Genomic DNA, 54,421 nt, shown 5'->3' with positions numbered 1-54,421 from the left:
GTCGCTGAACAACAACAGGGTGTCGTGGTCGTTGCAGCCGATAAACAGCTTCACCGCATCTTCACCCTGGCTTCTGGTGCCGGCCTTCCCGCGGGTGCCCCGACTGGTGGCTTCAAATTCACTCACCGGCATCCGCTTGAGATAACCCGTTTCGGTCACCAGAACGACTGACCGCTCGTTCGCGATCAAATCGATGTCTTCGAGGCCGCCACCAAGGTCGAGAATCTCCGTGCGACGCGGCACGGCATGACGATCGTTGAGCTGATGGAGTTCGTCCTTGATCAGACCGAAGACCCGCTCACGACGACCGAGAATGTCTTTGTAATCGGCGATCTTGGCGACCAGATCCTCATGCTCTAAGCGAATCTTGTCGGCTTCTAGAGCAGTGAGCCTGCGCAGCTGCATTTGCAGGATCGCGTCCGCCTGAACATCGCTCAAACCATGACGGTCCTGCAGCTGCTGACGCGCTGTGGCGGTATCGGGAGCAGCCCTGATCAGGGCGATGATCGGATCGAGCTGATCGAGGGCCAGCAGCAGACCCAGCAGGATGTGATCGCGTTCCTCAGCCTTGCGCAGCAAGTAACGCGTACGACGCTCGATCGTCTCGACCCTGAAGTCGAGGAACACCTCGAGCATCTTGCGCAGTGTGAGCAAGATCGGCTCACCATTCACAAGGGCCAGCATGTAAGCGCTGAAGTTGCTCTGCAGCGGCGTGAGCTTGTAGAGATTGTTCAACACCACCTGCGGGTAGGCATCGCGGCGAAGCTCCACAACGATGCGCATGCCATCGCGATCGCTTTCATCACGGATATCGGAAATCCCCTCCAGTTTCTTGTCGTTGACCATCTCAGCGATGCGCTCAATCAGCGCTGCTTTGTTGGTTTGATAAGGGAGCTCGGTAATGATTACGGCATCGCGATCAGGACGACCGGGTACCTCGAGTGTTTCAATGCAGGCCACGCCGCGCATCGTCACCGAACCGCGACCACTGAGATAGGTCTCTTTGATTCCAGTGCGACCCAGGATCTGGCCTCCGGTCGGAAAATCCGGACCTGGAATCAGGGCCATCAGATCGGGATCACCAATGTCAGGGTTCTCGATCAGGGCCAGAAGACCAGCGATCAGCTCTCCCAGGTTGTGAGGAGGAATATTGGTCGCCATGCCCACGGCGATTCCTGCCGAGCCGTTAAGCAGCAGCTGAGGGATCCGTGATGGCAGAACCGTGGGCTCTTGCTGCGAACCGTCGAAGTTGTCAATGAAATCGACGGTCTCCGCCTCGATGTCTTCGAGCAGGGAGTCGGTGGTGAGTGCCTGCAACCGCGATTCGGTGTATCGCATGGCGGCTGGCGGATCATTGTCCACCGAGCCGAAATTGCCATGCCCGTCGATCAGGGGCATTGACATGGAAAAGCTCTGGGCCATCCGCACCAGTGCGTCGTAGACCGCCGTATCTCCATGAGGGTGGTATTTGCCGAGCACTTCACCCACCACACGCGCGCACTTGCGGTAAGGACGGTCGCTGGTGAGACCCAGCTCATACATCGCGTAGAGAATCCTGCGATGGACAGGCTTGAGACCATCACGGGCGTCAGGCAGAGCTCTGCCGACGATCACGCTCATCGCGTACTCGAGGTACGAGCGCGACATCTCGTTGCGCAGGTCCGTCTGGATGATCCGATCGTCGGAATCGCCGGGACCGCCGCTGCCGGGCCCCACTGAATCCGCCATACAAGACCTGTAGATCGCTTACCAGTTTATCGCGGATGTGCGATCGGATGACACCAGGTGCGTCACCTTTTGCTGTCTGTGTGGGATCAATCACGGATCAGACCCTTACCCTTTGGCCTCGCCACATGGACTGAAGTTGATGTCGTCCGACAAGCCCTCCGAAAAGCAAGCTCCTGCCGAATCCATCAATCCGGATCTTTCAGCTCAGGGCGACATCACGGACCGAGGAGTCGAGAAGGAGCCCATCCCAGCTGTTGAGACAACTGCTGTTGAGAAAACTGCTGCTGAGACACCAGTTACTGAGACACCAGTGGCTCCAGAACCAGCCGCACAACCCGTCACAGCGCCAGCCTCACCGTCGATCGCAGAACGCATCAGCGTTCCAGCTCAGGCATCTGCAGACAGCAGCGAAGAAGACGGCGGCGAATGGGATCTGCTGTCCAACCGAATCAAGCAGTTCTTTGAGGCCAACAATCTTCAAGATCAATGGCAGAGCCTCCGCCAGCCTCTCTTTCTGCTCGGCGGACTGATTGTCGTCATCTTGACGATGAGGATCTATGGAGGAATCCTCGACGCCATCGCCACGGTTCCACTGGCTCCTCGACTGTTTGAGCTGGTCGGCACCTTCTATGCCGTCTGGTTTGCAGCCACTCGCTTGATCCGCGCAGAAGAGCGGCAAAAGATTTCGGCCAACGTGAATGATCTCTGGACCAGCTTGCGCGGGGGCTCAAAGTCCTGACCGGAAGCGTCACGAAGCGCGAAGCATCAATTGGTAGCTTGATCCGACTCTGTTAGCTCCTGCGGTGGACATTCAGCTCGGACGCTCCAAGGTTGTACGCCGGGCCTATGGCATCGATGAAATCGCACTGGTGCCTGGCGGCAAAACCGTGGATCCGGAGGTGACCAACACCAGCTGGTCGATCGGAGGAATCGAACGAGAGATCCCCATCATCGCCAGCGCCATGGATGGCGTCGTGGATGTGGAGATGGCCGTCAATCTCTCCAGGCTGGGAGCGCTTGGTGTGATCAACCTGGAGGGAGTCCAGACCCGTTACGAAGACCCGAACAGCGTTCTCGATCGCATTGCATCCGTCGGCAAGGACGAGTTCGTTCCTCTGATGCAGGAGATCTACAGCCAGCCGGTGCAGGAGTCCTTGATCCGCAAGCGCATCCAGGCCATCAAGGCCCAGGGTGGTATCGCCGCTGTCAGCGGAACCCCGGTCGCAGCCCTGCGCTTCGGGAAAGCGATCGCCGAGGCAGGAGCCGATCTCTTTTTTGTGCAGGCCACTGTGGTGTCGACGAATCACATCGGACCGGAGGGCCAGGAAACACTCGACCTTGAAGCCCTTTGTCGAGACCTGGGAGTTCCCGTCGTGATTGGCAATTGCGTGACTTACGACGTTGCTCTTCAGCTGATGCGCGCGGGAGCCGCTGCTGTGATGGTTGGAATCGGCCCTGGAGCGGCCTGCACCTCTCGAGGTGTTCTGGGCGTTGGCATCCCACAGGCCACGGCAGTGGCGGACTGCGCCGCGGCCCGCGAGGACTACCAGAAAGAAAGCAATCGGTACGTTCCCATCGTCGCCGACGGCGGCATTGTGACCGGCGGAGACATCTGCAAATGCATCGCCTGTGGAGCTGATGCCGTGATGATCGGCTCACCGATCGCCCGCGCAGAGGAAGCCCCTGGCCGTGGTTTTCACTGGGGAATGGCCACACCGAGTCCGGTTCTACCCCGCGGCACCCGGATCAACGTCGGAAGCACAGGAAGCCTCGAACGCATTCTTCGTGGGCCGGCAAAACTGGATGACGGAACCCACAACCTGCTGGGCTGCCTGAAGACCTCCATGGGAACCCTTGGAGCACGCACCATCAAAGAGATGCAGCAAGTTGAAGTGGTCGTGGCTCCATCGCTGCTCACCGAGGGCAAGGTGTATCAGAAAGCCCAGCACCTCGGCATGGGCAAATAAACGCTTGTCTCGCGCCAAGACAAGCGTGATGCCACTGAGACGTGGGTAAAATCAACCCGTGCGAGCCTTGGCTCACACACTCCTCACACCCCCTAGCCCGACGCGTTCGGGCTTTCTGTCTTTCGTTCATCCATCACAGTTCAGGCGAAGAGCTGGTTAATTGAGCAGCAACCTCAGAAACGGTTGCTAAATTTCGCCCAATTCGACCGATCCTGAATGTCCAGCGCTGCCGCTGTCACCGACGCCTCCTTCGAACAGGACGTCCTTCAGAGCGACGTCCCCGTGCTGGTCGATTTCTGGGCCCCCTGGTGTGGCCCATGTCGCATGGTGGCTCCAATTGTTGATGAAATTGCCAAGGAGTTCGAAGGCAAGATCAAGGTGTTCAAGCTCAACACCGATGAAAATCCCAACGTCGCCAGCCAGTTCGGCATTCGCAGCATTCCGACTCTGATGGTGTTCAAGGGCGGCCAGAAAGTCGACACCGTGGTTGGAGCCGTCCCCAAGGCAACTCTCTCTGGCACCATTGCCAAGTACCTCTGAGGCCACCACTGACCTCGTCAGCTGACCACGTCCCTGATGACTCATTCAAGTCGGTCCAGAGGATCGGCTTGATCGACTACGGGATGGGAAATCTCCATTCCGTTCAGACGAGTTTCCATCGATTGGGCCAACCTTTGGTTGAGGTACGGAATCCTCAGGATCTTGATTGTTGTGATGCGCTAATTCTTCCGGGAGTCGGAGCTTTCGATCCGGCAATGGACAAGCTTCATTCCTCCGGACTCGTGCAACATCTGCGCAGCTGGCACAACAGCAAGCGCCCCCTACTCGGAATTTGCCTGGGCCTGCAGCTGCTGTTCGAAGGCAGCGACGAGGGCAGTGCCGAAGGCTTGGGACTCTTCGAGGGAGGCGTTCAACGCCTCCCGGATCGACAGGGCGAACGGATTCCTCACATGGGCTGGGGTCAACTGAAACCTCAACATTCCTGTCCACTGCTGCCAGAGGGCAACGAGCAACCCTGGGTGTATTTCGTGCACTCGTATGCAGCGGTCCCCAACCAGACGTCTGATCTGGCGGCCACCGTGACCTTCGGGCAGGGGGAAGCCACGGCGATGGTCTGGAAGCACCGCACTGGAGCATGCCAGTTTCACCCTGAGAAATCAGCGAAAGCCGGCGCTCAGTTGCTGAAGCAATGGATCGGATGGCTTCAGTCCGGCGCTCAGCTGCCCCAGTGAAAGGTGGTCAGCTGCGCTTGATTGGTGGAAGGCGACTGCGTAGCCCTCAAGGTCAGGGAACTCGGCCGACGACGTCGCGCGTGCGTGAAGCCCTGATGAACATGTTGAGTTCCGAGATCAGAGGTTGCCACTGGCTAGACCTCTGCAGTGGCAGTGGAGTGATGGGCTGTGAGGCGCTGATGAGAGGTGCATCCCACGTGGTTGCGGTGGAGAAGGATGCGCGCACTGCAGCGATCTGTCGAGAGAATCTCGAACTGGTTGCCTCCATCGATGCAGTTGATGCATCGGTGGACGTCATCAAGACAGATCTGCTCAGCTGGCTGAAGCAAGGTTGCCCTGACGGCGAGCGAAGATTCTCAGTCGTTTATTTCGATCCGCCCTATGCATCAAGGATGTACAAACCAGTCCTGGAAATGCTCGAGCGCGGTAATTGGGTGAGACACCGAGGCCTCGTGGTCTGTGAGTACGCCACGAAAGAGGTCTTGGAGGTTCCCTCAGGCTGGAGAGAGGTCGACAGACGTCGTTACGGAACCAGCAGCCTGCTGATTCTCACCCCCCAAGAGCACTGCCGCGGCGATACTGATTCCACGCCGCGACAAACAACCCGAGAAGCGTGATCGGAATCAAACCAAGAACGATGCCACAAAGCAGAGGTTCGATCATGGCGTCGCGCCGAGTGGAAGGATTGACCACAATTGTTCCATGCACATGACGCAACTGTGACGACACCGTCATCAACTGCTGCAACGTCGGAGCGACGCCGTGGTTTGGTGACGGCGTTGACTGCCATGGCTGTGATCACAGCCATGGCCCTTGGGGCCTGGTTTTATCTCAGCACCCGCCTGGATCCATACAGCAAGGCGACCCTGGCGTTGAATGGCGATGTGGAACATGGCGCGCAGCTGTTCCGGATCAACTGCGCTGGCTGTCATGGCATTGCAGGCCAGGGACTGGTGGGTCCAACTCTTCAGGCCGTGAGCGAACGACGGCCGGACCGCTCGCTCATCCACCAGATCGTGAGCGGAGAAACCCCACCAATGCCACGCTTTGAGATTGAACCGGAAGGAATGGCCGACCTGCTCAGCTACCTGCACACCCTGAACTGATGCCCTCGTGAGCCTTGCCGTGGTGTTGGTGGAGCCGGCCGGTCCGCTCAACATTGGGAGCGTGGCTCGTCTCTGCGCAAATTTCGGAGTCGAGGATCTGAGGCTGGTCGCTCCACGTTGTGATCCAGCTGATCCGGATGCACAACGCATGGCTGTGCATGGAGGAGAGGTGCTGGATCGTGCACGACGCTTCCCAACCCTTCCTGAAGCGTTGGCGGATTGTCAGCGCGTCGTGGCCAGCTGCGGACGGATCGAGCATGGCGAGATTCCTCTTCAAGCTCCCGAACAGGTCATGCCCTGGGTGCAACAAGGCCTTGAATCAGCGGCTCAAGTCGCACTGGTCTTCGGCAGAGAAGACCGAGGACTCAGCAATGAGGAGCTGCTGCTCAGTCAACGCGTCGTACGGCTTCATTCTACCGAGGCCTATCCATCGCTGAATTTGTCCCATGCGGTTGCCGTGATGCTGCATGAGCTTGAGCGGGTTCGTCGAGGATCCTCAGAGCCGCTGAAAGCAACACTTAAGGACGCGGAAACAGCCGCACCAACCCAACTGATCGACTGCCTCAATGACGCGGAAGATTTGCTCTTGGAGGCGGGTTTCCTGCTGAAGCACACCGCCAGAGCACGAATGGCCAAAGTCAAAGGACTCCTGCAACGATCGCTGGTGCGTCCAGAGGAATTGGCCATGCTGCGCGGCATGGTCCGACAACTTCGTTGGGCGATTCGTTGCCACCGCCCGTAATCTCTGGCTTTCTCGCGCAGTTCCTTGGCCTCCAGTCGATCCAGACGCCAAAACCCTGGCTTGGGACGTCCTCTGCGGCTTGTGCTGCGACTTGTTCTGATGGGGGTGGGCCTTGGCGTGATTACGGGGTCCTTGCTGAAATTGGCTGGCCCAAGCGTTGAGACAGGAGATCTTGCACTGCCTGCCTGGCTGCCGTTATCCAAGCAGAACCCTGAGGGCAAAGCCAAACCTGGAGCAACTGCCGATACAAGCGGAACCAGGTTCCTCAATCGCACCGAGTCCTTGGGACGCTTCGAGACCCGCAATGAACTCAAACCTCTGAGTGAGCGCTGGCAGACACTGGCTGCAGAACAGCCCGACCTGAAGGTCAGCGCCTTCATGCTCGTGCTGGATGACGGGCGCTACGCGCAGCTGGAGCCTGACACTGCGCTGCCGGCTGCCAGCTCCATCAAAACCCCGATCCTGCTCGTCACCCTTGAGGAGCTTGATGCGGGTCGCTTGAGCTGGAACGAACCTCTACAACTCAGCAAAACCGTTGTGGGCGGTGGTGCTGGCTGGATGGCATCGAAACCACTGGGCACCCGGTTCCCGACGCATGAAGTCGCCACTGAGATGATCCGGGTGAGCGACAACACCGCCACCAACCTTCTGATCGAACGCCTTGGAGGTCAGGAGGCACTGAATGCCCGGTTCAATGCTCTGGGGCTTAGTGCCACAAAAGTGAATGATTGGCTACCCGATCTCAAGGGCACCAACAGCACGAGTGCCAGAGACCTGGCTCGATCGATCGCGCTCGTTGACACCGGGGAAGCTCTCTCGATTCGCAGCCGTGATCTATTTCGGGAGGTGATGGGCACATCGATCACGAATACCCTTCTACCGCGCGGACTGCTGCATGGTCTTGGCGGTCGACAGGGAGAGCCTGACAACAGCCTGATGGTGAAGGGCTACAGAGTGCTCAACAAAACCGGAGACATCGGGATCGCCTACGCCGACGCCGGCTTGATTGAGTTGCCGGATGGCAGCAGAGCTGTTGCCGCCTTCCTGGTGAAGGGACCTTTCAACGATCCCCGCTCGACAGAGCTAATCCGCAAGCTGGCAGCGGCGATGGCGCCGGTTCTCAAACCCAAACCCGCCGTTGCACGTTCCACGGCAAGTGCCGCCAGCATCGAACCATGACACGTCTCAACCGCCTGCAGACGCTGGCCGCTCTGACCATGACCGCAGCGTCCATGGCAACGGTACTTGCGCCTCCTGAGCTTGCTGCGGACCAGCAAAAACCGGCCAACCAAACCCTCACTCGCCAAAGCCAGGTCCGTGCACTTCCAGGCCAGCTGGATGACGTGCTGATGGTGAATGACAACAACCCGGAACTGATCACCGGGGAAGGCATCCTTGTCTCGACCTTCCCTCAGGCGCCTGGCCTGAATGTGACGCTGAGCGGTCGCTTCGATCTATTCAGCCATCACGTTTACGCCGGCCAGCCCGATCAGCTCGAGTCCACTCTCTGGCTCGCTGTTGTCGCCAAGCCCGCTGGAGACGCTCCGGTGACTCTGCAACTTCTGGGTGGCAGCACTTCCCTTTCACAGGCAACCCTGAAAGGCCAAACCTCATCACCATTTCTGCCGTTGCCCGCCCTGATGGCTGAATCGGGGACAGCGATTGCCTCCGGTCCTGGCAGCAAGGTGGCCGGCGACCTGCTGCGTGGAGACATCGCGGATGAACTCCAGCGGGAATGGCAGATTGCACCCGGGTCGCTCAGCTCCCTGGTCGTTCTTCCAATCCCGGTCGCGGGACTGGACCCCCTTCTCAACGGTCGCAACCTGCAGCTGCGACTTCAAAGCTCAGGACCGGTCCATGTCGCAACCATCGCCGCCTATGGAAAAGGTGACAAAGTTCCTGGCCAAGGCAGGTGGAGGAAGCTGCTGAGTGAGGGGCGACAGAGTCCCAAAGAGCACCAACCAACACCGCGCGGCGCTCGCGGCAGGATCGTTTACTCACGCGTTAGCGGTGTTCAGATCGGCAGCACCTGGAGGGCAACCCTGACCGATCCAGGGTCCAGCCACCTGAACGTTGAGGAAGCTCCTATGTCTTGGCCGATTAGCAGCCTGGAGCGCGGTGAGCTGAAAACAGGACAAATCCAGACAGCAGAGCTGAAAGCCTTTGATTCAGGCACAGCCTGGGCAGGACACGGCAACTACGGCGTTGAGTACGACCTGACGCTTCCACTCCGCAATCAGGGATCGCAGCAGCGAACAGTGGCGATCAGCCTGGAATCACCTGACAAGAACAGAAGCGGCAACGGCCAACTGGCGTTCAGCAGGAGCCATAGCAGCCCGGTGATGTTCCGTGGCCCGATTGAGGTGATCGGGCTGGATGGACAACAGGGGCGTCCCAGTGGCCGTCGACGGTTTCACCTGGTGCTGCGACGGGGTCAAGAGGGCCCCCAACTTGGGCAGATCACTCTGGCCCCAGGGCAACAACGTTCGGTGCGCGTCCGCCTGATTTACCCAGCGGATGCCACCCCTCCCCAAGTGCTGTCTCTCCGACCTGTGAAACAATCCACAGGAGCACCATTCGATCGTCCGTGAGTTCACCGCGCAAGCGCAGAGTTTTTCCCTTCACGGCCGTGATCGGTCAGGAGGAAATGAAACTTGCTCTGCTGCTCAACGTGATCGATCCCCGCATTGGCGGAGTGATGATCATGGGCGATAGGGGCACTGGAAAGTCGACCACGATCCGGGCACTGGCGGATCTACTGCCTGGCATTGAGGTTGTTGCCGGAGACCCTTACAACAGCTCACCAAGCGATCCTGATCTCCAAAGCAGCGATGTGCGTCAGCGCCTCGAGCATGGGGAAACCCTGGCGACAGAAGACCGTCAGGTGCCCATGGTTGATCTTCCGCTAGGCGCAACCGAAGATCGTCTATGCGGCACCATCGACATCGAGAAAGCCCTCAGCGAAGGCGTGCGGGCCTTCGAACCAGGGTTACTGGCTAAGGCAAACCGAGGCTTGCTTTATGTCGACGAAGTCAATCTTCTGGACGATCATCTGGTCGACGTTTTGCTTGATTCTGCGGCGTCAGGCTGGAACACTGTTGAACGGGAAGGCGTGTCTGTGCGCCATCCAGCCCGCTTCGTGCTGATCGGTTCCGGCAACCCTGAGGAAGGCGAACTACGCCCGCAGCTGCTCGACCGCTTCGGAATGAGTGTTGAGGTGCGCACAGTCAGAGACCCTGAGCTTCGTGTTCAGGTGGTGGACCAGCGCACAGCCTTTGACACTGACCCGGATGCCTTCAGTACCTCGGTTGAAGCTGGACAGAAGGCACTTCAAGAACGGGTCGTGGAAGCCCAGCAGAGGCTGGACCAGGTCGAAATCGACGATGACCTGAGATTGAGGATTTCCGCGGTGTGCGGCGAGTTGGATGTCGACGGCCTCCGGGGTGACATCGTCACCAACAGGGCTGCAAGAGCACTGGCAGCTTTTGAGGGCCGAACTGAAGTCACGGAAGAGGATGTGGCCCGCGTGGCGTCCTGCTGCCTGCGGCACCGTCTCCGCAAGGACCCGCTGGAGCAGATCGATTCCGGTGATCGTGTGGTGAAGGTGTTCTGCAAAGTGTTCGAGCGCAGCGAAAGCAGCGACAAAGCCGAATTCGAACTGGCCCTGGCCGCCTGATGCATTTCGACCGCTAAGCGTGCGCATTCTCGGTATCGACCCCGGTCTCGCCCGTGTTGGTTACGGGGTGATTGACACCTCTGACGGTCAGCAGACCATGCTCGATTGCGGCATCATCCGCACCGATCCAGGCCATTCTGAAGGCACGCGGATGGTGGAGATTGCCCGAGACTTGCGTCAACTGATCAGGGCTTGGCGCCCGGAATTGGCATCCGTTGAAAAGTTTTTCTTTTACCGATCCAGCAACACCATCGCCGTAGTTCAAGCGCGCGGTGTGGTGATCATGACCCTTAGCCGATTCGGACTGCCGATCGTCGAGTTTCCGCCGATGCAGATCAAGCAGGCTCTCACTGGCCATGGCCATGCTGACAAAGATGAAGTTCTTGAGGCCGTGATGCGCGAGCTCAACCTTGAGTCACCGCCAAGACCCGACGACGCTGCAGATGCGCTGGCCGTTGCATTGACAGGATGGTTTCAACGATAGAGACCTCGATAAACACTCAAAAAGCCACAATGAAGCGGTGGATTGCCGATCAACGTCTTTAACGGAATAGCTGATGATTACAACAGCCTAATCATCAATTAAAACTCTATGAAAGCCTGATGAGAGGAGACTGAATGATTATCTCTTTTCCACAAGTTGCTGATGATAACTCTGTCAAACTGTGGAGAAAAAGGCAAAAAGAAATCTTTCCTGGCGATGAGTTTTAAATCATTTACTCAGGGTGGGCTCAAAGCTTCAAGACGTTGGCAGTCGGTCGAGAGCAGAACAATGGCTTGCTAGCCATTAATACTGGCCTGGAACTGTCGCTGGGCCTCTGGACGATGGAGCAACGCTCAGTCTGAGCTGGACACCTGCACCGCTGGAGCCTCTTCCATGGCTTCTTCTTCAGAACTTGCTGAAGGGAGCAAGCCCAACTGCGTTTCCACTGTTGCCCTGTACCGATTCAGATCGGTTTCCAATTCCTGGATGCGCACTTGCTGGGCATCGAAATCAGTGGATTGCTTGAAGCGATCCACGCTGTTCAGCATTCCACTCCATGCAGCAAAAAGCCAGGCGGACGTTGCGCCAATCCCCGCAGACAACAGCAGCAATGCTGCAAGGGGTGTGGTGTACTTCAGACCCGGCAGCAAATGAACGGTGGTTGCAGCCGTGTTTTCCAGCGTGAAGAACACCATGCTCAAACCGAACACGAAGATCAGGGTGAAATTGATCTGACGCATAGTCCGAGTAGCTTGAGGACCAAAAACTACGTAACCAGTTGCGAGCTGGGAGCCAAAGGCAGTTGAAAGGATGAAGTTCGTTAAGCAGCGACAAGGTCGTTAACGAAACGAGGCAGCGTTAGGCCATCCATCACCCTTCAAGGCGGAGCTTTTATGGATCGGGTGGCGTCATTCCTTCAGCCGATCCATCACGACTCTCGAGAAAGCTCTCTCCCTGGCAGCTGTGACAATCAGCGCTTTCGAAAGTTGCTTGAGAGCCTCCACGTCATTGCACTCGTCGATTTTGCGACAGGCACGTTCGACGCGGAACTGCTGTTCGATCGTCAGGGGAATCTCAGAAGTTGACATGGCAACCACGCCTTTTGCTGAGGGGAATCTGGCGAGTGCAACCCCTCAGGCGTGGAAGCCGCGCCCTAAGAAAAAACAAAAAATCGGAGCGTTCTGTTCAAACCAACATCAGAAGACAAGTCTGAGAAGCTTGAGAAGGAGAGTCCATGACCAACAGAGACGTTGAGAAGAAGACAACAGCAAAGAGCTGATCACCGAGAGACAAAACGACATTCATTCTTGAAAAACAAGTGTGATATTGATCCATAGAACGACTTGCTAGCTCCGATCAGCCAGCTAAAGCAGGCATGAAATCATTCATCCCTATTTACATAGTTTCAGTTCTTCTAGGAACGAATACTTTAGCGAACAATCAATCATCCACTGCAGAAGATGTTGATCAAGAAATAACGATTAATCGACTGTCGAAAATTCCCCAGGGAGCAAACGTGACAGACACATCCTGCGAAGAGATTGGAACCGCTGGCTTTAACATCCGTTATCGCTGCACCATCACTTGGCAGTGAGTCGATTTCATCAATGAAGGGCCACCTGGGCCTTCACTCAGCTTCCACATCCACAACTGCATCTCCTGCATCGAAATCCTCTTCTTTCTTGATCTCTTGCATGGAAGACAAGAGCTTTTTCACCAGTCGGCTCATGAAATAGACCGTTGCAAGCAGCCAGATGAACTTGATCATGGCTTTATTATGCCGAAGTCGAGGGGTCCTGGTCAGATCATCAGCATCAGCCGGAAGGGGAGATCAGAGTCGTCGACTGGATCGCAGCCTGAACCAAAAAATTCTTGAGGCAGTCACCTAGCACTACAGCTCTGAAGGGAGCACAGGCTTTGGTCGGTCAAAACGGACAACAAGTAATTTTTCCTTAGTCACACTGCCATTCTGATCGAAGAGTTCCGGATGGGTGGTTTTGAGCCCGGTTCGATCTTTTGATTTGAAAGATAGACGCATCAATCGAACAGCTTGAACCACCACAAATGCGAGAAATGCTGTGTAGGCAAGCGCGTTAATAGCTGGAAACACTGACTTACAGGTGCGTGCCGCAACACTAGTGAAACCAGGCCTCCATCCTTGGCAGCAATGTTTTCAGGGCCGTCATGCAAATGACACGGTGAGCTGTCTTTTGATTCAGCTCAAGAAACAGCACAGCTTCTGATCATTGGCGATGGCTTGGAGGCAACGTTGACGCATCAACTGGATGGCCGTCACCGCTGTCAATCCGGTCTCGGCAAGTGGAGCAGAGCAAGTGCCCTTTTCGCTTCCAGTAAGAGCGTTTGGAGCGCTCGATTGACTGCCCGCAGATCAGGCACTGAAACAGAGGTGACATGGAAACCGCAGGCTCTTGAGATGCCCAGGCTGCGAGAAGCACTGCCTTCAATCTGTTCACAACAGACCTTCCTGGCGAAGCAGCTGCTCCTGATCCCCAGCATCAATTCACTCTTCAACGTATTCAGACAAAAGCTGAAGTAGCTGAACACTGATCAGGAGGTCAGAGCACATGGGGCATGAACTGTTGATAAGCCAGTCTGATTCTGATGGTTCTAATGTTATCAAGGAAGAAAAGAACAGAGCATCACTCACCTTTTCTGCCAACAATGTGTCGTCACTGGTCTCCTTGACTGACGACAAATACAGGTCCTGTTCAACAGCTGAAGCAACAGTGCAGAACGAGACATCAGCAACAGATTCGAGCAAACCGACAACGCCGCCAACACAAAGACCATGGGTCCGAGATCTCTGCTCGTGATGGGAGAAGAGATTCTGGAGAAGGTGCAGAATTAGATGGGTTGCAACGCTTGGTGGGGCTGTGACGGACCGAACCGAAAGCACAATCGATCTCACCCTCAATGCCGCAGGGCTGCGACTGCTTCTTGGTGCAGTGAGTCATCAGCTCGATCGATGGTCAGGCGGGGACCCTGGCGAGCAAAACAATCTGCAGGAGATGAAGACACTCCTAACGGCTGCACTGCTGGAATGCACCTTTCAAGACAACTGAACATCAAGACTTGATGCAGCTCCAGTGCGAAAGGATTCAGAACCGCCAGATCCTGAAACGCTGCTGATGCCAGCGACCGATAAAGGCTGGTTTGATTCTGTGGCGATTGACTACGCGCGCTGCAGGCCCCGCTACCCGGATGCCTTCTTCGCCTGGATGGCCGACCAGGCAAGAGCACTGGATTGTTGTTGGGATGCAGCCTGCGGTAGTGGCCAGGCCTCCATCGGGCTGAGCCGCTGGTTCAACCGTGTTGAAGCCACAGACCTCAGTCCCGAGCAGATTGCGGCAGCAGATCAACACCCCCGCATTCGCTACCGACAGGGAGCAGCAGAACAATCTCATTTGAGCAGCAACAGCGTTGATGCCGTTCTGATTGCTGCCGCGATTCACTGGCTGGATGTGGCGCAGTTCAATCGAGAAGTCCGTCGTGTGCTGCGACCGGGGGGGCTCCTGGTCTGGCTGGGCTATGAACCCATCCGAGACGCACCAGAGGAGTTACAAGCCTGGCTGAACAGCCTTTATCAGGAGCGACTCAATCCGTTCTGGCCACCTGAACGGATCCATGTCGACGCCTGCTATGCCGATCTGGAGTTCCCTGGCTGCGATCAACCGCTGCCCCAGGGGTTGAAGATCACCGAGCACTGGACGCAGAACGATCTTCTTGGCTTCATCAGCACCTGGTCAGCTCTCAGAAATGCAAGCCAGCAGGTTGATGACAATGACCAGGCCCGGTTCTTGATCAACAATCTGTCTCATGAGCTAAAGCAGGTCTGGCCCAAGGATTCAGACCAACTGACACTGCATTTGCCACTGATGGGTCGCTGGGGGGTCTTGCCCTGATGCAGGCGTTTGATGAAGCAAGTAAGGCCAATCTTCGACAGGTGTTCAGAACACGCAGGCTCCTGGCTCTCGAAGCTGAACCAACCTTGCAGGCAAGGATCAGAGATCAGGCCAGACAGGAACTCAGGCGGCGCCACCGAGACGATGACTTACGCCATTCAGTCGGGCTTTATTGGCCACTGCCTGGAGAAGTGGACCTGACACCTCTGCGTCTTGAGCTTGTCAACGAACTCGGCCTGAGCACAGCGCTGCCTGCCGCTGATGGACACGGCAACATGACCTATCGAACCTGGAGCGCAGCCCCGCTGAAGAAGGACGGCTGCGGGATCCCGGCTCCTTTGGACCAACCAGCCCTGAGTGCTGAACAGATTTCTCTGTTGCTGGTGCCAGCCCTGGCTGTGGATCGGAAGGGCATTCGACTCGGCTACGGAGGTGGCTACTACGACCGCCTTCGCTGCCTGGAACGCTGGAGCGGAATCCCTGCACTCGTTGTGCTCCCCAGCGCCTGCGTGAGTGTTCAAGCACTGCCTTCAGACCCCTGGGACCAGCCGTTCCAGGGCTGGTTGAGCGAAAACGGTTGCCATCAGACGATGCCTTGAGTTCAAGGAGACCTGGCTTGAGGAGATTCAGATCCGCCTCAATCAGGACTGGTTGAGTGCCGCAATCTCCCGCACGATGGGTTCCTCAATCACAGGTGCGCCATGGCCATTCCATCCCGTTTTGCACTGATGGCCACCACAGCACTGGGACTGGGACTGGCTCTCACCCAGCCCCTGCAGGCTGAAGCCCATGGAGTGGAAAGCAGTCTCCGCTATCTCGACGGACAACTCGAACTCACCAGCAGCTTCTCGACCGGAGAACCCGTGGAAGGGGCAGTGGTGAGGATCCTGAAGGCCGATGGAACAGCTGGTGAGGAACTCGGACGCATTGATGCGAGAGGCAGTCTGCAAATGACGCTTCCAGACCTAGGAGATGGCCTCGTAGACCTGCAGGTGGATGGAGGACCTGGCCACCGTGACTACCTCACCCTTCCTCTTCAACAGGGACGGGTCAACCTGAATGAGGTCGTGACGAACCCTGGTCATCACAGAGGTCTGGACTGGGCCATGGCACCAGTCCTGGTCGGTGTGGTGGGCCTGATGGTTAGGGTGCGCAGCCACCGTCAACGCTGACCCTGCCATGGCTGAATCAGGCAGCTCCACCACTCGCTACGGCAGCCAGGCTCTAGATCAACTCACCGAGAGACTGAACAGCACATCAGATCCGCGCAAGCGCTACGAATATGTGCTCTGGCTTGCCAAAAAGCTGCCTTCCATGCCTTCCGAGCTGCAAACAGAAGAGCGCAAGGTCAAAGGGTGTGTATCCCAGGTGTTTATTGCATCGGAACTCGTGAATGGACGCCTGCAGTGGCAGGGAGATTCCGATGCCCTGATCACCAAGGGGCTGCTGGCCCTGCTGATCAAAGGACTCGGCGACCTCACCCCAGCACAGGTCATTGCAGTTGATCCGGGTTTTATCGCCGCTACAGGCCTTCAAGCAAGCCTCACACCATCACGCGCCAACGGCTTCCTCAACATCCTGCGGATGATGCAACAGCAGGCCAGTGCTCTGAACGAATCGGATTGAACAGAACCGGCGGACCGACCGCTGCCTAAAGTCGACCCCTCAGCGCAACTAATGGACCCGCTCCATGGCGACAAGGATCGGCATCGGCTTGCTTGGCCTCGGCACCGTCGGCGCAGGCGTGGCAAGCATCCTGAACAGTCCGGAAGGTCGTCATCCTCTGATCGCCGATCTTGAGCTGGCGAGGGTGGCGGTACGTGATCTACAGCGCAGTCGCCCCGTCGCGATCCCCACCGATCGCCTCACCACTGATCCCAATGAGGTGGTGGACGACCCAAACGTGCATGTGGTTGTCGAGGTCATCGGCGGCATTGAGCCGGCTCGCACCCTGATCATGCGAGCCATTTCGGCCGGAAAATCCGTGGTCACTGCCAACAAGGCTGTGATCGCTAGACACGGTGAGGAAATCGCAGCAGCAGCAGCAGCAGCGGGTGTCTACGTGTTGATCGAAGCGGCCGTTGGCGGCGGCATTCCGATCATCGAACCGCTTAAGCAGTCGCTCGGTAGCAATCGCATCGAGCGGGTGAGCGGCATCATCAACGGCACCACCAACTACATCCTCAGTCGGATGGCCGATGAAGGGGCTGATTATCACGCCGTTCTCAAGGAGGCCCAGAAACTGGGCTATGCGGAAGCGGATCCAGCCGCTGATGTCGACGGACATGACGCCGCAGACAAGATTGCGATCCTTGCCGGCCTGGCTTTTGGCGGGCCGATCGAACGCAGCGCCGTTCCGACAACGGGCATCAGCAATCTGCAGGGGCGGGACGTGGACTACGCCACGCAACTGGGATACGGCGTGAAACTGCTTGCTGTTGCCGAACGTCTGGAAAGCGATGGGGATCCCATGGGATCCCTGCCTTTGGGCGTTCGTGTCCAGCCCACGCTGGTACCCAAGGATCACCCCCTTGCCGGCGTGAGTGGCGTCAACAACGCCATCCTTGTGGAAGGCGACCCAATCGGCCGGGTGATGTTTTATGGACCCGGTGCTGGGTCTGGACCAACAGCCTCCGCAGTGGTTGCCGACATTCTCAACATCGCCGGCATCCGACAGCTCAACAACAGTGATGGTGGCCTTGATCCCCTGCTCGCCGCCAGCAGCTGGCGCTCCTGCCACCTGGTGGATTCCAGCCGGGTCCGACAGCGCAACTACGTGCGTTTCAACACGGAAGATGCCCCCGGCGTGATCGGCAAGATTGGCAGCTGCTTTGGAGAACAGGGCGTGTCGATCCAATCCATCGTCCAATTCGACGCCTGCGACGAGGGAGCTGAAATCGTTGTGATCACTCACGAAGTGGGCAACGGAGCGATGCAAAACGCCCTGCAGGCCATTGCTTCTCTACCTGGAGTCCGCTCTCTGGCGGCCCATTTCGGCTGCTTCTGAGTACATCTGGAGGCCATTCGCAGATCAGCAGGTCTGTGCATCCCCTGGCGAACGCACCCCCGGATGAGGCAGAGTTGTAAGAACCATCACAGCTTCGGTTCGCATTCGCGGATTCATGCTGCAAAACGTTCATGCCGAACGATCTCTCTGTTCTTCAGGGGCAACGCTGCAATCAGTCGGAATCCCGATCCGCCATGAGGCTCCATCAGGGGGACTGCATCACATTGCGGAGTGATGCCGGTCTGTTTCAGGTCATCGGCATTGATGGCGACCACGACCGCTGCTGGGTCCGACAGTGGCCACTGAAGCCGCAGGGCTCCCCGGTCTTCGAGGTCCCTCTCGACCAGATCACCTCGCCCTCTGGTTCCGATTAGGACGTGGGGCCCTTGAATGGCTGCGTCTGAGCTCAGTGGCGTGATCGATCAACCCAGACAGTCACGCCTGGCCTCGCTGAAACGACGCTGCAAACAGCTGCAGCCACTCAGCACAGCCTTGTCACTCAGCACAGCTCTTGCTGTCTGCATCAGTCAGAGCGCCTGTCAGCCAGGTAGACGCAGTGATCGAATCACAGTGGCCAGTGCAGGCCGCATCACTTCTCTTGACCCTGCTCAGGCCAGCACTTTCGGAGCTCTGCAACTGCTCAGCGCTCTCGGAGACACGCTCTACAAGAGAACAGCTGATGGAGAACTGACCCCGTCTCTGGCGTCAGCGCTGCCGGAGATCAGCGATGAGGGCCGCACCGTGACGATCCCCCTGCGTGAGGACGTGCTCTTCCATGACGGCACTCGCTTTGATGCGGAAGCGATGGCCTTCAGCCTGCGTCGTTTTCTGGAGATCGGCACTCTCAGCTACGTGGTCGGCGATCGCATCACCGCAGTTGAAGCCCCCCAGACCTATCAATTACGACTGCGTTTGAGCCGCCCCTCCAGCTCGCTTGAGAATCTCCTCACCGCCACCAACCTGACCCCTGTATCCCCCAGGGCTTATCAGGATTATCAGGATCGTTTTCTCAACGACCGCTTCATCGGAACGGGCGCTTACAAACTGACCAACTTCCGAGCTGTGCAGCAACGCTTGGAGCCCTTTAAGCGGTACTGGGGAGCCTCGCCCAGCAACGCAGGGCTGGATCTGATTTACCTCAGCAATTCCACCGCTCTGTTCGGCGCGATGCGAAGCGGCGAAGTGGATGTTCTGCTCTCTGACTCCATCGACGAGGATCAGCGCCTGGCTCTGAATCGCATGGCCGCTGAGGGGCATTTGCGCGAAGGGCAGGGTCCTGCACTGGTGATCGGTTACATCACGCTGCTCAGCAACACACCACCCCTTCAGAATCCAGTCCTGCGACAGGCCCTGGCACTGAGCCTCGATCGAGACCTGATCAACAAGAGAGTCAGCCACGGATTGCGGCCTCCGCTTTTTTCGTTGGTTCCGCCGGGACTGCCGGGAGGAAATCTCAAGCCCTGGCCAAGGCACGATGCCGCCCGGGCAAGAAACCTGTTCATTCAGGCGGGGTACTGCAATGGGAAGGTCTTCCATCTGCCATTCACCTACCGGTCGAATGTGCCCGCAGACCGTCTGATGGCACTTACCTGGCAAGCCCAAATCCAACGCGACCTGGCTGATTGTCTGTCGCTCAAACTCGACGGCGTGGAATCAACGACTGTGTATCGACAGCTGGGCGAGGGGGCTTTCCAGGCCGTGATGCTCGACTGGCGAGGCGCCTATCCCGACCCAGAGGCCTACCTGGCACCTCTGCTCAGCTGTAAGGAATCGCAGGGATCCATTTGCAAGCGAGGGGAAGCCGCCATCAGCGGAAGTTTCTGGACAGCGCCAGGCCTGGAAACAACATTGCAGCAGTCGGACCGCAGCCGCGGTGATGCACGACAGCGTGATCTGGAGAGCGTGGAGCAGATGGCCGCTGAAGGCGCCGCCTACATTCCGGTCTGGCTCGTCACGCCCAGGGCCTGGAGCAGTACCGACCTGGCCACTCCTGAGTTCGATGGCAATGGTCAGGTGGTGCTGGCCAGATTGCAGGAGCAGCGCTGATGGGACGCAGTCGAGAGCTGCTTCGCTACATGGGGACGCGGCTGGCCCTAGCTCCTGTGATGCTCTGGCTGATCGCGACCCTGGTGTTTCTGTTGCTGCGGGTTGCTCCGGGCGACCCAGTGGATGCCGTGCTCGGCAGCCGCGCTCCGGAAGCAGCCAAAGCCGCACTCAGGGCGCGTTTGGGGTTGGATCAATCACTGGGGCAGCAATACGTGGATTTTCTCGGCGGGCTGCTCCATGGTGACCTCGGCCAGGCGCTGATCAATCAGGAGCCGGTCAGTCAAATCATCCGTGAGGCGCTTCCGGCAAGCCTGGAATTGAGCGTGACCGCTCTGCTGCTGGCAGCGGTGAGCGGACTGGCGGTTGGTTTCACAGCGATTGCCCGATCCGAGGGGAAGATTGATCTGGCAGGACGCTTTTACGGCATCGGCACCTACGCCTTACCTCCCTTTTGGGTGGCCATGCTGGCCCAGCTTCTGTTTGCCGTCACCCTGGGCTGGCTGCCTGTTGGAGGTCGTTTCCCCCCAGGCATGATTGCGCCTGATGGCAGCGGTTTTCTAATTGCCGACAGTGTGATCAGCGGTAACTGGGCTGCACTGCAGGGTGCTCTGCGCCACTTGGTGCTGCCGGCATGCACACTCGGATTGCTCTTGAGCGGGGTCTTCACCAATGCCCTGCGCCTGAATCTGAATCGCAGTCTTCGCTCGGATTATGTGGAGGCAGCCCGAAGCAGGGGACTGAGCGAAACCCAAGTGATTCTTCGGCATGCACTGCCTAATGCACTTCTGCCAGTGCTGACGATTGCCGGAATCACCGTCGCCTCGTTGATTGGCGGTGCATTGCTGATTGAGGTGACCTTTTCCTGGCCTGGCATTGCACTACGCCTGCAGGAAAGCATCAACCAGCGCGACTACCCAGTGGTGCAGGGCATTGTGGTGGTGATCGCCGCTTTGGTGGTGCTCGTCAGCGTGGCTGTGGATCTTCTCGTCGCCGTTCTGGATCCAAGAGTCCGGTACTGAACTGCAGCGTTGAGGCCATCTCCAGGGAGCTTCAATCCAGGAAACGCTTTGCACCGCTCTGATTCAGACGGTGCACATGCAGATCCCCCACCTGCAGGTGTTCAACACCGCCCTGCACGGTCCAGGACACACGACCAAGCTCTAGATCAAGAAGAAAGCGCACGATTTCTTTCTCCAGCTGAGCCTGAACCCGCAGCGGCTGAACCCCAACCAGCTCTTCGCCGAGTTGGAACACATCCTCACCCTGACCACCACCGCTTTGGCCCTCCACGCGCACAGGGGAGAAGTGGCTGGCCCCTTCAACCAACACAGCACGGGTTGCAGGATTGGCGGGCAATGACCTGAGAAGGCCCAACTGCTCACTCAGCGGAGGGGTAATCAAATCAAGAGTTCCTCCGCTCAGAAAGACAGCAACTTCCCCCGGCAGGGGAATCTTTTGAGGCCAGAGCAGGCTGCCGAAACTGTTCAGACCAACCAGAGCGGCCAGCTGCTTGGGCGGACGCACGGCGGGCAGAGGCACCTCCTCGATCTGACACTGAAGAAGTCGCGACAGGTTGCTAATTGGAAGGTCATCCAGATCCTGGCCGCAACGTCGAGCAAGGCCCGGCTCAGGCCCAGCACCTGCTGCGAGCAGAGCCGTGAGTGCTCCAAGAGAGTGTCCACCCAGCACCAATCGGGTGCCAGGAAGCTTGAAAAAGCCTCTCTGGTGTGCAGCCAGAACCGCATCCAGATCTCTCAGGCGATCGGGCAACACCTCAGCACCTGGCGGCGGAAGCCGCCCCTCCAAAAGGGCCTGCACGGCAAGCGCATCACTGCCTGGATGTTCAAGCACAAGAACCGGCCATCCCTGCCGACTGAGGGCCCGTCCCAGCCAGCGGAAATGATCCGGGCTACCCCCCAGGCCTGGCATCAGCACGAGCCAATGACTGCGCTCGCGACCGTCTGCAGTCAGCGGGCGCCAGAGCTGAATCTGCAGCGGCTGAGCCCGATGCTCCACCGACAAGGTCAATCGCTGAAGCGTGCGATCAGAAGCACTCTCAGACTGATCAGCGGGATCCGTCCTCTGAGTAATCGACGACACCGGGAGTTGGTTGAGGGTTTTGACCAGAGCCTGCTGCCGTTGCAACTGACGCCGCCAGCTGCTGGCAACTGGGAGCAGGGCATCGAGATCGAGGCGGACACGCTTCGCTGGCAGTGCCTCAAGCAGATCGAGAGTCGTGACCTGTGCGCGCTTGTCGAGAAGTGACTCGAGTGTCACCTGAACGGTTTGGCCTGTTGCATCGTCGTCAACCATCACCAGATCACTGACCTGATCAAGCAAACGCCGGCCTGCCCAGCTGTTAAGAATCTGCCGGGTCATGCTGCGGTCGTTGATCAGCGGAGCCTTGAGCAGATCAATCACTCCCTGACGACTTTTTTCCTCAAGCAAATTCAGCCACACACTCAGCTCCGAGGAGCCACGTTCTTCACCACGCAGCCATCCCCCCAGATCGTTGATCGATAAGGGCAGATCCATCCCATCCAGACGAACGACCAACTCGGAGGCTGTACGAGCAGGTCGCGGTGACAGGGCACCGAGCATCAGACTGCACACGAGTCCTACGGCAAACCGTTGTCCTGTTGAGCGTCTTCGCAAGGCCTAAGCCAGTTCATTGGTGGAACCAGTTTCCCGCACCTTTGCAGGAAGTGGCTTCAATCAGGCTCCTGGCTTCGCTGGGAGCAGGCGGCGTCATATACATGACGCCCATCGTGTTCCACCAGGCCAGCTTCACAGCGACTCAGGTTGGTCAGGGCCTGGCGGCTGCCGCCCTGATCGGAACGGCTGCCCGTCTGCTGAGTGGTGTCTTGCTGGATCGGGGCCTGTGCTGCTCCTGGCCGGTGCGTGCTGCGGCAGTGCTGGCCTTCATCGCCGATTTCATCCTGCTGCAAGCGCAAGGTTTTGGTGGTTACCTCACTGGACAACTGCTGATCGGTTTAGCCGCAGGGCTTTATTTCCCGGCGATTGAGCTTGCAGTGCCGCTCAGCTGTGCCGGCTTCAAGTCCAGCCGGGGTTATGCACTGGCTCGCAGCGCTGATGCAATGGGTGTTGCCTTGGGCGCACTGATCGGCGCGGTTGTCACAGCTCTCGGACTGATCCGTGCGGTTTATCTGGTGGAAGCGACGGCCGTTGTGGTGATGCTGCTGGTGCTGAACTGGCGACCTCTGCCAGATGGGCGCGCCGCCCTATTGCATCTCGACGACGTCGATCAAGAACACTCCACGGCCAAGACCCCTTCGGCCGATGGATGGCGCTGGTTGACACCTCTACTGCCGGTGCTGGCCATCAGCATCGTTGCCACAGGAATGATTGCGCTGAGGCAAAGCGCCCTGCCTCTGGATCTGGTGCGTGGAGGTCTTTCGCGGCCAGCAGTAAGCGAAGCAGGCAGCGGTGCACTGATCGCGCTACAACTCGCTCTATTGGTTGTTCTGCAGTGGCCTGTGGGCAACTGGGTGGCCAAGCGCAGCCTCCGCTTTGGGCTGGGAATGGGACTGATTGGCTTTGTGATCGGCTGCCTGCTCTTAGCGAGCTCAGCACTCTGGAGCGGCGGAATGATCCTGATTTCGCTGGCCATGCTGCCTTTGGCCTTTGGAGAAGCAGCGTTCCTTCCCAGTGCCGCCGAAGCCATGGTGGAAGAGACCCCTTTGAAACACCGGGGCCTATCCATGGCGCTGTTCTCCCAATGTTTCGCCATCAGTGCCACCGGTGCACCCTTGCTGGCCGGAACCTTGCTTGACCAGCAGGGTCATGGTGTGCAGCTCTGGTTACTGATGGCTGTGATCTGCCTGGCTGTAATGCCGCTGCTCAAAACCGTGCGACCTCGCTATACAGCAGGTCTGGATGGAACCCCCCTGGAGAACGACGAGGATGTCCCGAGCCCGCGAATTGCTTCGCTCCGTTAAAAATCTTTCAGTTCTGCGAGAACTGGCCAAAACCAATGGTGGGCTCAACAGCGTCGGTGACCTAGTTGACAACTTTATCGACAGCGAAGCAATGGCGGTCTGCCTCCAACGCTTCAAGGCTCTGCCCGGTGGCAAAGAGATGGTGGAGCAGCGCTATCCGCCCTTCCAGCCTGATATCCCTGCTTTGGAAAAGCTGCCGGAGGGAACACTGGGTCGGGCTTACGCGGGAATGATCCGCCGACTGAACTACGACGCTGATTTTTTCCGACCAAGAGACACCAGCACTGAAGCGCTCTGGCTGACCCAGCGAATCGCCTCAACCCACGATCTGCATCACGTGATCGGTGGATTCAACACAGAAACGGCTGGTGAGTCGGGAGTGCTGTCAATCACGGCAACCCAGATCGGGTTTCCTGCCTATGTGTTGTTGAACACGCTGGCTGGGTTCCGCGCATTTCGCTTCCAACCGGATGAGTTTGAAAAGATCAGCCGAGCGATCGCCGTGGGCACTCGCATTGGTCTGGAGGCGACGCCTCTTGTGCTGCAGCGCTGGGAGGAAGGATGGGAAAAACCACTTCATCTCTGGCGCGAAGAGCTGGGAGTGAAACCTGCTGTAGGAGAACAGTTTGGGGCTGAGTACTAGCGCTCACCTTCGTTGAGGTGGTGGCGAATTTTCTTCTGCAGCACGAACGATGCGGGGATCAAGGTGAGTCCATTGGCAAGGATCACAGGCCCATTCCCACTGAGCAGACCGAACGCTGCCCAGATGGCAACGCCGGCGGTGAACAGGCCATACATCGACAGGGAAATGGAGCGCGTGTCATCGGTGCGCAACGTCTTGATGGCCTGCGGGAAAAGCTCAAGGTGGTCAGCGCTGCGGCCACATAACCGATTGCATCCACATCCATCGTGAACATCACTGGAGCGGAAGCACTCCATAAACTGCCGCCAGTCTTGCTGCAGTCATGGCAATCGGTGTCAACGCCAGCGCTTGGTTCCTGCAGGGCTATTCACGTAGCTGGCAACTGGGCTGGCGCTCAGCCTTGATGCTCAGCGCACTTCTGGGAGCGCTGCAGCCACCGGTTCAGGCCAACGAAACAGAAACTCGTCATGCCATGGCAGCAATGGCTGCTTTTGCAGAATGCAAAATCATGCACGCCGGCTACAGCCGAGACAGAGCCCAGAACATCCTGAACACCTGGATCAAAAACAAAGGGTTGGAGCAACAGGCTGAATGGCTGCAGTCGCCTCAAGCCATTCGCGTTGTCGCTCTGACCAGTGAAGCGATGAACAAAAGCTGCAATGACTTTGATCAGAACAGTCCACAGTTCATTCCCGCCATGGAGGCGATCGACGCCATCTAAGACCTGCTGACAACACTGCAGACGACCAAGCCTTCAGCCTTGACGACCTAAGAACAAATACTCATCCCAGGGCAAATGGGAGTGGTTAAACCGTGAAGGAAGTTGCCAAACCGACTGCGCCCAAACATGTCTAACCCCACCCACGTTCCTGACGCCACATTTCAAACACGGGTCAGAGACGAATCCATCGCAGGAGACAATCCATTCCGGTGGCAGGAGCTGACCAGTAAAGACATTTTTGGGGGCAAAAAAGTTGTCCTTTTTGCACTTCCTGGAGCCTTCACGCCAACTTGCTCATCCAACCATCTTCCCCGCTACGACGAACTCTTTGACGAATTCAAAAGCCACGGCGTTGATCAAATCATCTGCCTTTCGGTGAACGATGCATTTGTGATGTTCCAATGGAGCAAGCACCTTGGGACCAAGAACATTTTCATGCTTCCTGATGGCAACGGTGAGTTCACCAGAAAGATGGGAATGCTCGTCGAGAAGTCAAATCTTGGCTTTGGAATGCGTTCCTGGCGTTATTCGATGCTCGTAAACAATATGGTCATTGAAAAAATTTTTGTCGAGCCTAATTTCGCAGACAACTGCCCTACAGACCCTTTCCAATCATCTGACGCAGACACAATGATCGCCCATCTGAAAGGAGGCACATCATCAGGAATTGCCAAGCCACATGCATTTGTCGGATAACTGAAGCGCTCCTTCCTCTCATCCGGAGCCACATTCAAAACAAAGGCCTATTGATCAAAGACAGGCCTTTATTGCTGCAGGCTGATAATCAGCACTCATAATGAACAACCAACTCCAAGTCCATGACGGGTGGACATCCGAAGAGGGCGAGACATGACATGAAGAGAGGCGACATCGGCAGCCAGATTCTGATCCCCTGCTTTTTCTGGGCTGCTGTACCGGCAACAGCCATTCCCTTACCGCTGGTCTGCGAGTTGACCAGCGAAGAGAGTTCTGCGGTGAAGATTCGACTCACTGAACGAACAACAGGATCGCTTAGAGGTGAGTTGATTCAGAACGACAAAAAACTCGGTGTTTTTCAATCGGGGAAACCAAAGCGAGGCAAAGACCCCTGGTGGTCTTTTCAAACAGAAAAGCACAGCTCCAAAGGCATTTCAGTTTTCTTCCAGGACACAGAACTCTGGAACCCCTATCGACGTTCGCCACGACCGCAGGACAGCAACCGAGTGCTCTTTGCTGGACTAGGGCCTGCACTGTGGAATTGGAGAGCTGCTCAAAAACGACCTGTTTTCAGGGATAACAGCGATTTATTGAAGGCCGCTGGAGGGCTCTGGTCAATTTCCAACCAGTGCGTTGGCGGAAGAATCGTTGATGGATGATCCCGCTCATGAAGACCAGCTTGAAAAATCGCCTCATCGGCTGATCGGCTTCTTTAAACGTTAAACAAAAACTCCATCACATCACCTTCCTCAACTTCATACTCTTTACCCTCACTGCGTAGCCAACCTTTGTTGCGGGCTTCCACAAGCGATCCTGCCTCCAGCAATTTCTCGCAACCGATGGTCTGAGCACGAATAAATCCTCGCTCAAAATCGGTATGGATCACTCCTGCCGCCTGGGGCGCAGTCATCCCAGCCTTGAATGTCCAGGCACGTGTTTCCTTTTCACCGGTCGTGAAATAGGTACGCAATCCCAATAAACGGTAAGTGGCCCGAATCAGACTTTTCAGGCCACCTTCACTGACTCCAAGTCCATCGAGATAATCCTTTCGTTCGTCTTCGCCAAGCTCAACCAGTTCCGCTTCAACCTGAGCAGAGATGCGCACGGTTTCAGCACCCTCCTTCGCTGAAAGAGCCACCACCTCCTCGCAGAAACCATTGCCTGCAGCAAGATCGTCCTCGCTCACATTGGTGGCGTAAATGATTGGCTTGGCCGTTAGAAGTCCCAGTGGTTTGATAATCAGCGCTTCTTCATCGCTGAGCTCAACGCTGCGCGCAGCACCACCTTCCTCGAGCACAGCCTGAATCCGCTCGAGCGCCGCATCCTCTGTCTGCGCCTCCTTGCTTGTTCGCATCTGCTTCTTCAGGCGCTCGCGACGTTTTTCAATCTGCGCCAGATCGGAAAGTCCGAGTTCAAGATTGATCACCTCGGCATCGCGAACCGGTCCAACAGAACCGGACACATGTATGACGTCGTCATCCTCGAAGCAACGAACGACATGAACAATGGCGTCCACTTCACGAATATTGGCCAGGAACTTGTTGCCGAGTCCTTCACCCTGACTCGCTCCCTTGACCAGGCCGGCGATGTCGACAAACTCCATTCGAGTGGGAATGGTGTCGGCACTTTTGCTCAGATCAGTCAGCTGCTCCAAGCGCGCATCCGGAACGGACACGGTGCCGACATTCGGTTCGATGGTGCAGAACGGGAAATTGGCTGCCTGGGCCTGGGCATTGGCCACAAGGGCATTAAAGAGAGTGGATTTACCCACATTGGGTAATCCAACGATTCCGGCTTTGAGCATGGCGGAAATATATCGGCAGGTGCGTCTTGGGAACCATCGTTCTGAACACGATTAGGCCATTCACGGGCGAGAATGGTTACGAAAGATGTTGAAGGGGCAATGGGCAGCCAAAAAAGCCAGTCCCCAACTGGGGCCACTCCCGAATCCCTGCGTGCATTGAGCCGTCTAAGTGGTCTGAAACGCAGGCGGCGTCGCTTGATCGGTGCTGGAGCAGCAGCTGTTCTGTTGACAGCAGGTGGTGTGATCTGGAGCCAAGGTCCCGGGTCCGATCGTTCGCGTCAGCTGAGTGAGTTCACCGTGGCGGCGGAGAGAGGATCTCTGCCTGGCGTGATTACGGCCAGTGGCGAGCTGGAAGCGATCCGAAGGGTGAACGTGAGCCCAAACAAGAGTGGGTTGGTGGAAGCGCTTTACGTTGATGAAGGCGATGTGGTGACCAAAGGTCAGGTCCTGGCCCGTATGGACGCCGGTGATCTCAAGGACCGAATGGATGAATTTGCCGCACTCGAACGGCAGGCCAAGGCGGACTATGAAGCCAAGCGGGCCGAATATTTACGCAACCGGCAGTTGGTGGATGTCGGAGCCATCAGCGCATCGGACCTGGATGGTTTCCGAGCGGCCTTCATCAGCAGCAAGGAAGCTCTGACCGCAGCTCGCGAGCGCATTGAACAACGCAACGTTGAAGGCAATGACCTGCTAATCCGCGCTCCTTTCAGCGGGCTCATTACCGAACGCTTCGCCGAACCTGGATCCTTTGTGACTCCAACCACAGCAGCTTCAACCAATGCCGGCGCTACCAGCTCATCACTTGTTGAGCTGTCTGAAGGCCTGGAAGCGGCCGCCAAGGTTCCTGAAAGCGATATCGGTCGCATTCGTATTGGCCAGGACGCCACTGTTCGCGTGGATGCATTCCCTGATCAGCTTTTTCCGGCAAGGGTGCGAGACATCGCACCGCGTGCACTCAAAACCGACAACGTGATCTCATTCGAGGTGGAGCTCACACTGATCGATCCTCCACCGACCCTTCGCATCGGCATGACCGCAGATGTGAACTTCCAGACCGGACGCACCGCCGCCAGCACACTGGTGCCAACCGTGGCAATCGTGACTGAGCAAGGTCAATCAGGCGTTCTGCTGATTGGCAACGACGATGAGCCCACATTCCAGCCTGTGCAACTCGGTGCCAGCAGCGGCGACAAGAGTGCCATTCTCTCCGGTGTGCAGCCCGGCACACGCGTGTTCATTGACCTGCCGCCCTGGGCGAAACAGCGCGACTGACCGACCCAGAACCTGCCCTCATCCATGCCACAAACCAAGGAGAAACCGCTGCTGCTGCTGGTGGATGGCCATTCCCTGGCCTTCCGCAGTTTTTATGCCTTCAGCAAAGGCGGCGAAGGTGGGTTGGCCACGAAGGACGGACGTCCAACCAGCGTGACCTATGGATTTCTCAAGGCCCTGCTGGATAACTGCAAGGGGCTGAAACCTCAGGGTGTGGCGATCGCCTTTGACACCGCCGAGCCCACCTTCCGCCACAAGGCTGATCCCAATTACAAGGCTCACCGGGATGTCGCTCCGGATGTGTTCTTTCAGGACCTTGACCAACTGCAGTTAATCCTGCGCAATCAGCTGCAGCTGCCCCTCTGTCTGGCGCCTGGCTTCGAAGCGGATGACGTGCTCGGAACCCTGGCCAACCGAGCGGCATCCTCGGGATGGAGGGTGAGAATTCTCAGCGGCGACCGCGACCTGTTTCAGCTGGTGGACGACCAGAGGGACATTGCCGTGATGTACATGGGTGGCGGCCCCTATGCCAAAAGCAGCGGACCCACCCTGATTGATGAGGCAGGTGTCCAATTCAAGCTCGGAGTAATGCCCGACAAGGTGGTGGACCTGAAGGCTCTGACTGGAGACAGCTCGGACAATATCCCTGGAGTGAAAGGAGTTGGCCCGAAAACCGCCATCAATCTGCTCAAAGAGAATGTGGACCTCGATGGCGTCTACAAGGTGCTTGCCGAAGTCGAGGCGGAAGGCCCCAAGGCCAGCAGAGGTGCTGTGAAAGGTGCTCTTAAGGGCAAGCTCAGCGCCGACCGGGACAACGCCTATCTCTCAAGACAACTGGCCGAAATCCTGGTCGACATCCCCCTGCCTGAGGAGCCCGTTCTCGAACTTGGGCCCGTGGACGGCGATGGACTGGAGGTTCAGCTCAAGGACCTGGAGCTCAACAGCCTGGTGCGACAAGTTCCTGGTTTCATCGCCACCTTCTCCACCGGTGGCCTAGCAGCGAACACCCACCTACTGGAGACCAAGACTTCCAAGGACTCCTCTCAAGCCGACAGGTCGAAGGATGCTGCAACTAAGAAGCAGGACGCCCCTGATGCTTTCAGCCAGGATTCCGCCGCCTCATCCCAACCGGATCTGAAGCCACAGCTGATCTGCAGCGACGCAGCACTCCATGACCTGATGCAACGGTTGCAGTCCTGCACCGATGCCACGGCTCCGGTTGCGCTCGACACGGAGACCACCGATCTCAATCCCTTCAAGGCGCAGCTGGTTGGCATCGGCGTGTGCTGGGGTCCAGGTGATGCCGATCTCGCTTACATCCCTGTGGGTCATCGTGCAGCGACGGAAGTAACGCTGGAACCAGACCGCCCACTGGTGCAGCTTCCAATCGAGACGGTGTTGGAACAGATGGCTCCCTGGCTGGCCAGCCCTGAGCACCCCAAGGCACTGCAGAACGCGAAATATGACCGCCTGATCCTGTTGCGACATGGCTTGCCGTTGGCGGGCGTGGCCATGGACACCCTGCTGGCCGATTACCTGAGAGATGCCGCGGCCAAGCACGGCCTTGATGCCATGGCAACACGGATGTATGGAATCACTCCCACCCTATTCAGTGATCTAGTGGGCAAGCCCAAGGACGGCAAGGCGAGTTGCTTCGCAGAAGTGGACCTTGACCAGGCCGCGCTGTACTGCGGCATGGACGTCCATCTCACTCGCCGACTGGCCATCGATCTACGCCAACAGCTGCAGGCAACAGGAGAAAGTCTCCCCAGCCTTCTGGACAACGTGGAACTGCCGCTGGAACCGGTTCTGGCCTTGATGGAAGCCACCGGCATCCGCATTGACGTGCCTTATCTCAGTGCACTGTCAACTGAAATGGGTGACATCTTGCAGAGGCTGGAGAAGGAGGCCAAAGAGGCAGCAGAAACCGACTTCAACCTCGCCTCGCCCAAGCAACTGGGCGAGCTGCTGTTCAACACCCTCGGCCTCGACCGCAAGAAATCCCGCAGAACCAAGACTGGTTACAGCACCGATGCCACTGTTCTGGAGAAACTGGAGGCTGATCACCCCGTTGTGCCGCTGGTTCTCGAACACCGCGTGCTGAGCAAGCTCAAGAGCACTTATGTGGATGCCCTGCCGCAACTGGTGGAAGCGGAAACCGGCAGAGTGCACACCGATTTCAATCAAGCGGTCACCGCCACCGGCCGGTTGAGCAGCAGTAATCCCAACCTCCAGAACATTCCCGTCCGCACGGACTACAGCCGCCGCATCCGCAAGGCCTTCCTGCCTCATGAGAACTGGACGCTACTCAGCGCCGATTATTCCCAGATTGAGTTAAGGATCCTCACCCACCTCTCCGGCGAAGACGTGCTGCAACAGGCCTACCGAGAAGGAGACGATGTGCATGCCCTGACAGCACGGCTGCTGCTCGACAAGGACGAGGTGAACAGCGACGAACGACGCCTGGGCAAAACGATCAACTTTGGCGTGATCTACGGAATGGGTGCCCAACGCTTCGCGCGAGAAACCGGCGTTAACCAGGCAGAAGCCAAGGATTTTCTGCTGCGTTACCGCGAGCGGTATCCCAAAGTCTTCGCCTTTCTGGAACTGCAGGAACGACTGGCCCTCAGTCGCGGTTATGTGGAAACGATAATGGGCAGGCGACGGCCTTTCCACTTCGATCGCAACGGACTGGGCCGCCTGCTGGGCAAGGAACCGATGGAGATCGATTTGGATGTCGCTCGTCGCGGCGGAATGGAGGCTCAGCAATTGCGAGCTGCGGCCAACGCGCCGATTCAGGGATCCAGCGCTGACATCATCAAACTGGCCATGATTCAGCTGCAGGCTGCAATCGAACAGCAGGCACTACCGGCACGACTACTGCTTCAGGTGCACGATGAACTGGTGCTTGAGGTGGATCCAGGTGCTCTGGAGTCGATTCAAAAGCTTGTCGTCAACACCATGGAAAATGCTGTGACACTGAGCGTACCCCTGGTAGCTGAAACCGGCCTCGGTGCCAACTGGATGGACGCGAAATGACCCTGCAGAGATCAGCCCGCAAGACTCAGGACATGATCAAACGCGACGCTTGATGATCGAATGCCCTTCGCGATAGCCAATCACAGTGACTGAGACGATGATTGTCAATAGAGCAATGACGCCCATCCAGTCTGGATGCATCATCCACCTGATCCCAGGAATCAACAAAGACACTCTATAAACAGCCGAGCGATCGGCATAAGAGCCTGGGTAAGATCTCTTTTTCAATCGACATAGCTTTGGGAAAACAATAAAGATGAAGGTTCAACAGGCTTCTTGGAGAACAAACAATGAACCAACAATTTGGAGTCATTCACCAAGACTCTTCACCGAGCAAGTAATGAGCCCATCTCACAAGCCATGAGAACGCCATGACCCGCAGAGCTTTTCATGGGCTGCACCTACAGCCCACTGGCGCACCATCTTGTTTTTCGTTCGTGACCTACACACCGCAGAGCAAAGAACAGATGGTGGCGTGCGGAGATCTAGGAGAAGAAGAGGAATACATCAACCCAGTCATCTGCGACTTTCTTCTATTTATTGCTGAATGGATCCTCAAAGTTCCACTCAACAACGACTTCCCTTTTAGCTATGACGACGTGACCGTGATCTGCTCAAGGCAGCGAGGAAATGGGAGCCAGCACGAATACCTGATGCAAATCAGCAAGCTCGAAGACAATTACCTCAAACGATCAGTTCTTGAAAGGCTACTGAAAATCGTGCATCGACAATCATGGAACGGTTTCAAGCCAACATAAGAATCAAAGGCAATCACAACCTTCACTAACAAGCCATGCAGCCCCTCAAGCTGCTATCAACAGCAGAGGGCAAGCTGCTGGCCAGCGAAATCGAGTGGAAGCGATCAGAGCCAGCGAAGACAACAGATCGGTAACAACTCGGAAGCAACCAGGCGATTCAAGGGCGTTCCAGGACTGAACGGGCCGTAACCTCCTTGGAGAGCCTGATCAGACCTTTGCCACTGCGCCTCACAAACAGCTTGAGCAATCGCACCGAAGACTTTGAACCGCTGGAGGCCGGCAAGGCAACGATCTATTGCTGTGGAGTTACGGTTTACGACCTCTGCCACCTTGGGCATGCGCGCAGTTACATCAACTGGGACGTGTTACGGCGCTATCTGATCTGGCGCGATTACGACGTCACCTTCGTTCAAAACTACACAGATATCGACGACAAAATATTAAACAAGGCCAACTCGGAAGGATCAACAATGGAGGAGGTCAGTGAAAAGAACATCAAAGCCTTTGAAATCGATATGGCTCGTCTATATATTCTGCCCGCAGACAAAATGCCACGTGCAACATGCTGCATCCCAGGCATTCAAACTCTGATTGGCGAACTGGAAACCAAGGGAGCCGCATATAGTTCGGATGGCGATGTGTATTTTGATATTTCCAAAGCAAAGAACTATGGCCAGCTGAGTGGTCGAGACCCGAATGAGCAGCAACAGGGAGCCAGTGGCCGCACCAAGGAAGGAGAGGAAGAACGCAAGCGACACCCATTTGACTTCGCGCTTTGGAAAAAAACCAAAGATGGAGAACCAGGCTGGGAATCACCCTGGGGGCGCGGACGGCCCGGTTGGCACATCGAATGTTCTGCCATGGTTCGCGAAGAATTCGGCACAACAATTGACATTCATCTCGGTGGCGGAGATCTTGTCTTCCCGCACCATGAAAATGAAATTGCGCAGTCAGAAACAGCCAATGAAGCTCAGTTAGCCCGCGTTTGGATGCACAACGGCATGGTGAATGTCGGCGGCACAAAAATGTCGAAGTCGCTGGGCAACTTCACCACAATCCGCGCACTACTCGACAGCGGCATTTCAGCGATGACCCTGCGGTTGTTTGTGCTCCAGGCGCACTATCGCAAGCCACTCGATTTCACAGCAGACGCTCTTGAGGCGGCAAGCACCGGATGGAAAGGACTCAATGCTGCTCTCAGCCTTGGCAGTCAATGTTCAGAACAGCTGGGCTGGCCTGGAGCAGAAGCTTTGCCATCCGGTGCCATGCAGGCACAGAACTTGTCTGTGGATGAGGTTTTACAGGATGCTCGCGACCGCTTTACCGAGGCCATGGATCAGGACCTGAACAGCTCTGGAGGCCTTGCAGTGCTGTTTGAACTGGCCAAACCACTGAGGTCGCTGGCCAACCGACTGGAACGGGGAGAACAGATTGAAAACCAGGTTCCACTGAATGCCCTGCATCAACGCTGGCTGTTGCTGCGTGAGCTCGCCGCAGTGCTCGGACTCCGTTATGAGCCTCAGCAAGCCATGGAATCCTCCAACGCAGCGTCGGAAGACAGCAGAGCAATTGACGCCGCGATTTCTGCGCGCAAGGCCGCCAAGCAGGCCAAGGATTTTGCCGAAGCCGACCGAATCCGAGAAGAACTATCGAATCAGGGGATCGAACTAATTGACAAACCCGGCGGCGTTACCGAATGGCGCCGCTGTTGATCAAGGCTTTTTCGAAGTCATCATCGCCTCGATCTTGCGGATCCGCGCCAAGGTGGTGGTCCAGACCTCAAGCCTGAATCGCTGCTCGGCGAGGTTGGGTTCTGAGGGATCGGCGGCATCGATCCAGCTCCGGAGTTGCTCCAACTTGGCCTCAGGGTCCTGCTTGGCCTCGAAGGCATCCCAGAGCTCCCGTTCAAGCCTGGCCCTCTCAATGAAATTCCAGCGCTTGAGCCAGAGCATCGTGTTGGCGTGCATCAAGGCACCTGTCTACCGGATTTCCGTTGCACGAGGCCTAGGGTTCGCCCAGGACCGGCGTGATGCCCATGGAACCCGAGAGCCTGTCCAAAGCCATTCAGCTTTCAGTCGCTCCTGTGTTTCTGCTGGCAGGCATCGGAGCATTGATGAACGTGATCTCCGGTCGCCTCGCCAGAATTGTCGACAACGCACGCAAGACCAAGGCGGCTCTTGATGCGGGCGAAACAGTCGATGAACGGGAGCAGGTGGTCTACCGCAGGCGCATGCAGCTCACGATCCGCGCCATCGAGCTGCTCACCGCCGCAACCCTGCTGATCTCGACCGTGGTCGCTGTGATGTTCTTCAGCGTGATCAGCCGCATCAACCTCACGCTTGTGGTGGTTCCTCTGTTCATCACAGCGATGCTGCTGGTAATGCTGGCTTCGATCTGTTTTCTGCGAGAGGTGCGGATGGCCTCAGCCCACATCAATCGGCTGTTCTGAACATCGGCTGAAGTTCAGCCTTGCCCGGTCCAGTTACGGATCAGATCCACCACGCTGATCAACAAGCCTGCAGCAATAACCACCGGTGAGACCCAGCGCAGGAAGAACAGGATCAGACCACTGGTGGATGGTTGAGTGACGGTGCTGTCCTTGAGGTCAGCCAGGAAGGTCCGGGGCACAACCCATCCCATCAGCACGGCAATCAACAGTCCGCCAGCAATCAACAGCACGCCGCCGAACAGAGCATCCATCGCCCCAAGCACCTGCAGATTCATGGCCGCGGGGAGACCAATCACAAAAATCACCGCCGCGCTGATCCAGGTCGCCTTGGTGCGGCTCCAGTTCCAGCGATCCATCAGCGATGCCACCGGGACCTCCAGCAGCGACACCGACGACGTAATTGCAGCGAGATAGGCCAGGAAGAAAAAGGCCACAGCCACAATTCGTCCGGTCGTGCCGATGGAGGCCAGTCCTGTTGGCAGCGCGAGAAAGATCGTGCCGATCGTGGACTCACTCACGGCATCCCCCAGCCCAAAGCTGATCACTACGGGGAAGGTGAGCATGCCCGCCAGCAGACCCACCGCGGTGTCCAGCCCCACAACTGCGACCGCTTCTTGAGGAACGGGAGCCTTGCGGTTGAGATAAGCCGAATACGCCATGATCGAACCGATGCCGGTGCCGATCGAGAAGAAGGCCTGGCTGAACGCATTACGGATGGTGGTGATATTCATCAATTCCCTGCCGTCCCAGCGCAGCAGAAAGGTCTTGTAACCATCGATCGCTCCAGGCAGCGTGCTTGCCCAGATCGCCAGGGCCACCAACAGCAGGAAAAGAAGCGGTAGCGCCCAGCGCGACAGCCGTTCAATTCCGGCCTGCACTCCTGCAGACACCACCAGAGCGGTCAGCAGCAGGCTGATGGCCTGCCCTGCTAACGCGCTGTTACCTCCACTGATGCCGTCGAAAAACAGCTGGGCATCCTCCATGGTTTGAGGAAGACCCACATTGAGGGCATGGATCAGGGTCTGAGCGGTCCAGCCCATCAGCACGGCATAGAAGGCCAGGATTCCGCAGGCGGCGACCACAAACAACCAACCCATCGGGTTCCAGTCGCGGCCAGCCGCCTGGGCCGGAGCCAGCAGGGGGCTGCGACCGGTGTTGCGACCCAGCACCATCTCAGCCACCAGCACCGGCAGACAGATGACCGCAACGATCAGCACGTAAAGGAAAACGAAACTGCCTCCTCCGCCCTGGGAGGCCCTGTAGGCGAATCCCCAGAGATTGCCCAGACCCACTGCACTGCCAGCTGCCGCCAGGACAAATCCCAACCCCGATCCCCAGTGCTCCTTCTGCGCTGCCGCCATGACGTGAAGACTGTGCGTTGGCCGAAGTTTGCCAGGGACTGGAATTGAAGTGGGAAGATGGCTGCAACCGCCAGGATCCGCGTGAAAGCCATCAGCGTGCTGGGCTCCACCGGCTCAATCGGCACTCAGACTCTCGAAATCGTTCAGGAGTTCCCTGAACAGTTCCGGGTGGTGGCTCTAACAGCTGGTCGCAACCTGCCCCTGCTCGTGGAGCAGATCCAACGACACAGCCCCGAGGTGGTAGCCCTCGCTGATGAATCTCTTCTTAAGGAACTGGAGGAACGGCTTGCCTCGCTGCCAGCGGATCAAAAGCCTCAACGGCAACCGGAACTGGTGGGAGGTCCCGGCGGACTGAACGTTGCGGCCTCCTGGGACACTGCAGACCTCGTGGTGACCGGCATTGTTGGCTGTGCAGGCCTGCTGCCAACCCTGGCGGCCATCCAGGCCGGCAAGGATCTTGCGCTGGCCAACAAGGAAACCTTGATTGCAGCGGGTCCGGTTGTGCTGCCGGAACTCAAGAAAAGCGGCAGCCGCCTTCTACCGGCTGATTCCGAGCACTCCGCCATCTTCCAGTGCCTGCAGGGCACACCCTGGGCTGACAATGCCCGACTCTCCACGGGTGTTCCCACTCCAGGCCTGCGCCGGATCCAGCTCACGGCTTCAGGTGGTGCTTTCCGTGATTGGGCAACCGCCGATCTGGAGAAAGCCACCGTGGCCGATGCCACCTCCCATCCCAACTGGAGCATGGGCCGAAAGATCACCGTGGACTCAGCATCGCTAATGAACAAAGGGCTGGAGGTGATCGAAGCCCACTATCTGTTTGGCCTCGACTACGACCACATCGAAATCATCATTCACCCGCAGAGCATCATTCACTCGATGATCGAGCTGGCTGACTCCTCGATCCTGGCGCAGCTGGGGTGGCCAGACATGAAGCTGCCAATCCTTTACTGCATGAGTTGGCCCTCGCGCCTCGAAACACCCTGGCGTCGCCTGAATCTCACCGAGGTCGGGCAACTCACCTTCAACAAACCCGATCCCGCCAAATACCCCTGCATGCAACTGGCCTACGCCGCTGGCAGGGCCGGTGGCACCATGCCGGCTGTGCTTAATGCCGCCAATGAAGAGGCGGTGGCCCAGTTCCTGGAGGAGCGGATTCATTTCCTCGACATTCCCGACCTGATCGAAACAGCCTGCGAGCGCCACAAATCCGACCGGGTTGACCAGCCGCAATTGGATGACGTGCTGGCCGTCGATCAGTGGGCCCGCACCGCCGTGCGCGAACAGGTTGACCGGGGCACACGACGCCTTCCGCTCACTGCCATGGCGGCGTGATCAGTCATCACCTGCTGCTCTGTGCAACGGCCACCAAAGCGAAATGCTGTGATCCTGCCCTTGGCGCAGCCAGCTGGGAGGCTCTGAAGCTTGGAGTGAGGGAGCTGGCACTGGAGCGTCCGGACCGGCCAGGCGGGGTGGTCCTGCGCAGCAAAGCTGACTGCCTGCGGGTTTGTGATCAGGGCCCGGTGTTGCTGATCTGGCCTGATGGCATCTGGTACGGAGGAGTCACGCCGGAACGGATTCGACGCATCCTCGAAGAGCATGTGATCGGTGGACGTCCCTGCGAAGACTGGGTGATCCGCCGCAGCCCTTTCAGCGTGACCTTTCAGAGCTGAGTTGGCTCAACCAGGCAGAAGCCACACGATCAGACCAGCATCCGCTCTCCAGGCTGTCGCCGGAAGCATGGAAACCATTGTGACCGCCTCTCTCCGTGAGAAGAACCGACACAGGGTCAGGCTGAGCAGCCGGCTGCGACGTGAGGGCTGAGAGCAAACGCTTGGCTCCAGCCGCTGGCACCCAGGGATCGTCGAGAGCCTGAAGCAGCAGGGTGGGCGGCAACGAGCGCCGATCATCAAGCAGAAATGGCAAAGGAGATGCCCTGGAGTAATAGGAATCGACAGAATCGAACCCCCAGCGAGGAGCGGTGACCGCTGCATCAAAAGCACGGATCGAGCGCGGAGGGGTTTGGGTCAGCGATTCATTCTCCTGCGGGCTCACACCGAAGGGGTCGGCCAGTGTTTGTCGGACCAGGCGTTGCAGCAACCATCGCTGATACACCCGGTTGCGCGGTCGTTCGATCGAGGCGCTGCAAGCTGCCAGATCCAGGGGGCTGCTGGCGCAAAACAACCCATCGAGCACCAACTGATCGGGGGGAAGTCCGGCCGTGGCCCTTTCCTGCGTGCTGGACAGACAACCGTTCAAAAGCATCGTGCCACCAAGAGAGACCCCAGCACCGAAGAGGGGCAAAGCGGATCTGGATGGGGCTAGCTGCCGACAAAGCTCACGGGCACGCACGATCACTGGCAGCAGATCGCTGTTACAGGCGGCGGCGTAGGTGCCGCCGGCCAGATCTCTGCCGGGGTCCGCTCCCCGCAGATTGAGCCTCAACACCGCAAATCCCCGCCTCTGGAGAGTGAGGACTAGACGGCGGAGGCCCTCTCGACGGCTGGAACCACCGAGCCCATGCAGGGCCAGAACAAGCGCTTTTGAGGGTACGGGGTCACCTGCAGGCGTGGGCAGGGGACGATCCAGAAAAGCCAGCAACTCGCCAGCTGCTGCTGCACCACTGGCCAGAGCAGGCACAGCAATCCGAATCGGCTCTCCCTGATCCTCGGGCAAAGGAACCGCCCGAATAGTGTCCCGCAGAGTTTGCAAGTCGCCGCCGATCCAAGGCCAGCGTTGTTGATACGTGACAACCCCCAGTTGCCTGAGCAACTGGGGGTTGTGCTGAAGGCGGGAATGGGAACCCATCAAAGGCCGATCAGACCGATCTGATCACTTCTTACCAACACCAAGCTCCTTCAGCTCACCGAGCAGATCACCCAGAACTTTCTTGGCATCGCCAAACACCATGGAGGTGTTAGCAAGCTCAAAGAGGTCGTTCTTGATTCCTGAATAACCAGCGCTCATACCACGTTTCACGACAAAGACCGTGCGTGCCTGCTGAACATCAAGCACGGGCATGCCGTAGAGGGGGGATTCTGGGTCGTTTTTGGCCTGGGGATTGACGACATCATTCGCGCCCAGCACCAGAACCACATCCGTGGCAGGGAAATCAGGATTAATGATGTCCATTTCCTTGAGCTGCTCGTAGGGCACATCGGCTTCCGCGAGCAGCACATTCATGTGACCCGGCATGCGCCCAGCCACAGGATGAATGGCGTAATCAACCTGAATACCAGCAGCTTCCAGGGAACGGGTGACCTCCCGGAGGGTGTGCTGAGCCTGGGCTACTGCAAGGCCGTAACCAGGCACAATCACCACCCGCTCAGCCGCTTCAAGGGTGAGGGCACACTCCTCAACGCTGCAGCTAGTGATGTTGGTGTATTCACCGCCGCCCCCGCCGCCGGAGCCAGCTCCCAGGGCTCCACCAAACAGCACCGAAACCAGTGAGCGGTTCATGCCATTGCACATCACCTGAGTCAGGATCAGGCCCGCAGCGCCGACCATGGCACCCGCCACGATCAGAAGCTGGCTGCCGACCACAAAACCAGCTGCAGCAGCGGCCACACCGGAATAGCTGTTGAGCAGCGAAATCACCACAGGCATGTCTGCGCCGCCGATCGGCAGGGTGACGCCGATGCCCAGCAGGCCGGAAGAAATCACGAGCAACCACAACCCAGCCTGACTGCTGCCATCGGCAGCGATCAAGTTGATCGCTGCCACAAAACAAACAACAGCCAGAGCGATATTGACAAGATGGCGGATCTTGCTCTGCATCCAGGGAGGCGTTGAGAGCCAGCCCTGAAGCTTGGCCATCGCCACGATCGACCCTGTGAAGGTGATCGAGCCAACGAAGACGGAGATCACAATCGATACAACCGCCACGAGCGTGCCGTCATCAAGGGTTCCGGGGAACATTGCCGCTGCCAGGGCCACCAACAGCGATGACATGCCGCCACAGCCGTTGAACAGCGCCACGGTTTCGGGCATGGAGGTCATGGGAACCCGCTGGGCCGTGATCGCACCCAGCACTCCGCCGACAAGTGTGCCGACGATGATCCATGCCCAGGCCTGCCCATCGAAGCTTGGTGTGCCTAGATAACTGATCAGCAGACCAATCACAGCGAGGGCCATGGCCACAGCTGCCAGCTGATTGGCACTACGCGCAGAGCGCACTTTGGAGAGACCTTTGATGCCGAGTGCCAGCAGCAGAACGGCGACGAGATCGATGGCGTAATTCAGGAACTCCATCAGCTGTTCTCCTTGCGAGCGGGCTTGCGGCTGAACATGGCGAGCATGCGGTCAGTGACCAGGAAGCCGCCGATCACGTTGAAGAGAGCGAAGCCAAGGGAGACCGAGCCAAGAACCAGCAGAGGAGTGCTGCCATCGGCTTTGATGATCGCGGTGAGAGCGGCCAGCATCGTGATGCCGGAGATGGCATTGGCACCACTCATCAATGGCGTGTGCAGCGTGGGGGGAACCTTGCCGATCAGCTCGAAGCCGAGCAGGCTTCCGAGCAACAGCACCCAGAGGGCATTCACCAGAGGTGGTGTTTGGGAGGCCGTGGCCGCACCCATGAGAAAAAGGGAATCCATTAATTGGCTCCTGGGGTGAGAACATCTCCGCGGCGGATGGTGCCGTCCTGACTGATCAGGCATCCGGCAATCAGCTCGTCTTCGCTGTCGAGAGTGAGCTGACCATCCTTCAGGGTGGGTTGAAGTAAGGCCAGCAGATTGCGGGAATACATCGCACTGGCATGGTTAGGAACCGTGCAGGGCAGATCGTTGGCACCGATCAGCTTCACGCCATTGCGGTCTACGGTCTTCGAGGCGATGGTGTCGGCGCAGTTGCCTCCCTGGGCAACCGCCAGATCCACAACCACAGCTCCTGGGCGCATGCGATCCAGCATGTCCTCACTGATCAGCCGTGGAGCACGACGACCTGGAACCTGAGCTGTGCAAATGGCCACATCAGCCTCGGCCAACTGGTCTGAAAGCTGCTGGCGTTGCGCTGCGAGAAAAGCATCAGAGGCCTGCTTGGCATAGCCACCAGACTCAGCGGGCTTGTCCTCCATCTCAGGAGGATCGATGAAACGGGCACCAAGCGATTCCACCTGTTCCTTCACCGCAGGGCGAATGTCGCTGACGTAGACAACGGCGCCGAGCCGGCGTGCCGTGGCGACCGCCTGCAGGCCAGCCACTCCAGCACCCAGAATCACAACGCGGGCCGGTTGAACAGTGCCGGCCGCCGTCATCAACATCGGGAAATAACGGTCCAGTGCCGCAGAGGCCAGGAGCACCGACTTGTAGCCGGCGATATTGGCCTGCGACGACAGCGCATCTGCGGACTGAGCACGGCTGATGCGTGGAAGCAGCTCAAGGGCCATGGCCGACAGACCTGCCTGTTGCAGACCCGCAGCCAGCTCAGCGTTCGCATAGGGAGCGAGAAGACCCACCAACAGAGCCCCGCGACGGAGCTGACTGAGGGCCTGCGTCGAGGGTGACTGAACACAGAGCAACACATCAGCCTGAGACCAGGCCGAGCTGTCCCCGCGGGTCACAAGTTCCGCTCCGGCCTCGGCATACGCCTGATCCAGATAGCCAGAAGGCTGACCAGCTCCCTGCTCGAGGACGACGCTGCAGCCGAGTGCAGCGAATTTCTTGACGGTTTCCGGAGAGGCCGCAACGCGGGTTTCGCCCGCTGCGGTCTCCACCGGGATCAACAGTATGGGCAAGATCGTGATGCCGCCGACCCAGCTGAGATTACGAGGTCACGGGTTGTGGAGGCCTGCATCTTTTCTGAAGAAGGGGGTTTGCCCCTGAAGCCTGTAGCTAGGGAGAGGTTCCTGTCTGCAACAGCATGGGACTCACCGCAATCGAATGCCCTGATGGCGTCTGCCACAGCCACCACGGCGGTCATGCCGTGGACCGCATCACCATGGAACACCTTCTGGCTGAACACGGCCGTGAATGGTGCGAGCGCCTGGCGGAACGGATTTATGAAATGTCGGTGGACACGTTCTCCCAAACCGTGATGCCAAGCCTGCATGCAGCGGGCTGGCAGCGACGTCATCTCGACTGGGAGTTCAAGCTCAGGGAACTGGATTCCGAGCCGGATCGCACCCTGGTGGATGGAATCATCAACGCCACTGAGAGCTTTCTGCGCAGCAGTGAAGTGCATCGCCTCTTCATCCAGGAGCTTGTCCAAGGAACATTCGATGAAGCCTCTGAAGACCACCTGCGCGCTGAAGCCGTGCGGCACTTGATCGAAAAGGAAATCCTGACGCTTCTGGAAGAGAACAGAGCTGAATTGATGGAGCGACTCACCTCAAGAATTCTGGAACCAGCAGGCGGCCAGGTTGATCGCGCTGAGAAGGCCGCTTCAGAGGGATTGATGGAAGTCGAACGATTGCTGTGCAATCACACCGAATCGCTCTGAAATCTGGAGCAGTCTGTGAGCAAGGAGCTTCAGAACATCGGCTGAAGCTCCTCCTCCACCGCTAACGCCTGCGGGCGAAGGCCCTGGCCATGGAGAAGCCGCGCGCGAAGAATCAGCGGGTCAAGGTCGCACTCCAATGGCCAGCAACGCTCTAGACAACGGCGAGACTCTGGACTGGACGAGTAACGGAGAAGGCTTCTGGCCATGGCGGCAGGGGGCCGAACCCCAGAGGCTGATGGTCGGAAGTTAAGGGTGGCGCAACCGATTGGAATGGTTAGAAAGACCTATCTTTCAACGTCGCCATCAACACACCGTCCTTCGCTCTTGGTGCCGAGCTTCCGTCGCGGGCGATTCGGCCCAGGCAATGGCAGCAGCAGCTCATTCAACTGCTGCGCAGGCGGTTGGACCCAGGCACAACTGCAGCACGTGATGTCCTGATTCATGCCGGTCCAGGCGCTGGCAAAACTCTTGGCGCTTTGCTGTCCTTTCAGGCGATGCAGTCGGAGGGCATGCTGCAACGCACTCTGATCTTCTGCCATCGCACCTCGATCTTAAGCCAGTGGCATGGTGCTGCAGCCCAGCTGGGTCTGCAGCTTGATCTCTGGAGCGGGCCTAACAGCGCCTCAGACGCCGCGGACGGATGGTTGCTCAGCTACCAGGGTGCAGGACGCCAGCAGGAGGCCCTGAAAGCCGAGCTCAGCCGCTGGAACCAGGACCTTCTGCTGGCCATCGCCGACGAAGCGCATCATCTTGGAGTGGACCCCGATGAACCTGACGGCCCGGTTTGGGGACGAACGTTTCTGGAGCTCAGCAGCCATGCCCGGTTGCGTCTCGGTTTAACCGGAACACCGTTTCGCGCAGACAACCTGGCGTTCTGCGCCGCCCGGCGGGTGCGGGTGGAGGAAGCCGGCCAGCTGGTGGAACAGATCCATCCCGATCTTTCTGTCGAACCCCGAGAACTGATCGATGCTGGTGATGTTCGTCCCCTCGAATTTCGTTTTCAAGACGGCTGGGTAGAACACGCCCAGGAAGGGCTGCCGGACCGAGAGGTTTCGCCACTGTCAGCTGAACAGAGAGAAAGCTGGAGAGCCAGGAATCTGCGCCGCGCCATTCGTCTTTCCGACAGCAGCAGTATTGCCCAGCTGCTGCTGCTGAGAGCCCGCACCAAGCTCGAAAGCGTTCGCAAACGTCACCCGCGCGCAGGCGGACTGGTGATCGCCCGCGACATTGAGCATGCCCGCAGCATCACCTTGCTGCTGGAGGAGGAAGGTGATCGGGTCGATCTGGTGCATTCCCAGGACCCAGGAGCACCTGAACGCCTCAATGGCTTTCAGAGCGGTGATGCCGACTGGCTAGTGAGCATTGACATGTGCGCGGAAGGATTCGATGCCTCACGGCTGAGAGTGGTCGCTTACCTGACCACGGTGGTGACGCGCAGTCGCTTCGTTCAGGGAATCACCAGAGCAGTGCGCATGTGCAGTGAAAGAGCCTCGCTGGAAGCGGTTCCGCGCGAACCCTCCTACGTGTTCGCTCCGGCGGATCCATTGCTAATGCAATACGCCCGCAGCTGGTCTCTGTCTGAGCCTTATCGCATCGCAGCCCCGCAAAGCGCCGAAGACAACGACAGCAATCTGGGAGGTGACTGGCGAGGTCCGTCGCTGCCGATGGAAGCGATTGAGGACGGTGCAGGCGCTGTGATCAGGATGCGCACACCGCAGTTACCCAGATTTTTGCAGCGTTGAAAACATTCTTTCCCAAGAAAAAATGCGACATTCTGCGAAATCCGGCCTGATTTGGACCCATCAACCATCAGCCTGGTCGCCATCTGGGAGACAGACATGGACGCAGCAATTGAACGTCGAGTCAACGTTGCCACCTGCTGGGCAAGAACCCGGATTGCCGTTCTGGACAGTGCTGAGCGCTACGAGGACAGCTATGCACTCACGCAGGAATTCAGAGAATGGATTACCTGTTTAGGGGAGCATCCTGAACTTCTTGAGGACTCTGTGTTGAGTGTTCAGCGAACACAAGGGAAACGCCATCACCTGGAACTTGATGGAGCAACAGACGGAGCAGTTGAAATCTAAAGAAAGACTGAAATTCGTATCGAAACCTTGAGGCATTTCGGTCCAATTTGTACATCTTGGTGAAGCAAATTTCACCCAGACTGATCACTCGAATCCTTCTGGCGCTGCCGCTGACGAGACGTCGCGGAGATTAAAGTCATCTCATAGTCATTCCGGATAAGCATGGCGGTTGAGAATTTGGTGATTGTGGGGTCCGGCCCAGCCGGCTACACCGCTGCCATCTATGCCGCCCGCGCCAATCTCAATCCCCTTCTGATCACAGGGTTTCAGAGAGGAGGCATCCCTGGTGGCCAGCTGATGACCACCACCCATGTTGAAAACTTCCCCGGATTTCCTGACGGTGTTCTCGGTCCCGACCTGATGGACTTGATGAAAGCCCAGGCCACGCGCTGGGGAACAAGGCTGCTTGAAGCTGATGCCGACCGCATTGATCTCAGCCAGCGTCCTTACCGAATTGAAGTCGACGGGCAGGTCGTTGAATCCCAAGCGGTGATCATCGCCACAGGGGCCAGCGCTAATCGGCTCGGACTGCCGAATGAGGAGCGCTTCTGGAGCAAGGGCATCAGCGCCTGTGCCATCTGCGATGGCGCCACACCTCAGTTTCGCAACGAAGAATTAGCCGTGGTCGGCGGTGGCGATTCAGCTTGCGAAGAGGCGGTCTACCTCACCAAATACGGCAGCCATGTCCATCTGCTGGTGCGTTCAGACCGTCTGCGCGCCAGTGCGGCAATGAGTGACCGCGTTCAGGCCAATCCACAGATCAGCGTGCACTGGAACACTCAGGTGAGCGACGTTCAAGGCGATGACTGGTTAAGCAGCCTCAACCTGCATCGACGTGACAGCGGTATCGACGAAGAGCTGGCTGTTCGGGGCATGTTTTATGCCATCGGACACACGCCCAACACAGAGCTCGTTCGCGACCAGCTCGACTGCGATCCCATCGGTTACCTGGTCACCCAACCGGGTCGACCGGAGACCTCCATGGAAGGTGTGTTCGCAGCAGGTGATGTCGCCGATGGAGAGTGGCGTCAGGGCGTCACCGCCGCTGGCAGCGGCTGTCAGGCCGCTCTCGCCGCCGAGCGCTGGCTTTCTCATCACAATCTGGCAACACTGGTCAGAAGGGATCAGGCTGAGCCAGCCAAAGCAGAACCACCACAGACCACAGCCGAGACCACTGAAGCCACCTACGACTCAAACGCTCTTTGGCAAAAAGGCAGCTATGCCCTGCGGAAGCTGTATCACGACAGCACTCGGCCCCTGCTTGTGGTCTATACATCGCCAAGCTGCGGTCCCTGCCACGTACTCAAACCTCAGCTGAAGCGAGTACTTGATGAGCTGCACGGGGAAGCCCAGGGAATCGAAATCGATATCGAAGCCGACCAAGAGATCGCTCAGCAGGCCGGAGTCAATGGCACACCAACTGTTCAGCTGTTTTTCGACAAGCAACTGAAGCAGCAGTGGCGTGGGGTGAAGCAGCGGAGTGAGTTCATGGACTCAATCCGCTCGGTGCTCAGCAAAGCCTGAGCCTCAACGGCGACGAGGTCCACCCGGACGGTTACCACCAGGGCGGCCACCGGGGGCACCGGCGTTGCGTTCTCTGTAGGTGATCCGGCCACGGGTCAGGTCATAGGGACTGATCTCCACCAGCACCTTGTCTCCGGCCAACAGCTTGATTCTGAACTTGGTGAGTTTGCCCGCGGCACGGCAAAGGCATTGATGACCTGCGGGCTGCTCCAGGGTCACCAGGTAAAACCCGTTGCCCTGTTCCTTCTCGATCACACCCGAGGTTTCAATCATGCGCCGGCATTGACCCGCAAAACGTTCCTGCATTTTAGGAGGCCGCCTGCTGTCTGAGCAGCCCCAAGACAGATGAGCTCTCCCTAAGGTCGGCTGATCTTGAAACGAGCCGATGATTCTCCCTCCCCTCTCCATGGATCTGGGGCTGCTGATGATTTCCATCGGTGCTGTGAACCTGTGGCGTGCCCGTCAAAAATCCACCTAACCTTTTGATAACGCCAAAACGCCGGGGCCGAGTCCGCTCTGGCCTCTTTCGTCAACCTGACTCGGCCTGATTCCCAGGTTCGCGATCAGGTGCGTCTGCAGCTACTCCCATGCATGTGGTGAACCTGGCCAAGAGAAAGGGTCACTTCTTAACCCAGGCCACCATTATGAAAATGCAGGCCGAAAAAATGAAGCACCTGCACGATGATCACATCAACGACGCCTCCACATGGGGCGAAGCACTCTTGATCTGCTTCGGCGAACGCTCCTGACACTTCTGCTTCACAAGCCATACGGAGTCCTCAGCCAGTTCACACCTGAACCGGGCAGCCGATGGGGCTGCCTTGCCGACTGGGTGACTATTCCTGATGTTTATGCGGCAGGTCGTCTGGACGCCGACAGCGAAGGGCTGCTCCTCCTCACCGCCAACGGCCGCTTGCAACAACGATTGACAGACCCCCGCTTTGGCCATTGGCGCACCTACTGGGTGCAGGTTGAGGGCAGTGCTGATCAACGCCAGCTGGATGCCCTTTGCGATGGGGTGATGGTCAAACAGCAGCTCACCAGGCCTGCAAGGGCACAACGTCTTGCTGCTGAACACGAACAGACACTCACGGCACGCAACCCGCCAATCCGCACCAGGCTCAGCATTCCCACCACTTGGCTGCAACTCAGCCTGAGGGAAGGGCGCAACCGCCAGGTGCGTCGCATGACAGCGGCCGTGGGGCTTCCAACGCTGCGACTGATCCGCCACAGCATTGATCTGATGGATGGAGGGCCACCTCTCAACCTCAGCGGCCTCGCCTCAGGTCAATGGCGTGAGATCACGTCGGACGAGCATCAACGCCTTAGAGCCCTGCTCAACCAGCACCCAAAACGCCGGTGAGCGTGACAGCACGGAATTCGATGCCTTCCACAACACGCCATGGCTTCTCGGAGCGGTCGGCATAGCTCACATCCTCAAAGCCGAGTGCACGGAAATCGGCAAGGAAGGCGTCCTCCTCCCAAGCACCACTGATGCAACCGCTCCAAAGATCTGGATCTTGTTGAAGATGCTGAGGAACAGGGCGATCACACACAATGTCGCTGATGGCGACGCGGCCTGAGGGGCGCAACACTCTGCGGATGTTGGCGAGTAGAGCCGAACGCGCTGAAGGATTCACCAGATTGAGCACACAATTGCTCAGCACCACATCCACACTGGCTGAGGGAATCAGCAGCTCACCCGTTGGGGTTGGCGCATCAAGAGCTTCGATTGCCCCCTCCAGAAAGCGAACGTTGCTGTAACCGATTCTCTCGGCCACCACTGGAGCTGCAACGCGGGCAAGCTCCAACATGTCGGCATTTCGGTCCACGCCAATCACAGCGCCATCGCCACCCACTACCTGGGCACAGATAAAGGCATTTTTGCCGCTGCCACTGCCCAGATCCAGCACGGTGTCACCCAAACGAACCCAGCGCGTCGGGTCGCCGCAGCCGTAATCACGCTCCACCACCTCCTCGGGGATGACCTTGAGCAAGGAGGCGTCAAAGGCGACCGGAGTACAGAGACAGGCTTCCTGCTCAAGCGCTGCAGCTCCATAGCGCTGTTCAACGGCCTGGGTCTGATCGAGAGCCGGTCCACAACATCCTTCGCTCATCAGCCGAGGGCCTCCAGCAATTCACGCACAGTCGACCACTGACCGTAGTAGTAATTCGCGCTCGCTCGGCGGTCGCTGTCCTCGAGGCCGTCGAAGGCATCGAAGCCCACATTGCGCCAAAGATCATGACCACAGGCGCGGTCAAGCTCCGTCTCGGCTTCACGGGCAAGATTGTCGAGACGTCGCTGCAGATTCTTGACTTGAGCGGCAGACATCTTGAGGAAAGGCGGATGAATTCAATGTATCGAAAAGACTAGTACGCATCAACTAGTCGACTGAAGGCCGGCTTCGATCAGAACGGCAGTTTCTTCTTGGCGTCCTTGTCCAGATCAGCTTCCATCGCCCGAAGTCTCTTGAGGATTGAGTCGTAGTACTCCTTGACGTAGTCCTCAAGATGAGTGACCTCGCCTGGATCAATACCGAAGCTCTGGTAGGTCTCCTCCATCGGTGCATCCATCGAGACACCACCTCCTGACACCTCGGCGAATGCCAGACGTTCAGCCACGTTCACGGCAGGTTCAAAGAAGGAACACATCGCTTCGGTGAATCGCATGATGAAGGAGGGCACTCGAAAGACCCTCGCTGACTTGTCAGCAGCACGTTCGCAGAGCTGAACAACCTCACCGCTATTCCAGGCCTTGGGCCCAACAACGGGAAATGTCTTGCGCACCGTCTCCTCATGGTCGAGCGCAGCCACAGCGAAACGAGCCATGTCCTGCGTGTTCATGTAGGCAATCGATGTGGGGCTGCCGCTCACCCAAACGGTCTGGCTCTCCAGAACAGGAATGGCGAACTGGCTGATCACGCCCTGCATGAACGCCACACCCTGGAGAATGGTGTAGTCGAGCTCTGATTCCTTCAGAAGTTTTTCAGTGCAATATTTAATGTCCATCAACGGCACATCTCGATGCTGTTCAGCATTTAGAAGCGAAAGGAACACGAAACGGGTCACACCGGCGCGTTCACAGGCTCGGAGAAGGTTGAGCTTGCCGTCCCAATCTGTTTGATAGATGCTCTTGGGATCATCGGGGCGGCTGGTGGCCGCATCGATCACGGCATCGACTCCGTCGAGGGCGTAATCGAGGCTGGCTGGATTGAGCAGATCACCGCGTGTGAGTTCGCAACCCCACTCCTGAAGGAAGGACGCTTTCCTTGGGATTCGCACCATGCAGCGAACGTCATGACCTTGATCAAGAGCCCTGCGGGCGATTTGCCTGCCCAAGGTTCCTGTTCCACCGACCACAAGAACCTGCATAGGGCTTTCAAAGTCCAGCGAGGAGCTTAGTTGGCGTTCCCTCGCACTGCGGAGATCAGTCCTTCTGCAGCTTGAGCAGCAAGGCTCCACCTGCCAGGCCCACGGGAATCAGCACCCAAAACACAGCTGCAATCCCGAAAATCTCCGAAGCCATCGATCAGTGTTCTGAATCAGCTCCTATTTAACGATCTCCAGCAACGTGTTGAACGCATTGTTGTAATAACTCAGCCATCGGCGCATCGGTGCGCAGCTGGCCGGTCATGACTGCGCTGGGGCATGCCTGGTGGCCTGCACTCAGCAGCGCCTGAACCAGCTCCTCCAGCGGAGGTGGTCCAGCAAGAGATAGCCGGCTGGCAAGCTCAGCAGTGGACCAGCAGCAGACCGGCAATCCGCAGTCCCTCTGCAGGCGTTGCAGCAGACGCCGACCAGCAGCTGAAAGAGTGTCTGGCTTTGAATCGGCAAGCTTGAGCAACTGATCCAGAACTGCAGGCATCTGCAAAGGCCCGAGCCAAAGCGGCCCTGTCACAGCCCATCGGCCCTGGCCATCCGTGCAGCGACAGGATCTCCAGCCCGAGAGCTTCAACAGCGGTTGAACCGCTTGATCACCACAGCGCTCGCAACGTGCCAGCAGGCCTAGCTGCGATTCCTCATCAGCGGCCAAGCGCTGGCGTAATCGCACAACAAGCCGGAATGTGCGTCCTTCACTGAAACTGGCAACGGGTTCAAGCCCCCGGCCTAATTGCCAGGCTTCTCTTGCCAGCACTGCCAGCTGAAGTCGCAGAGACAGCTCCCAACTGGCGGGATGGGCTCGCGCTGCTGCCCCGAAATGACGCACCGCCGCACGGCGGTCATGGCCGGTGGGCGAACGTCCATCCGTGCTGGCGAGAACAAGTAGGCCGTCGAAGCGCAGCACCGCCAAGGCCGACTGAAGTAGGGCATTGGGACAACCGAAGGCATCCAGATCAATCAGATCGAAGAAGGTTTGATCGAGGTAGGCCTGGCGCAGAAGACGCTCCGCCACCCAACTGGTGCTTGTCAACGAAACTCCACGCACACCCTGCAGAAGCTGAAGGTTCGATTCCAGCAACAAGCTGCGATCTGGATCGGCATCGTTCAACCAAAGCTCCAGATCGGGTCTGGATTCGGGACAGGCTTCGAGCCCCCAGCGCAGACCGCGGATGCCACAACCGGCCATCAGGTCAAGCCAGCGCAGTGGCCGTTGCGCCTCTGACGCTTGGTGGGCCGCCAGCAGAACCGAAAGATCCCTCGAGGGTCGCGAATCCTTACGGAAAAAGCCTGATCCCGTCTGCAGACAGACAGCTCCTTCGCGATAGTGAGAAACCGGCGCTTCCAGGTGCGTGCACGCAACCGTTCTCCAGCCTGCCTCCACCGGTGCCGACTGGGGAGAAGCCAGCACATGGCACTGGCTGGATCTCAAGTGTCACTGGCGGGTTCTCGGGCAACCCTCGGCTCCGCCAATCGTGCTAATTCACGGCTTTGGCGCCAGCAGCAGTCACTGGAGGCATAACGCCGGAGCCCTTGCCGCAGCTGGCTATCGGGTGTTCAGCCTCGACCTGATCGGCTTCGGGCGCTCCGACCAGCCCGGACTGAATCGACACTTCTCACTCGACAACAGATTGTGGTCCAGGCAACTGGCCGCCTTTCTCGAAGAGGTGGTGGAGCAACCGGCGGTGCTTGTGGGCAACTCACTGGGGGGCCTCACCGTTTTGACCACCGCTGCGTTGCGACCCGAACTGGTGAAAGCAGCCGTTGCAGCACCTCTACCAGACCCCACCCTGCTGCGCCCCCTGCCACAACAGCAGTCCCGCTGGCTAGAGCGGTTACGACGCATCACGGTGACAGCAATCTGCCGCCTACTGCCCCTGGAATTGATCGTGCCGCTGATCGCGCGAACTCCTCTGCTGCGGGCTGGGCTTCAGGGTGCTTATCAACGATCAATCCGAACCGACCGGGAGCTGCAGGCCCTGATCGCTCAGCCTGCCCTCAGGGGGACAGCTGCCAGAAGCCTTCGTGCGATGAGCGTGGGCATGGCTCTCCGTCCCAGAAACGCCACCGCCCCAGTGCTGCTGCAAAGACTGAAGACCATGCGAAACGCTCCTCCGATTCTGTTGATTTGGGGGCGCCAGGACCGATTCGTGCCGTTGATGATCGGCGAATGGGTCAGATCTCAACACCCATGGGTGGAGCTCAAGGTGATCGAAAATGCCGGCCATTGCCCCCACGACGAAACACCCGATCGCTTTCACCTGGAGTTGCTGCACTGGCTGGACCGTAATTTGGGAAGCACAAGCGCACCAGGGATCGGTCACCCCGCATGAAGCACACTCTGTCGGTTCTGGTGGAGGACGAATCAGGCGCCCTCAGCCGAATAGCCGGCCTGTTCGCACGCCGTGGCTTCAACATCGACAGCCTTGCGGTTGGTCCTGCTGAGGCTGTTGGTCGCTCAAGGCTGACCATGGTGGTCGAAGGCGACGAGCACACCCTTCAACAGATGAGCAAACAGCTCGACAAGCTTGTCAACGTGCTGCAGGTTCTCGACCTCTCCCAGCGTCCTGCAGTCGAACGGGAGTTGATGCTGATGAAAGTCTCCGCACCGGCGGCCCAACGCAGCGCAATCCTTGAATTAGTGCAGGTGTTCAGGGCCAAGGTGGTTGACGTCGCAGACGATGCTCTGACCCTGGAGGTTGTCGGCGATCCAGGGAAGCTGGTGGCGCTGGAACGGCTGATGGCTCCCTACGGCATCGAGGAAATCGCTCGAACCGGCAAGGTCGCACTCGAAAGAGCTTCTGGAGTTAACACTGAAATGCTTAAGGCTTCAAGCTCAGGCGGGCGCGTGCCCGCCTGAGCTTCTCGTTGATCAGAGACCGGGTGTCAACACCACGGCCTTCTCGATGGTGTCGTCCTGACGGATGGCATCCACAACATCAAGACCTTGAGTCACGCGACCGAAGACGGCATAGCGACCATCGAGTTCTGGCAGGGGCTTGAGTGCGATGTAGAACTGGGCGCTGGCGGAATCTGGAGCCTGGGAGCGAGCCATAGCCAGGGCGCCGCGTTCATGGCTGAGTTTGAGCTGCACAAGCTCAGTAGGGTTACTCACAACGCGGCCATAACGGGGCTGGTCTTCGCCGTTAAAGGACAGTTCAAGAGGCACAAAACGTGCCTGTCCGGTGGTCGGATCAACGAAGCTCCCCGTTCCGTACTGCGACTTTGGAGTCGCGGGATCACTAGAGGAGGGATCACCGCCCTGCACCACAAATGGAACCGGGTCCCTCACCACTCGATGAAAAACAGTGCCGTTGTAGGCACCCCTTTGAACCAGATCAAGGAAATTCCCAGCCGTCACAGGAGCGGCATCGCCGTTGAGTTCCAGGGTGATCGAGCCCTTGCTGGTGGTGAGCTCAACGCTGGCCTTGCCCTGAAGGCAAGGACTGCTGGCCTGCTCGCAGCCAAACGGTATCGAAGCCGTTGTGCTGGAAGCACAGCTCACCAAAAGAGGCAGACACAAGGTAAGTGCCATCAGTGTCTTGATGGATTGTCGAATCATGATCATTCAGAGCCCTTCCAGGTTCACATTCAAAAAGCGTGCAAGTTCAGCTCCGTCCTGCTCGAGCTGGGCGAGAGGTAGAGGCTCACCCACTCGTGTGAGGGGCAAATCGCGTCGACCCTGAACGCGCAAAGACACACGGCGGCGAGTGTTGAAGCCGTCACGGACTTCGACCTTGACAGCCTTGATGTCTTTGATCGGTATCTCAACACTGATGGGCTTGCGAAAACCTCGGCGAGAAATAATCACGACCCCTGCGGATTTATCGAAACGATTCATGCCGGCGCCCACGTCAATGGCGATCACCGTCCAGAGATAGGTGGCCAGAAGGGCTGCAGCGATGCTGTACAGCCCCATCACAAGGCCCTGGGGGACGAATACAAGTCCTGCAGGGTGTCCTAGAGGAAGAAGATCACGCCCCAAATAACTGGAGAGCGAGGCGAACAGAAAGCCGACGCCACCAATGGTGACCATGGAGGCGACCAGGACATTGGACAGCCGCCGAGAACCGACGACAGGTTGTTCAAGCAGATCAGCGGCCATCACAGCCCGGAAGCAGCGCCCATTGTGACCGCTGAAGCGGCGTCGATGGCGACGTTCGGTGGCTCTGCCACAAAGGCTGAAACCAAAGCGGAAGAAACCCCGAAGAAATGTTCCGATACAAGGGGTTTCAGGTGAAGGGATTCGCCCCCGCAACCCTCGCTGAAATTGTTAAGGTCGCCGGGTATCCCACAGCCTGCGGCTATCCGCACCCGTTCTCACTCATGACGATCGCTGTAGGACGCGCGCCACAGCGGGGATGGTTTGACGTCCTCG

At 58.0% G+C, this 54,421-nt stretch carries 64 protein-coding genes and 1 pseudogene (1 of these 65 cut by a window edge); 41 read left to right on the top strand and 24 right to left on the bottom strand.

Annotation, left to right across the window (positions count from 1 at the left end):
• Positions 1–1,728: the 5' portion of a DNA gyrase subunit A gene (gene gyrA / locus DXY37_RS03820; protein WP_115125446.1), read on the bottom strand. Its footprint begins 906 nt before the window's first position; only the first 1,728 of its 2,634 coding nucleotides appear in the window; the start codon lies at positions 1,726–1,728; the stop codon falls past the left edge of the window.
• 139 nt (positions 1,729–1,867) lie between these two features.
• Here gyrA and DXY37_RS03815 point away from each other — a divergent pair, with 139 nt between their 5' ends.
• From DXY37_RS03815 to rsmD, 5 genes and pseudogenes are all read left to right on the top strand, one after another.
• The gene (locus tag DXY37_RS03815; RefSeq protein WP_115125445.1) at positions 1,868–2,467 is read left to right on the top strand and encodes a CAAD domain-containing protein; all 600 of its coding nucleotides are present in this window, start codon (positions 1,868–1,870) and stop codon (positions 2,465–2,467) included.
• A gap of 64 nt (positions 2,468–2,531) precedes the next feature.
• On the top strand, positions 2,532–3,695 hold the full coding sequence (locus tag DXY37_RS03810; protein WP_115125444.1) for a GuaB3 family IMP dehydrogenase-related protein: 1,164 nt from the start codon (positions 2,532–2,534) through the stop codon (positions 3,693–3,695).
• 216 nt (positions 3,696–3,911) lie between these two features.
• Positions 3,912–4,235, top strand: a complete 324-nt coding sequence (trxA, locus tag DXY37_RS03805; protein WP_066909933.1) for a thioredoxin — start codon at positions 3,912–3,914, stop codon at positions 4,233–4,235.
• Between the two features lie 62 nt (positions 4,236–4,297).
• The gene (gene hisH, locus DXY37_RS03800; protein WP_371637841.1) at positions 4,298–4,927 is read left to right on the top strand and encodes an imidazole glycerol phosphate synthase subunit HisH; all 630 of its coding nucleotides are present in this window, start codon (positions 4,298–4,300) and stop codon (positions 4,925–4,927) included.
• Positions 4,885–5,463, top strand: a pseudogene (gene rsmD, locus DXY37_RS03795) (16S rRNA (guanine(966)-N(2))-methyltransferase RsmD); the annotation flags it as partial. The gene hisH and the pseudogene rsmD, both read left to right, overlap by 43 nt.
• Positions 5,464–5,476: 13 nt before the next feature.
• Here the strand turns inward: rsmD and petG are convergent.
• Positions 5,477–5,590: a cytochrome b6-f complex subunit V gene (gene petG, locus DXY37_RS13575; RefSeq protein ID WP_074160777.1), complete on the bottom strand. Its 114-nt coding sequence runs from the start codon at positions 5,588–5,590 to the stop codon at positions 5,477–5,479.
• Between the two features lie 56 nt (positions 5,591–5,646).
• On the opposite strand from petG, the gene DXY37_RS03785 reads away from it, so the two are divergent.
• Genes DXY37_RS03785 through ruvC form a run of 6 tightly spaced genes read left to right on the top strand, consistent with a single transcriptional unit; the run spans position 5,647 to position 10,935 of the window.
• Positions 5,647–6,033, top strand: coding sequence for a cytochrome c (locus DXY37_RS03785; RefSeq protein ID WP_115125440.1), 387 nt, complete (start codon positions 5,647–5,649; stop codon positions 6,031–6,033).
• A gap of 7 nt (positions 6,034–6,040) precedes the next feature.
• Positions 6,041–6,775, top strand: coding sequence for an RNA methyltransferase (locus tag DXY37_RS03780; protein ID WP_115125439.1), 735 nt, complete (start codon positions 6,041–6,043; stop codon positions 6,773–6,775).
• 24 nt (positions 6,776–6,799) lie between these two features.
• Positions 6,800–7,954, top strand: coding sequence for a serine hydrolase (locus DXY37_RS03775; RefSeq protein ID WP_170951774.1), 1,155 nt, complete (start codon positions 6,800–6,802; stop codon positions 7,952–7,954).
• Complete coding sequence (locus DXY37_RS03770; protein ID WP_115125438.1) at positions 7,951–9,366, top strand: DUF3370 domain-containing protein; 1,416 nt, start codon at positions 7,951–7,953, stop codon at positions 9,364–9,366. Before DXY37_RS03775 ends, DXY37_RS03770 begins: the two co-directional genes overlap by 4 nt.
• A complete protein-coding gene (bchI, locus tag DXY37_RS03765; RefSeq protein ID WP_115125437.1) occupies positions 9,363–10,451 on the top strand; it encodes a magnesium chelatase ATPase subunit I in 1,089 nt (362 codons plus the stop codon). The genes DXY37_RS03770 and bchI overlap by 4 nt, the downstream gene beginning before the upstream one ends.
• 19 nt (positions 10,452–10,470) lie before the next feature.
• The gene (gene ruvC / locus DXY37_RS03760) at positions 10,471–10,935 is read left to right on the top strand and encodes a crossover junction endodeoxyribonuclease RuvC (protein ID WP_067097718.1); all 465 of its coding nucleotides are present in this window, start codon (positions 10,471–10,473) and stop codon (positions 10,933–10,935) included.
• A 353-nt stretch (positions 10,936–11,288) separates the two neighbouring features.
• Here the strand turns inward: ruvC and DXY37_RS03755 are convergent, their stop codons facing one another.
• Both DXY37_RS03755 and DXY37_RS03750 read right to left on the bottom strand, forming a co-directional pair.
• Positions 11,289–11,675, bottom strand: coding sequence for a lipopolysaccharide assembly protein LapA domain-containing protein (locus tag DXY37_RS03755; protein ID WP_115125436.1), 387 nt, complete (start codon positions 11,673–11,675; stop codon positions 11,289–11,291).
• A gap of 168 nt (positions 11,676–11,843) precedes the next feature.
• Positions 11,844–12,023: a hypothetical protein gene (locus DXY37_RS03750; protein WP_067097713.1), complete on the bottom strand. Its 180-nt coding sequence runs from the start codon at positions 12,021–12,023 to the stop codon at positions 11,844–11,846.
• 287 nt (positions 12,024–12,310) lie between these two features.
• Between DXY37_RS03750 and DXY37_RS13030 the strand changes: the two genes are divergently transcribed.
• Positions 12,311–12,529: a hypothetical protein gene (locus tag DXY37_RS13030; RefSeq protein WP_136975546.1), complete on the top strand. Its 219-nt coding sequence runs from the start codon at positions 12,311–12,313 to the stop codon at positions 12,527–12,529.
• A gap of 33 nt (positions 12,530–12,562) precedes the next feature.
• Here the strand turns inward: DXY37_RS13030 and DXY37_RS13230 are convergent, their stop codons facing one another.
• Positions 12,563–12,703 carry a hypothetical protein gene (locus DXY37_RS13230; protein ID WP_170951773.1) on the bottom strand — a complete coding sequence of 47 codons (141 nt, stop codon included), beginning with the start codon at positions 12,701–12,703 and terminating at the stop codon, positions 12,563–12,565.
• 123 nt (positions 12,704–12,826) lie between these two features.
• Complete coding sequence (locus DXY37_RS03745) at positions 12,827–12,973, bottom strand: DUF2973 domain-containing protein (protein ID WP_115125485.1); 147 nt, start codon at positions 12,971–12,973, stop codon at positions 12,827–12,829.
• Between the two features lie 856 nt (positions 12,974–13,829).
• Between DXY37_RS03745 and DXY37_RS03730 the strand changes: the two genes are divergently transcribed.
• The 9 genes from DXY37_RS03730 to DXY37_RS03690 all read left to right on the top strand — a co-directional run bounded on the left by DXY37_RS03730 (position 13,830) and on the right by DXY37_RS03690 (position 20,930).
• The gene (locus DXY37_RS03730) at positions 13,830–14,018 is read left to right on the top strand and encodes a hypothetical protein (protein ID WP_067097703.1); all 189 of its coding nucleotides are present in this window, start codon (positions 13,830–13,832) and stop codon (positions 14,016–14,018) included.
• Between the two features lie 66 nt (positions 14,019–14,084).
• Complete coding sequence (locus tag DXY37_RS03725; protein WP_244276831.1) at positions 14,085–14,858, top strand: class I SAM-dependent methyltransferase; 774 nt, start codon at positions 14,085–14,087, stop codon at positions 14,856–14,858.
• Positions 14,858–15,457, top strand: a complete 600-nt coding sequence (locus DXY37_RS03720) for a 5-formyltetrahydrofolate cyclo-ligase (RefSeq protein WP_115125433.1) — start codon at positions 14,858–14,860, stop codon at positions 15,455–15,457. Before DXY37_RS03725 ends, DXY37_RS03720 begins: the two co-directional genes overlap by 1 nt.
• 102 nt (positions 15,458–15,559) lie before the next feature.
• Positions 15,560–16,030, top strand: coding sequence for a hypothetical protein (locus DXY37_RS03715; protein ID WP_115125432.1), 471 nt, complete (start codon positions 15,560–15,562; stop codon positions 16,028–16,030).
• Between the two features lie 7 nt (positions 16,031–16,037).
• The gene (locus DXY37_RS03710; RefSeq protein ID WP_115125431.1) at positions 16,038–16,484 is read left to right on the top strand and encodes a SufE family protein; all 447 of its coding nucleotides are present in this window, start codon (positions 16,038–16,040) and stop codon (positions 16,482–16,484) included.
• Positions 16,485–16,548: 64 nt separating this feature from the next.
• Entirely contained in the window at positions 16,549–17,865 is a 1,317-nt protein-coding gene (locus DXY37_RS03705) for a homoserine dehydrogenase (RefSeq protein ID WP_115125430.1), read from the top strand.
• 131 nt (positions 17,866–17,996) lie between these two features.
• The gene (locus DXY37_RS03700; RefSeq protein ID WP_115125429.1) at positions 17,997–18,239 is read left to right on the top strand and encodes a hypothetical protein; all 243 of its coding nucleotides are present in this window, start codon (positions 17,997–17,999) and stop codon (positions 18,237–18,239) included.
• Positions 18,240–18,255: 16 nt separating this feature from the next.
• Positions 18,256–19,911: an ABC transporter substrate-binding protein gene (locus DXY37_RS03695; protein ID WP_115125428.1), complete on the top strand. Its 1,656-nt coding sequence runs from the start codon at positions 18,256–18,258 to the stop codon at positions 19,909–19,911.
• The gene (locus DXY37_RS03690) at positions 19,911–20,930 is read left to right on the top strand and encodes an ABC transporter permease (protein ID WP_115125427.1); all 1,020 of its coding nucleotides are present in this window, start codon (positions 19,911–19,913) and stop codon (positions 20,928–20,930) included. The genes DXY37_RS03695 and DXY37_RS03690 overlap by 1 nt, the downstream gene beginning before the upstream one ends.
• 31 nt (positions 20,931–20,961) lie before the next feature.
• Here DXY37_RS03690 and DXY37_RS03685 read toward each other — a convergent pair whose 3' ends face one another.
• A complete protein-coding gene (locus tag DXY37_RS03685; RefSeq protein ID WP_115125483.1) occupies positions 20,962–22,512 on the bottom strand; it encodes an alpha/beta hydrolase in 1,551 nt (516 codons plus the stop codon).
• Positions 22,513–22,667: 155 nt separating this feature from the next.
• On the opposite strand from DXY37_RS03685, the gene DXY37_RS03680 reads away from it, so the two are divergent.
• A complete protein-coding gene (locus DXY37_RS03680) occupies positions 22,668–23,870 on the top strand; it encodes an MFS transporter (RefSeq protein WP_115125426.1) in 1,203 nt (400 codons plus the stop codon).
• Positions 23,836–24,513, top strand: coding sequence for a Coq4 family protein (locus DXY37_RS03675; protein ID WP_170951772.1), 678 nt, complete (start codon positions 23,836–23,838; stop codon positions 24,511–24,513). The genes DXY37_RS03680 and DXY37_RS03675 overlap by 35 nt, the downstream gene beginning before the upstream one ends.
• Here the strand turns inward: DXY37_RS03675 and DXY37_RS03670 are convergent.
• Entirely contained in the window at positions 24,510–24,809 is a 300-nt protein-coding gene (locus DXY37_RS03670; RefSeq protein ID WP_371637826.1) for a glutathione synthetase, read from the bottom strand. The two genes, DXY37_RS03675 and DXY37_RS03670, sit on opposite strands and share 4 nt — an antisense overlap.
• A gap of 26 nt (positions 24,810–24,835) precedes the next feature.
• Here DXY37_RS03670 and DXY37_RS03665 point away from each other — a divergent pair, with 26 nt between their 5' ends.
• From DXY37_RS03665 to DXY37_RS03655, 3 genes are all read left to right on the top strand, one after another.
• Positions 24,836–25,234: a hypothetical protein gene (locus tag DXY37_RS03665; RefSeq protein WP_244276829.1), complete on the top strand. Its 399-nt coding sequence runs from the start codon at positions 24,836–24,838 to the stop codon at positions 25,232–25,234.
• Between the two features lie 126 nt (positions 25,235–25,360).
• The gene (locus DXY37_RS03660; RefSeq protein ID WP_115125425.1) at positions 25,361–25,930 is read left to right on the top strand and encodes a peroxiredoxin; all 570 of its coding nucleotides are present in this window, start codon (positions 25,361–25,363) and stop codon (positions 25,928–25,930) included.
• 158 nt (positions 25,931–26,088) lie between these two features.
• Entirely contained in the window at positions 26,089–26,589 is a 501-nt protein-coding gene (locus DXY37_RS03655; protein WP_115125424.1) for a hypothetical protein, read from the top strand.
• Between the two features lie 53 nt (positions 26,590–26,642).
• Here the strand turns inward: DXY37_RS03655 and ychF are convergent, their stop codons facing one another.
• Positions 26,643–27,734, bottom strand: coding sequence for a redox-regulated ATPase YchF (gene ychF, locus DXY37_RS03650; RefSeq protein WP_115125423.1), 1,092 nt, complete (start codon positions 27,732–27,734; stop codon positions 26,643–26,645).
• Positions 27,735–27,833: 99 nt separating this feature from the next.
• Between ychF and DXY37_RS03645 the strand changes: the two genes are divergently transcribed.
• The 4 genes from DXY37_RS03645 (at position 27,834) to cysS (ending at position 34,518) form a co-directional block, all read left to right on the top strand.
• On the top strand, positions 27,834–29,009 hold the full coding sequence (locus DXY37_RS03645) for an efflux RND transporter periplasmic adaptor subunit (protein WP_115125480.1): 1,176 nt from the start codon (positions 27,834–27,836) through the stop codon (positions 29,007–29,009).
• Between the two features lie 24 nt (positions 29,010–29,033).
• Entirely contained in the window at positions 29,034–32,048 is a 3,015-nt protein-coding gene (polA, locus tag DXY37_RS03640) for a DNA polymerase I (RefSeq protein ID WP_115125422.1), read from the top strand.
• Between the two features lie 371 nt (positions 32,049–32,419).
• Positions 32,420–32,806 carry a hypothetical protein gene (locus DXY37_RS03635; RefSeq protein WP_115125421.1) on the top strand — a complete coding sequence of 129 codons (387 nt, stop codon included), beginning with the start codon at positions 32,420–32,422 and terminating at the stop codon, positions 32,804–32,806.
• Between the two features lie 215 nt (positions 32,807–33,021).
• On the top strand, positions 33,022–34,518 hold the full coding sequence (gene cysS / locus DXY37_RS03630) for a cysteine--tRNA ligase (RefSeq protein ID WP_115125479.1): 1,497 nt from the start codon (positions 33,022–33,024) through the stop codon (positions 34,516–34,518).
• Here cysS and DXY37_RS03625 read toward each other — a convergent pair whose 3' ends face one another.
• Positions 34,519–34,758 (bottom strand): hypothetical protein, encoded by a 240-nt coding sequence (locus DXY37_RS03625; RefSeq protein WP_115125420.1) that lies wholly within the window; start codon positions 34,756–34,758, stop codon positions 34,519–34,521. It abuts the gene before it with no gap.
• A gap of 83 nt (positions 34,759–34,841) precedes the next feature.
• Between DXY37_RS03625 and DXY37_RS03620 the strand changes: the two genes are divergently transcribed.
• Positions 34,842–35,255, top strand: coding sequence for a DUF2721 domain-containing protein (locus DXY37_RS03620; RefSeq protein ID WP_115125419.1), 414 nt, complete (start codon positions 34,842–34,844; stop codon positions 35,253–35,255).
• Positions 35,256–35,269: 14 nt separating this feature from the next.
• Here the strand turns inward: DXY37_RS03620 and DXY37_RS03615 are convergent, their stop codons facing one another.
• On the bottom strand, positions 35,270–36,616 hold the full coding sequence (locus tag DXY37_RS03615) for a sodium-dependent transporter (RefSeq protein ID WP_115125418.1): 1,347 nt from the start codon (positions 36,614–36,616) through the stop codon (positions 35,270–35,272).
• Between the two features lie 81 nt (positions 36,617–36,697).
• On the opposite strand from DXY37_RS03615, the gene DXY37_RS03610 reads away from it, so the two are divergent.
• Both DXY37_RS03610 and DXY37_RS03605 read left to right on the top strand, forming a co-directional pair.
• Positions 36,698–37,951, top strand: a complete 1,254-nt coding sequence (locus DXY37_RS03610; RefSeq protein ID WP_115125478.1) for a 1-deoxy-D-xylulose-5-phosphate reductoisomerase — start codon at positions 36,698–36,700, stop codon at positions 37,949–37,951.
• Complete coding sequence (locus tag DXY37_RS03605) at positions 37,948–38,289, top strand: ferredoxin (protein WP_115125417.1); 342 nt, start codon at positions 37,948–37,950, stop codon at positions 38,287–38,289. The genes DXY37_RS03610 and DXY37_RS03605 overlap by 4 nt, the downstream gene beginning before the upstream one ends.
• Here the strand turns inward: DXY37_RS03605 and DXY37_RS03600 are convergent.
• Genes DXY37_RS03600 through DXY37_RS03585 form a run of 4 tightly spaced genes read right to left on the bottom strand, consistent with a single transcriptional unit; the run spans position 38,267 to position 42,329 of the window.
• A complete protein-coding gene (locus DXY37_RS03600; RefSeq protein ID WP_115125416.1) occupies positions 38,267–39,424 on the bottom strand; it encodes a YheT family hydrolase in 1,158 nt (385 codons plus the stop codon). The genes DXY37_RS03605 and DXY37_RS03600 overlap by 23 nt on opposite strands.
• A 24-nt stretch (positions 39,425–39,448) precedes the next feature.
• Positions 39,449–40,867: an NAD(P)(+) transhydrogenase (Re/Si-specific) subunit beta gene (locus DXY37_RS03595; RefSeq protein WP_115125415.1), complete on the bottom strand. Its 1,419-nt coding sequence runs from the start codon at positions 40,865–40,867 to the stop codon at positions 39,449–39,451.
• Positions 40,867–41,211, bottom strand: coding sequence for an NAD(P) transhydrogenase subunit alpha (locus tag DXY37_RS03590; protein WP_369813443.1), 345 nt, complete (start codon positions 41,209–41,211; stop codon positions 40,867–40,869). Before DXY37_RS03590 ends, DXY37_RS03595 begins: the two co-directional genes overlap by 1 nt.
• Positions 41,211–42,329 (bottom strand): Re/Si-specific NAD(P)(+) transhydrogenase subunit alpha, encoded by a 1,119-nt coding sequence (locus tag DXY37_RS03585; protein ID WP_115125414.1) that lies wholly within the window; start codon positions 42,327–42,329, stop codon positions 41,211–41,213. The genes DXY37_RS03590 and DXY37_RS03585 overlap by 1 nt, the downstream gene beginning before the upstream one ends.
• Positions 42,330–42,475: 146 nt before the next feature.
• Here DXY37_RS03585 and DXY37_RS03580 point away from each other — a divergent pair, with 146 nt between their 5' ends.
• Complete coding sequence (locus DXY37_RS03580; RefSeq protein WP_115125413.1) at positions 42,476–43,054, top strand: EF-1 guanine nucleotide exchange domain-containing protein; 579 nt, start codon at positions 42,476–42,478, stop codon at positions 43,052–43,054.
• Between the two features lie 29 nt (positions 43,055–43,083).
• Here the strand turns inward: DXY37_RS03580 and DXY37_RS13225 are convergent, their stop codons facing one another.
• The gene (locus DXY37_RS13225; protein WP_170951770.1) at positions 43,084–43,260 is read right to left on the bottom strand and encodes a hypothetical protein; all 177 of its coding nucleotides are present in this window, start codon (positions 43,258–43,260) and stop codon (positions 43,084–43,086) included.
• A gap of 195 nt (positions 43,261–43,455) precedes the next feature.
• Between DXY37_RS13225 and DXY37_RS03575 the strand changes: the two genes are divergently transcribed.
• From DXY37_RS03575 to trxB, 3 genes are all read left to right on the top strand, one after another.
• The gene (locus DXY37_RS03575; protein WP_244276827.1) at positions 43,456–44,796 is read left to right on the top strand and encodes a DEAD/DEAH box helicase family protein; all 1,341 of its coding nucleotides are present in this window, start codon (positions 43,456–43,458) and stop codon (positions 44,794–44,796) included.
• Between the two features lie 96 nt (positions 44,797–44,892).
• On the top strand, positions 44,893–45,141 hold the full coding sequence (locus tag DXY37_RS03570) for a hypothetical protein (protein WP_115125477.1): 249 nt from the start codon (positions 44,893–44,895) through the stop codon (positions 45,139–45,141).
• Between the two features lie 162 nt (positions 45,142–45,303).
• Positions 45,304–46,665, top strand: coding sequence for a thioredoxin-disulfide reductase (gene trxB, locus DXY37_RS03565; protein WP_115125411.1), 1,362 nt, complete (start codon positions 45,304–45,306; stop codon positions 46,663–46,665).
• A 3-nt stretch (positions 46,666–46,668) separates the two neighbouring features.
• Here the strand turns inward: trxB and infA are convergent, their stop codons facing one another.
• Positions 46,669–46,938, bottom strand: coding sequence for a translation initiation factor IF-1 (infA, locus tag DXY37_RS03560; RefSeq protein WP_006041809.1), 270 nt, complete (start codon positions 46,936–46,938; stop codon positions 46,669–46,671).
• 314 nt (positions 46,939–47,252) lie between these two features.
• Between infA and DXY37_RS03555 the strand changes: the two genes are divergently transcribed.
• On the top strand, positions 47,253–47,414 hold the full coding sequence (locus DXY37_RS03555) for a Nif11-like leader peptide family natural product precursor (RefSeq protein WP_244276825.1): 162 nt from the start codon (positions 47,253–47,255) through the stop codon (positions 47,412–47,414).
• Positions 47,372–48,028 (top strand): pseudouridine synthase, encoded by a 657-nt coding sequence (locus tag DXY37_RS03550; RefSeq protein ID WP_115125410.1) that lies wholly within the window; start codon positions 47,372–47,374, stop codon positions 48,026–48,028. The genes DXY37_RS03555 and DXY37_RS03550 overlap by 43 nt, the downstream gene beginning before the upstream one ends.
• Here DXY37_RS03550 and DXY37_RS03545 read toward each other — a convergent pair.
• The 5 genes from DXY37_RS03545 to DXY37_RS03525 form a co-directional block, all read right to left on the bottom strand.
• Complete coding sequence (locus tag DXY37_RS03545) at positions 48,003–48,782, bottom strand: methyltransferase domain-containing protein (RefSeq protein WP_115125409.1); 780 nt, start codon at positions 48,780–48,782, stop codon at positions 48,003–48,005. The genes DXY37_RS03550 and DXY37_RS03545 overlap by 26 nt on opposite strands.
• A complete protein-coding gene (locus tag DXY37_RS03540) occupies positions 48,782–48,997 on the bottom strand; it encodes a hypothetical protein (protein ID WP_115125408.1) in 216 nt (71 codons plus the stop codon). The genes DXY37_RS03545 and DXY37_RS03540 overlap by 1 nt, the downstream gene beginning before the upstream one ends.
• Before the next feature lie 77 nt (positions 48,998–49,074).
• On the bottom strand, positions 49,075–50,037 hold the full coding sequence (locus DXY37_RS03535; protein WP_115125407.1) for an NAD(P)H-binding protein: 963 nt from the start codon (positions 50,035–50,037) through the stop codon (positions 49,075–49,077).
• Between the two features lie 55 nt (positions 50,038–50,092).
• A complete protein-coding gene (petM, locus tag DXY37_RS03530) occupies positions 50,093–50,191 on the bottom strand; it encodes a cytochrome b6-f complex subunit PetM (RefSeq protein WP_011933540.1) in 99 nt (32 codons plus the stop codon).
• 27 nt (positions 50,192–50,218) lie between these two features.
• Positions 50,219–51,427, bottom strand: coding sequence for a N2,N2-dimethylguanosine tRNA methyltransferase (locus DXY37_RS03525; RefSeq protein WP_115125406.1), 1,209 nt, complete (start codon positions 51,425–51,427; stop codon positions 50,219–50,221).
• On the opposite strand from DXY37_RS03525, the gene DXY37_RS03520 reads away from it, so the two are divergent.
• On the top strand, positions 51,396–52,376 hold the full coding sequence (locus DXY37_RS03520) for an alpha/beta fold hydrolase (protein WP_115125405.1): 981 nt from the start codon (positions 51,396–51,398) through the stop codon (positions 52,374–52,376). The two genes, DXY37_RS03525 and DXY37_RS03520, sit on opposite strands and share 32 nt — an antisense overlap.
• Positions 52,373–52,903, top strand: a complete 531-nt coding sequence (gene ilvN, locus DXY37_RS03515; protein WP_067097610.1) for an acetolactate synthase small subunit — start codon at positions 52,373–52,375, stop codon at positions 52,901–52,903. Before DXY37_RS03520 ends, ilvN begins: the two co-directional genes overlap by 4 nt.
• 12 nt (positions 52,904–52,915) lie before the next feature.
• Here ilvN and DXY37_RS03510 read toward each other — a convergent pair whose 3' ends face one another.
• Positions 52,916–53,578, bottom strand: a complete 663-nt coding sequence (locus DXY37_RS03510) for a peptidylprolyl isomerase (RefSeq protein WP_371637821.1) — start codon at positions 53,576–53,578, stop codon at positions 52,916–52,918.
• A 33-nt stretch (positions 53,579–53,611) separates the two neighbouring features.
• Positions 53,612–54,148, bottom strand: a complete 537-nt coding sequence (locus tag DXY37_RS03505) for a photosystem I assembly protein Ycf4 (protein WP_115125404.1) — start codon at positions 54,146–54,148, stop codon at positions 53,612–53,614.
• Positions 54,149–54,421: the final 273 nt, after the last annotated feature.

Source organism: Synechococcus sp. GEYO (assembly GCF_900473955.1).
Classification (GTDB): Bacteria; Cyanobacteriota; Cyanobacteriia; order PCC-6307; family Cyanobiaceae; genus Synechococcus_C.
Note: the sequence above shows the minus strand (reverse complement) of the source record. Positions and strands in the feature narration are given on the sequence as shown.

What these genes read in the sequence shown, in the direction of transcription:
- DXY37_RS13230 (WP_170951773.1), bottom strand. Translation starts at nt 12,703, where the DNA reads ATGATCAAGTTCATCTGGCTGCTTGCAACGGTCTATTTCATGAGCCGA.
- DXY37_RS03685 (WP_115125483.1), bottom strand. Translation starts at nt 22,512, where the DNA reads ATGCTCGGTGCCCTGTCACCGCGACCTGCTCGTACAGCCTCCGAGTTG.
- DXY37_RS03705 (WP_115125430.1), top strand. Translation starts at nt 16,549, where the DNA reads ATGGCGACAAGGATCGGCATCGGCTTGCTTGGCCTCGGCACCGTCGGC.
- DXY37_RS03510 (WP_371637821.1), bottom strand. Translation starts at nt 53,578, where the DNA reads ATGGCACTTACCTTGTGTCTGCCTCTTTTGGTGAGCTGTGCTTCCAGC.
- DXY37_RS13030 (WP_136975546.1), top strand. Translation starts at nt 12,311, where the DNA reads ATGAAATCATTCATCCCTATTTACATAGTTTCAGTTCTTCTAGGAACG.
- ilvN (WP_067097610.1), top strand. Translation starts at nt 52,373, where the DNA reads ATGAAGCACACTCTGTCGGTTCTGGTGGAGGACGAATCAGGCGCCCTC.
- DXY37_RS03675 (WP_170951772.1), top strand. Translation starts at nt 23,836, where the DNA reads ATGTCCCGAGCCCGCGAATTGCTTCGCTCCGTTAAAAATCTTTCAGTT.
- DXY37_RS03590 (WP_369813443.1), bottom strand. Translation starts at nt 41,211, where the DNA reads ATGGATTCCCTTTTTCTCATGGGTGCGGCCACGGCCTCCCAAACACCA.
- DXY37_RS03570 (WP_115125477.1), top strand. Translation starts at nt 44,893, where the DNA reads ATGGACGCAGCAATTGAACGTCGAGTCAACGTTGCCACCTGCTGGGCA.
- DXY37_RS03540 (WP_115125408.1), bottom strand. Translation starts at nt 48,997, where the DNA reads ATGTCTGCCGCTCAAGTCAAGAATCTGCAGCGACGTCTCGACAATCTT.
- DXY37_RS03580 (WP_115125413.1), top strand. Translation starts at nt 42,476, where the DNA reads ATGGGACTCACCGCAATCGAATGCCCTGATGGCGTCTGCCACAGCCAC.
- DXY37_RS03720 (WP_115125433.1), top strand. Translation starts at nt 14,858, where the DNA reads ATGCAGGCGTTTGATGAAGCAAGTAAGGCCAATCTTCGACAGGTGTTC.
- infA (WP_006041809.1), bottom strand. Translation starts at nt 46,938, where the DNA reads ATGATTGAAACCTCGGGTGTGATCGAGAAGGAACAGGGCAACGGGTTT.
- DXY37_RS13225 (WP_170951770.1), bottom strand. Translation starts at nt 43,260, where the DNA reads ATGGCCAGAAGCCTTCTCCGTTACTCGTCCAGTCCAGAGTCTCGCCGT.
- DXY37_RS03635 (WP_115125421.1), top strand. Translation starts at nt 32,420, where the DNA reads ATGACCCGCAGAGCTTTTCATGGGCTGCACCTACAGCCCACTGGCGCA.
- DXY37_RS03625 (WP_115125420.1), bottom strand. Translation starts at nt 34,758, where the DNA reads ATGCTCTGGCTCAAGCGCTGGAATTTCATTGAGAGGGCCAGGCTTGAA.
- DXY37_RS03620 (WP_115125419.1), top strand. Translation starts at nt 34,842, where the DNA reads ATGGAACCCGAGAGCCTGTCCAAAGCCATTCAGCTTTCAGTCGCTCCT.
- DXY37_RS03715 (WP_115125432.1), top strand. Translation starts at nt 15,560, where the DNA reads ATGGCCATTCCATCCCGTTTTGCACTGATGGCCACCACAGCACTGGGA.
- DXY37_RS03660 (WP_115125425.1), top strand. Translation starts at nt 25,361, where the DNA reads ATGTCTAACCCCACCCACGTTCCTGACGCCACATTTCAAACACGGGTC.
- DXY37_RS03505 (WP_115125404.1), bottom strand. Translation starts at nt 54,148, where the DNA reads ATGGCCGCTGATCTGCTTGAACAACCTGTCGTCGGTTCTCGGCGGCTG.
- petG (WP_074160777.1), bottom strand. Translation starts at nt 5,590, where the DNA reads ATGATCGAACCTCTGCTTTGTGGCATCGTTCTTGGTTTGATTCCGATC.
- DXY37_RS03745 (WP_115125485.1), bottom strand. Translation starts at nt 12,973, where the DNA reads ATGCGTCTATCTTTCAAATCAAAAGATCGAACCGGGCTCAAAACCACC.
- DXY37_RS03550 (WP_115125410.1), top strand. Translation starts at nt 47,372, where the DNA reads ATGGGGCGAAGCACTCTTGATCTGCTTCGGCGAACGCTCCTGACACTT.
- DXY37_RS03815 (WP_115125445.1), top strand. Translation starts at nt 1,868, where the DNA reads ATGTCGTCCGACAAGCCCTCCGAAAAGCAAGCTCCTGCCGAATCCATC.
- trxA (WP_066909933.1), top strand. Translation starts at nt 3,912, where the DNA reads ATGTCCAGCGCTGCCGCTGTCACCGACGCCTCCTTCGAACAGGACGTC.
- DXY37_RS03655 (WP_115125424.1), top strand. Translation starts at nt 26,089, where the DNA reads ATGAAGAGAGGCGACATCGGCAGCCAGATTCTGATCCCCTGCTTTTTC.
- DXY37_RS03750 (WP_067097713.1), bottom strand. Translation starts at nt 12,023, where the DNA reads ATGTCAACTTCTGAGATTCCCCTGACGATCGAACAGCAGTTCCGCGTC.
- DXY37_RS03695 (WP_115125428.1), top strand. Translation starts at nt 18,256, where the DNA reads ATGGCTGCGTCTGAGCTCAGTGGCGTGATCGATCAACCCAGACAGTCA.
- DXY37_RS03700 (WP_115125429.1), top strand. Translation starts at nt 17,997, where the DNA reads ATGCCGAACGATCTCTCTGTTCTTCAGGGGCAACGCTGCAATCAGTCG.
- DXY37_RS03755 (WP_115125436.1), bottom strand. Translation starts at nt 11,675, where the DNA reads ATGCGTCAGATCAATTTCACCCTGATCTTCGTGTTCGGTTTGAGCATG.
- DXY37_RS03725 (WP_244276831.1), top strand. Translation starts at nt 14,085, where the DNA reads ATGCCAGCGACCGATAAAGGCTGGTTTGATTCTGTGGCGATTGACTAC.
- DXY37_RS03600 (WP_115125416.1), bottom strand. Translation starts at nt 39,424, where the DNA reads ATGGGTTCCCATTCCCGCCTTCAGCACAACCCCCAGTTGCTCAGGCAA.
- DXY37_RS03680 (WP_115125426.1), top strand. Translation starts at nt 22,668, where the DNA reads ATGACGCCCATCGTGTTCCACCAGGCCAGCTTCACAGCGACTCAGGTT.
- DXY37_RS03690 (WP_115125427.1), top strand. Translation starts at nt 19,911, where the DNA reads ATGGGACGCAGTCGAGAGCTGCTTCGCTACATGGGGACGCGGCTGGCC.
- DXY37_RS03710 (WP_115125431.1), top strand. Translation starts at nt 16,038, where the DNA reads ATGGCTGAATCAGGCAGCTCCACCACTCGCTACGGCAGCCAGGCTCTA.
- polA (WP_115125422.1), top strand. Translation starts at nt 29,034, where the DNA reads ATGCCACAAACCAAGGAGAAACCGCTGCTGCTGCTGGTGGATGGCCAT.
- DXY37_RS03665 (WP_244276829.1), top strand. Translation starts at nt 24,836, where the DNA reads ATGGCAATCGGTGTCAACGCCAGCGCTTGGTTCCTGCAGGGCTATTCA.
- DXY37_RS03645 (WP_115125480.1), top strand. Translation starts at nt 27,834, where the DNA reads ATGGGCAGCCAAAAAAGCCAGTCCCCAACTGGGGCCACTCCCGAATCC.
- trxB (WP_115125411.1), top strand. Translation starts at nt 45,304, where the DNA reads ATGGCGGTTGAGAATTTGGTGATTGTGGGGTCCGGCCCAGCCGGCTAC.
- DXY37_RS03555 (WP_244276825.1), top strand. Translation starts at nt 47,253, where the DNA reads ATGCATGTGGTGAACCTGGCCAAGAGAAAGGGTCACTTCTTAACCCAG.
- DXY37_RS03595 (WP_115125415.1), bottom strand. Translation starts at nt 40,867, where the DNA reads ATGGAGTTCCTGAATTACGCCATCGATCTCGTCGCCGTTCTGCTGCTG.
- DXY37_RS03670 (WP_371637826.1), bottom strand. Translation starts at nt 24,809, where the DNA reads ATGGAGTGCTTCCGCTCCAGTGATGTTCACGATGGATGTGGATGCAAT.
- DXY37_RS03545 (WP_115125409.1), bottom strand. Translation starts at nt 48,782, where the DNA reads ATGAGCGAAGGATGTTGTGGACCGGCTCTCGATCAGACCCAGGCCGTT.
- DXY37_RS03615 (WP_115125418.1), bottom strand. Translation starts at nt 36,616, where the DNA reads ATGGCGGCAGCGCAGAAGGAGCACTGGGGATCGGGGTTGGGATTTGTC.
- ychF (WP_115125423.1), bottom strand. Translation starts at nt 27,734, where the DNA reads ATGCTCAAAGCCGGAATCGTTGGATTACCCAATGTGGGTAAATCCACT.
- DXY37_RS03770 (WP_115125438.1), top strand. Translation starts at nt 7,951, where the DNA reads ATGACACGTCTCAACCGCCTGCAGACGCTGGCCGCTCTGACCATGACC.
- petM (WP_011933540.1), bottom strand. Translation starts at nt 50,191, where the DNA reads ATGGCTTCGGAGATTTTCGGGATTGCAGCTGTGTTTTGGGTGCTGATT.
- DXY37_RS03535 (WP_115125407.1), bottom strand. Translation starts at nt 50,037, where the DNA reads ATGCAGGTTCTTGTGGTCGGTGGAACAGGAACCTTGGGCAGGCAAATC.